Origin of the sequence: Corallococcus sp. bb12-1 (assembly GCF_026626765.1) — a bacterium.
GTDB classification, from domain to species: Bacteria; Myxococcota; Myxococcia; order Myxococcales; family Myxococcaceae; genus Corallococcus; species Corallococcus terminator.
Genome location: NZ_JAPNJZ010000005.1, coordinates 1 through 57,671 on the forward strand (window position 1 = coordinate 1; position 57,671 = coordinate 57,671).

Annotated in this window: 44 protein-coding genes and 1 pseudogene (1 of these 45 running past the window's edge); 22 read left to right on the forward strand and 23 right to left on the reverse strand. The window is 68.6% G+C overall.

Features of this window, described 5'->3' with window-relative positions:
- From OV208_RS09365 to OV208_RS09375, 3 genes are all read right to left on the reverse strand, one after another.
- Positions 1-1,750 (reverse strand): ATP-binding protein (locus OV208_RS09365; RefSeq protein WP_267573487.1); only part of this gene is annotated, 1,750 nt, incomplete at its 3' end.
- Positions 1,747-3,939: a CHAT domain-containing protein gene (locus OV208_RS09370; protein ID WP_267573488.1), complete on the reverse strand. Its 2,193-nt coding sequence runs from the start codon at positions 3,937-3,939 to the stop codon at positions 1,747-1,749. The genes OV208_RS09370 and OV208_RS09365, both read right to left, overlap by 4 nt.
- The gene (locus tag OV208_RS09375) at positions 3,936-5,330 is read right to left on the reverse strand and encodes a hypothetical protein (RefSeq protein WP_267573489.1); all 1,395 of its coding nucleotides are present in this window, start codon (positions 5,328-5,330) and stop codon (positions 3,936-3,938) included. Before OV208_RS09375 ends, OV208_RS09370 begins: the two co-directional genes overlap by 4 nt.
- Before the next feature lie 337 nt (positions 5,331-5,667).
- Between OV208_RS09375 and OV208_RS09380 the strand changes: the two genes are divergently transcribed.
- Together OV208_RS09380 and OV208_RS09385 are read left to right on the forward strand one after the other, a co-directional pair.
- Positions 5,668-5,865, forward strand: a complete 198-nt coding sequence (locus tag OV208_RS09380) for a DUF6229 family protein (protein WP_267573490.1) — start codon at positions 5,668-5,670, stop codon at positions 5,863-5,865.
- 102 nt (positions 5,866-5,967) lie between these two features.
- Positions 5,968-8,811 (forward strand): type 2 lanthipeptide synthetase LanM family protein, encoded by a 2,844-nt coding sequence (locus OV208_RS09385; protein WP_267573491.1) that lies wholly within the window; start codon positions 5,968-5,970, stop codon positions 8,809-8,811.
- Between the two features lie 57 nt (positions 8,812-8,868).
- Here OV208_RS09385 and OV208_RS09390 read toward each other — a convergent pair whose 3' ends face one another.
- The 3 genes from OV208_RS09390 to OV208_RS09400 form a co-directional block, all read right to left on the reverse strand.
- A complete protein-coding gene (locus OV208_RS09390; protein WP_267573492.1) occupies positions 8,869-10,650 on the reverse strand; it encodes a DEAD/DEAH box helicase in 1,782 nt (593 codons plus the stop codon).
- 101 nt (positions 10,651-10,751) lie between these two features.
- Positions 10,752-11,513: a sporulation protein gene (locus OV208_RS09395; protein ID WP_267573493.1), complete on the reverse strand. Its 762-nt coding sequence runs from the start codon at positions 11,511-11,513 to the stop codon at positions 10,752-10,754.
- Between the two features lie 38 nt (positions 11,514-11,551).
- Positions 11,552-12,640 carry a pectin acetylesterase-family hydrolase gene (locus OV208_RS09400; RefSeq protein WP_267573494.1) on the reverse strand — a complete coding sequence of 363 codons (1,089 nt, stop codon included), beginning with the start codon at positions 12,638-12,640 and terminating at the stop codon, positions 11,552-11,554.
- A 147-nt stretch (positions 12,641-12,787) separates the two neighbouring features.
- Here OV208_RS09400 and OV208_RS09405 point away from each other — a divergent pair, with 147 nt between their 5' ends.
- The 6 genes from OV208_RS09405 (at position 12,788) to OV208_RS09430 (ending at position 18,373) form a co-directional block, all read left to right on the forward strand.
- Complete coding sequence (locus OV208_RS09405; protein WP_267573495.1) at positions 12,788-13,900, forward strand: Gfo/Idh/MocA family protein; 1,113 nt, start codon at positions 12,788-12,790, stop codon at positions 13,898-13,900.
- Between the two features lie 275 nt (positions 13,901-14,175).
- On the forward strand, positions 14,176-14,967 hold the full coding sequence (locus OV208_RS09410) for a hypothetical protein (protein WP_324291360.1): 792 nt from the start codon (positions 14,176-14,178) through the stop codon (positions 14,965-14,967).
- 32 nt (positions 14,968-14,999) lie between these two features.
- Positions 15,000-15,875 carry an AHH domain-containing protein gene (locus OV208_RS09415; RefSeq protein WP_267573496.1) on the forward strand — a complete coding sequence of 292 codons (876 nt, stop codon included), beginning with the start codon at positions 15,000-15,002 and terminating at the stop codon, positions 15,873-15,875.
- A 20-nt stretch (positions 15,876-15,895) separates the two neighbouring features.
- The gene (locus tag OV208_RS09420) at positions 15,896-16,483 is read left to right on the forward strand and encodes an imm11 family protein (RefSeq protein WP_267573497.1); all 588 of its coding nucleotides are present in this window, start codon (positions 15,896-15,898) and stop codon (positions 16,481-16,483) included.
- Positions 16,484-16,667: 184 nt separating this feature from the next.
- Entirely contained in the window at positions 16,668-17,606 is a 939-nt protein-coding gene (locus tag OV208_RS09425; RefSeq protein WP_267573498.1) for a hypothetical protein, read from the forward strand.
- A gap of 125 nt (positions 17,607-17,731) precedes the next feature.
- Positions 17,732-18,373, forward strand: coding sequence for an Imm49 family immunity protein (locus OV208_RS09430; protein ID WP_267573721.1), 642 nt, complete (start codon positions 17,732-17,734; stop codon positions 18,371-18,373).
- A gap of 107 nt (positions 18,374-18,480) precedes the next feature.
- On the opposite strand, the gene OV208_RS09435 is transcribed toward OV208_RS09430, so the two are convergent.
- From OV208_RS09435 to OV208_RS09460, 6 genes are read right to left on the reverse strand one after another with little or no spacing between them, the layout of a single operon-like run.
- Positions 18,481-19,491 (reverse strand): MlaD family protein, encoded by a 1,011-nt coding sequence (locus OV208_RS09435; RefSeq protein WP_267573499.1) that lies wholly within the window; start codon positions 19,489-19,491, stop codon positions 18,481-18,483.
- On the reverse strand, positions 19,484-20,227 hold the full coding sequence (locus OV208_RS09440; protein WP_267573500.1) for an ATP-binding cassette domain-containing protein: 744 nt from the start codon (positions 20,225-20,227) through the stop codon (positions 19,484-19,486). Before OV208_RS09440 ends, OV208_RS09435 begins: the two co-directional genes overlap by 8 nt.
- Complete coding sequence (locus tag OV208_RS09445; RefSeq protein WP_267573501.1) at positions 20,224-20,970, reverse strand: MlaE family ABC transporter permease; 747 nt, start codon at positions 20,968-20,970, stop codon at positions 20,224-20,226. Before OV208_RS09445 ends, OV208_RS09440 begins: the two co-directional genes overlap by 4 nt.
- On the reverse strand, positions 20,967-21,758 hold the full coding sequence (locus tag OV208_RS09450; RefSeq protein WP_267573502.1) for an MlaE family ABC transporter permease: 792 nt from the start codon (positions 21,756-21,758) through the stop codon (positions 20,967-20,969). The genes OV208_RS09445 and OV208_RS09450 overlap by 4 nt, the downstream gene beginning before the upstream one ends.
- A gap of 7 nt (positions 21,759-21,765) precedes the next feature.
- The gene (locus OV208_RS09455) at positions 21,766-22,464 is read right to left on the reverse strand and encodes an ATP-binding cassette domain-containing protein (protein ID WP_267573503.1); all 699 of its coding nucleotides are present in this window, start codon (positions 22,462-22,464) and stop codon (positions 21,766-21,768) included.
- 16 nt (positions 22,465-22,480) lie between these two features.
- Entirely contained in the window at positions 22,481-24,427 is a 1,947-nt protein-coding gene (locus tag OV208_RS09460) for a putative metal-binding motif-containing protein (protein WP_267573504.1), read from the reverse strand.
- 136 nt (positions 24,428-24,563) lie between these two features.
- On the opposite strand from OV208_RS09460, the gene OV208_RS09465 reads away from it, so the two are divergent.
- The 5 genes from OV208_RS09465 to OV208_RS09485 all read left to right on the forward strand — a co-directional run bounded on the left by OV208_RS09465 (position 24,564) and on the right by OV208_RS09485 (position 32,440).
- Positions 24,564-25,598, forward strand: a complete 1,035-nt coding sequence (locus OV208_RS09465) for a sensor histidine kinase (protein ID WP_267573505.1) — start codon at positions 24,564-24,566, stop codon at positions 25,596-25,598.
- Entirely contained in the window at positions 25,595-26,356 is a 762-nt protein-coding gene (locus tag OV208_RS09470; RefSeq protein ID WP_267573506.1) for a LytR/AlgR family response regulator transcription factor, read from the forward strand. The genes OV208_RS09465 and OV208_RS09470 overlap by 4 nt, the downstream gene beginning before the upstream one ends.
- A 353-nt stretch (positions 26,357-26,709) precedes the next feature.
- Positions 26,710-28,122 (forward strand): TolC family protein, encoded by a 1,413-nt coding sequence (locus tag OV208_RS09475; RefSeq protein ID WP_267573507.1) that lies wholly within the window; start codon positions 26,710-26,712, stop codon positions 28,120-28,122.
- 5 nt (positions 28,123-28,127) lie between these two features.
- A complete protein-coding gene (locus tag OV208_RS09480; RefSeq protein ID WP_267573508.1) occupies positions 28,128-29,327 on the forward strand; it encodes an efflux RND transporter periplasmic adaptor subunit in 1,200 nt (399 codons plus the stop codon).
- Complete coding sequence (locus tag OV208_RS09485) at positions 29,324-32,440, forward strand: efflux RND transporter permease subunit (protein WP_267573509.1); 3,117 nt, start codon at positions 29,324-29,326, stop codon at positions 32,438-32,440. The genes OV208_RS09480 and OV208_RS09485 overlap by 4 nt, the downstream gene beginning before the upstream one ends.
- Before the next feature lie 34 nt (positions 32,441-32,474).
- Here the strand turns inward: OV208_RS09485 and OV208_RS09490 are convergent, their stop codons facing one another.
- The 4 genes from OV208_RS09490 to OV208_RS09505 all read right to left on the reverse strand — a co-directional run bounded on the left by OV208_RS09490 (position 32,475) and on the right by OV208_RS09505 (position 36,424).
- Complete coding sequence (locus OV208_RS09490; protein ID WP_267573510.1) at positions 32,475-32,972, reverse strand: CAP domain-containing protein; 498 nt, start codon at positions 32,970-32,972, stop codon at positions 32,475-32,477.
- 309 nt (positions 32,973-33,281) lie between these two features.
- Entirely contained in the window at positions 33,282-34,256 is a 975-nt protein-coding gene (locus tag OV208_RS09495) for a hypothetical protein (RefSeq protein WP_267573511.1), read from the reverse strand.
- A gap of 20 nt (positions 34,257-34,276) precedes the next feature.
- Positions 34,277-36,187 carry a hypothetical protein gene (locus tag OV208_RS09500; protein WP_267573512.1) on the reverse strand — a complete coding sequence of 637 codons (1,911 nt, stop codon included), beginning with the start codon at positions 36,185-36,187 and terminating at the stop codon, positions 34,277-34,279.
- A gap of 9 nt (positions 36,188-36,196) precedes the next feature.
- Positions 36,197-36,424: a hypothetical protein gene (locus tag OV208_RS09505; protein WP_267573513.1), complete on the reverse strand. Its 228-nt coding sequence runs from the start codon at positions 36,422-36,424 to the stop codon at positions 36,197-36,199.
- A gap of 203 nt (positions 36,425-36,627) precedes the next feature.
- Between OV208_RS09505 and OV208_RS09510 the strand changes: the two genes are divergently transcribed.
- Positions 36,628-37,092 (forward strand): DUF2267 domain-containing protein, encoded by a 465-nt coding sequence (locus tag OV208_RS09510; protein ID WP_267573514.1) that lies wholly within the window; start codon positions 36,628-36,630, stop codon positions 37,090-37,092.
- A 61-nt stretch (positions 37,093-37,153) separates the two neighbouring features.
- Here the strand turns inward: OV208_RS09510 and OV208_RS09515 are convergent, their stop codons facing one another.
- Positions 37,154-38,197: a serine hydrolase domain-containing protein gene (locus OV208_RS09515; RefSeq protein WP_267573515.1), complete on the reverse strand. Its 1,044-nt coding sequence runs from the start codon at positions 38,195-38,197 to the stop codon at positions 37,154-37,156.
- Between the two features lie 368 nt (positions 38,198-38,565).
- Here OV208_RS09515 and OV208_RS09520 point away from each other — a divergent pair, with 368 nt between their 5' ends.
- The 6 genes and pseudogenes from OV208_RS09520 to OV208_RS09540 all read left to right on the forward strand — a co-directional run bounded on the left by OV208_RS09520 (position 38,566) and on the right by OV208_RS09540 (position 45,131).
- Positions 38,566-39,252 carry an FKBP-type peptidyl-prolyl cis-trans isomerase N-terminal domain-containing protein gene (locus OV208_RS09520; RefSeq protein ID WP_267573516.1) on the forward strand — a complete coding sequence of 229 codons (687 nt, stop codon included), beginning with the start codon at positions 38,566-38,568 and terminating at the stop codon, positions 39,250-39,252.
- A gap of 17 nt (positions 39,253-39,269) precedes the next feature.
- Positions 39,270-40,940: an alpha/beta fold hydrolase gene (locus OV208_RS09525; RefSeq protein ID WP_267573517.1), complete on the forward strand. Its 1,671-nt coding sequence runs from the start codon at positions 39,270-39,272 to the stop codon at positions 40,938-40,940.
- A 215-nt stretch (positions 40,941-41,155) separates the two neighbouring features.
- Positions 41,156-41,230: pseudogene (locus tag OV208_RS41335) on the forward strand (zinc-ribbon domain-containing protein); the annotation flags it as partial.
- A gap of 21 nt (positions 41,231-41,251) precedes the next feature.
- A complete protein-coding gene (locus OV208_RS09530) occupies positions 41,252-41,719 on the forward strand; it encodes an OB-fold protein (RefSeq protein WP_267573518.1) in 468 nt (155 codons plus the stop codon).
- A gap of 202 nt (positions 41,720-41,921) precedes the next feature.
- On the forward strand, positions 41,922-43,847 hold the full coding sequence (locus tag OV208_RS09535) for an FG-GAP-like repeat-containing protein (RefSeq protein ID WP_267573519.1): 1,926 nt from the start codon (positions 41,922-41,924) through the stop codon (positions 43,845-43,847).
- 135 nt (positions 43,848-43,982) lie between these two features.
- Entirely contained in the window at positions 43,983-45,131 is a 1,149-nt protein-coding gene (locus tag OV208_RS09540; protein WP_267573520.1) for a hypothetical protein, read from the forward strand.
- Positions 45,132-45,141: 10 nt separating this feature from the next.
- On the opposite strand, the gene OV208_RS09545 is transcribed toward OV208_RS09540, so the two are convergent.
- The 3 genes from OV208_RS09545 to OV208_RS09555 all read right to left on the reverse strand — a co-directional run bounded on the left by OV208_RS09545 (position 45,142) and on the right by OV208_RS09555 (position 51,275).
- Positions 45,142-47,928, reverse strand: coding sequence for a hypothetical protein (locus OV208_RS09545; protein ID WP_267573521.1), 2,787 nt, complete (start codon positions 47,926-47,928; stop codon positions 45,142-45,144).
- Positions 47,918-50,632, reverse strand: coding sequence for a hypothetical protein (locus tag OV208_RS09550; protein ID WP_267573522.1), 2,715 nt, complete (start codon positions 50,630-50,632; stop codon positions 47,918-47,920). Before OV208_RS09550 ends, OV208_RS09545 begins: the two co-directional genes overlap by 11 nt.
- A gap of 244 nt (positions 50,633-50,876) precedes the next feature.
- Positions 50,877-51,275: a VOC family protein gene (locus OV208_RS09555; protein ID WP_267573523.1), complete on the reverse strand. Its 399-nt coding sequence runs from the start codon at positions 51,273-51,275 to the stop codon at positions 50,877-50,879.
- 368 nt (positions 51,276-51,643) lie between these two features.
- On the opposite strand from OV208_RS09555, the gene OV208_RS09560 reads away from it, so the two are divergent.
- Together OV208_RS09560 and OV208_RS09565 are read left to right on the forward strand one after the other, a co-directional pair.
- Complete coding sequence (locus OV208_RS09560; RefSeq protein ID WP_267573524.1) at positions 51,644-51,844, forward strand: hypothetical protein; 201 nt, start codon at positions 51,644-51,646, stop codon at positions 51,842-51,844.
- Positions 51,845-52,050: 206 nt separating this feature from the next.
- Positions 52,051-53,328 carry a hypothetical protein gene (locus OV208_RS09565; RefSeq protein ID WP_267573525.1) on the forward strand — a complete coding sequence of 426 codons (1,278 nt, stop codon included), beginning with the start codon at positions 52,051-52,053 and terminating at the stop codon, positions 53,326-53,328.
- A 116-nt stretch (positions 53,329-53,444) separates the two neighbouring features.
- Here the strand turns inward: OV208_RS09565 and OV208_RS09570 are convergent, their stop codons facing one another.
- The 3 genes from OV208_RS09570 to OV208_RS09580 form a co-directional block, all read right to left on the reverse strand.
- Complete coding sequence (locus OV208_RS09570) at positions 53,445-54,167, reverse strand: outer membrane beta-barrel protein (protein ID WP_267573526.1); 723 nt, start codon at positions 54,165-54,167, stop codon at positions 53,445-53,447.
- A gap of 107 nt (positions 54,168-54,274) precedes the next feature.
- Complete coding sequence (locus OV208_RS09575) at positions 54,275-55,507, reverse strand: acetate/propionate family kinase (protein ID WP_267573527.1); 1,233 nt, start codon at positions 55,505-55,507, stop codon at positions 54,275-54,277.
- A gap of 12 nt (positions 55,508-55,519) precedes the next feature.
- Positions 55,520-57,671, reverse strand: the 3' portion of a protein-coding gene (locus tag OV208_RS09580) for a phosphoketolase (protein ID WP_267573528.1). The gene runs 320 nt beyond the window's last position; 2,152 of the gene's 2,472 nt are visible here — the last part of the coding sequence; its start codon lies beyond the right edge, outside the window; it ends in the stop codon at positions 55,520-55,522.

The following is a 57,671-nucleotide window of genomic DNA, read 5'->3' on the forward strand; positions in this document are numbered from 1 at the left end:
CGGCCTCGAAGGACTCGGGCGCTCCGTTCCAGGTGTCTCGCAGCAGGGCCTCATCGAAGCGCCCCAGCAGCGCCACCATGGGCAGCAGCTTCAGCAGGTCCGGGTTCTGGAGCCGCTCCACGATGCGCAGTTCGACATAGCGGTCGTTTCCAGGCTGGGCCAGCAGCGTGGGCGTGACGCGCGTGTCCTCTCGGATCCAGTCCGCGTAGAGGACGACCTCGAAGGGATTGAAGCGTGTCGAGGGCGGTGGCGTGGTGCGCGTGTGCACGAACGCGGACGGTCGCGGCGGCTCCTGGGTCTTGATCAGCACGGCTGTCCGCAGCTCGCGTGGCAGTTCGCGTTGTCCTTCCCGGACCTGATCGAAGTACCGCTCCGCCTCCCACTGGGAGAAGGACTGCATCTCATGCAGCCGGAGGAAGTCACGCGAGGGAAGCCACGAGGGCGCGTTCTCCAGCCGCCAGCCCGCACCGCTGGAGGCGAGGGGCCGACGGCCGAAGAAGACGACCCGGAGCCCCGGCACCTGCTGATGGAGCTCTTCGAGGAGCTGGAAGGTGGCGGTGACGTTGGCGGGTTCATCCCCGGCGGAGAGCTTCGCCAGCTCCTCGCACGTGTCGAAGAGGAGGAAGACGGGACCGTTCAGCTCGCGCACCACGCTGGCGAAGGCGCGGAGCATCTCCTGCCAGTGGGGCGTCCGCTGGATGTCCCTCCACGACGGCGCGGAGGAGCCGGCAAGCTCGCGCACCATCAGCCGGGTCCGGTCGAACCAGTTCAGGCTCCGGTTGATCCGTCCCGCACCCCCCTGGAGGAAGAGCTGCTCCGCGAGCTGTTCGATGAGCAGCCATGGGGCCTGCGTCGGATACGCCGGGTTGAGGTGATCGAAGTCCACCCGGGCCCAGTACCCTCGCGCTTCGAAGATGTTCCGCGCGCAGAGGTGACGCACCAGCATCGTCTTGCCGATGCCTGCCTTGCCCACGAAATGTAGCGCCCAGGCAGAGGTGTCCTCGGACGCTGTCAGCAGCTCCTGGAAGGCGCCAAGCTGCTCCTCCCGCTGGAGGTAGTGCTCCAGCCGGCGCTCGTCCTCGCGGCGGAGTTGGAGGAAGTCGATGCGCCGCGCGGCGGCACTGGCGGCCGCGCCGAGCGTGGGGCCGAAGATGGGCTCCAGGTGCCATGCCGTGCGCACCCAGCTCATCGCCTCCGCGAGGTGTTGTTCCTCCTCCTTCTCGGGCGCGGGAGTGACGTCCTGCTCCGCCCGTTCCGCGAGCCGCTCCTGGAGTTCAGTGGCCAGGGCTTCGGGAGACAACCCATGGGCGGCCAGTTCGGCCCACCGGAGCGTGGGCATGGGGACCAGTGCCTTCAACTCCGGAGCGGACAGCTTCAAGCCCAGCAGCCGGCACTCGTCACGCAAGGCCTGTTCGAGTGAAGGAGTCTTCTCCAACAGACGCCGCAGCTCGCGCTGACGGATGTCGGGAGGCATCCAGTACTCGCGGGTGGACGGTGCATCCAGGTCCAGGCCGGAGACGTCCCGGGACTGACACAGCCCCTCCGTGCGCAGCCACTCCAGCGCTGCGGCCGTCGGAGGAAAACCACAGGCCTGTGCCAGGGCTTCCGTCCACACCGGGACGAGGAGCATCCATCGCAGCGCGTCCTCGAAGCCCTGCATCCGGTCATCGCGCTTGCGCCGGTTGGCTTCGAGGTTCTGCTCGACGAGCTGGTTGATGCGCGCCAGCTCCTGTCGCAGGTCGGCGTTCATGAACCCTGCCCTTCACGCGCCGGAGTGCCCCGGAGCAAGGCCTTCATGGTGGCTTGATCATCCGCCTGGAGGAGCATCTTCGACGTGCCGAGCGCCTTGAGCACCGCGTCCAGTCCCGCGTTCCCATGGAGCTGCGAGGGCAGTCCCTTCACCAGGTCCCTGAAATACGTTTCGAGGAACATCGCCACGTTGGGCATGGCGGGATTCGGGACCTGCGGCGGCTCTCGCAAGAGGACGTACTGGTTGTAGATGAGCGGCTCCAACGCCTCCGGGAACCGGCTGATGTCGTGGCGTTCGACGGTCGCGCGCTCCAGCAGGGACTTGATGGGCCCATCCGCCTGCGGATGGCCAGGCCAGCGGCGGCAGCTCACCACCACCGGCGTCGTCACGCCCTCGAAGCTCAGCCGATGCTCCAACACGTGCACGAGCGTGGACAGCGCGGGGGACCACGTGTGGATGCCATCCAGCAGCAGCAGCGCCCCCTTGCACTGCGTGTCCTTCGCCAGCGCCGCCAGATCCATGGCCAGGGCCAGCCGGAGCACGGTGGGATCCGTCGGGCCGCCCAGGGTCAGCGCCTCGTCGAGGTCCGGGTGGAGCGGCGGCGCGGGCGTCTTGTCCCGCAGCAGCAGTGCGCGCAGCTGCGAGTCCGGCGCGGCGCCCACGCCCCAGTCGTTCCGGAGGTCGCGCAGCTTCTTGTACAGCTCCGTGAGGAGCTTCTCGGTGGTGGGTGCCTCGGTGCTGCCTTCGGGGAAGCCGAAGAGCACGGGGACGTAGCCGGAATGGAGCGCGTGCACGGCCAGCTCGTTCATCAGGCGCGTGGCCCCGTACTTCACCGGGGGCTGTTCCATGGCGGGCCCGACGATGGAGAAGTGGTTCCACTCGCTGCGTCCCGAGTCCAACCAGCGCTCGAAATCACGAAACGCTTCGAGCCGGTCGCAGAACGGATGATTGACCCGGAACGTGTTCGCGATCCGCGTTCGCACGGAAGCCTGTCCCACGTCCTTCAGCTCCAGCCGCGTGTCCGTGTCACCCCGGATGATCAACTGGGAGAAGGCCCAGTCGCTGGTCGAGTGGCGACCGGCGAGCAACTGGAGCCCGGCGCGACGACCGGTGGTGGTCGCGAGCCCCAGGTCCACGGGCGTGTTCGGCACGCCTTCGAGCAGGGACTCATAGAGACGTCGGGTGAAGAGCCGACAGGCATGGTCGGCGACCTCTCCCGCCATGCCCACGACCATCGGGATGCCCAGCTTCGCCAGCTCCACGGCGAACGAGGCCTGCGCGGTGGCGCGGGTTGGATCCTCCTGGGGCGTGGGAGGCCGGCCCTTCGCCGAATCACAGGCGTTGACGACTACGACCGTTGGCAGCGGGACGCCCGTGTCCTGGAGGAGCTGGTACAGATCCTGGGCGCTCCAGCGCTTGAAGCCCTCTCGCTCCTCGGAAGGTGGCGCCTCCCGGCCCGGCTTGAGATGGATGCTGTCCCATTCGCCGTGGCAGGTGAGGTGGAGGATCGTGGGCTGGTAGCTCTTCACAGCCGAGGCGAGGTCCTCTCCGTGGGCCGCGATGAGGACGCGGTGGTGGAGGCTCTTCTGCTGGTGGTTCAGGTGGCGCAGCAGTCCCAGGTATTCCGCCCCCGCGCGGATCCGTGGATCCGCCAGGTCCGTGCCCACCACGAAGAGCACCCGCAGGTCGATGGGCGCCCGGGCCTGGAAGGGCTTCGACACGGGCACCCGCCGCACCAGCGATACCTCCGGCGCGTGCTGCTCCGCGAGGAAGCCCGCGTCATCTCGCATCAGCTCCCAGTGCAGGCGGCTCAGCTCCCATTCGCTCGCATCCCATTCGAGCACCAGCTCCAGGGACTCATTCGGCGGACAACGGGCCTTGAGCTGCCGCCAGAAGGTGCCACCCAGGAGCGTCTCCAGCAGGTAGCGGCCGAAGCCCCACAGATGGCCCTGCGCGGGCGTACCGCCGTGGATGCTGGTGAAGGCGCCGCGCAGTCCCTTCTCGGGCTTCGTGCCCTGCCAGAGCGCGGTGACCTCCGGGAGGCCATCGAGCGCGCCGTCCACACCGGGGAAGGGGAAGCCGTTGTCCAGGCGCCGCAGGTGGTGGAGCAACGTCCCATCCACCTCCACGCGCCAGAACGCAGCGGTGGCCGGGGAGGTCTCCCGCACCACGGAGATGACCGCCTTCATGCCGCCCCCAGGGCCGCGGCTTCGAGTCGCGCTGTGTCCAGGCCGAGCAGAACGTCCGACAGCCCATCGCCATCCACGGGCCTGCCCGGTGGCTTCGCGCCACTGCGCCGTCCCGGGAGCCGGTTCTCTCCGAGCAATTGCTTCACGGTGCTCGCGAGCATGTCGAGCGCGGCGGTGTCTCCCTTGGCGTGCGTCGCTTCGGTCCGGGCCCAGGCTCCGAGCGCGGCACCGGCCATCCTGCGGGGGCCCGTGACATCGAACGGCGCAGGCACCGTGGGCCAGCGCAGCTCGAAGTGCCGTGCGTCGAACCCCAGCAGCTCCTTCAACGTCACGTCGGTTCCAGGCAGCTCCGCGAGGGACGCCTCCACCACCGCGTCCACGAGGCGCAGATCTTCTTCCGCGGCTTCCACGCCCGCGACCAGGGCCTGTGGGTCCACTCCGTTCAGGCTCGCTTGCGCACCGGTCAGCCCCAATCGTTCAGCGGTCCGGGCCAGCAGGTGCAGCCGGACGGCGGCGGAGGGGTAGTTCTGGCGCGGCTCGCCCATCCGCGCATCCGGGTGTTGTTCGAACTCGACCATGGCCCGCACGGCGGCCGTGCCAAAGGAGACCACCGAGTATACGTCCGCGAAGACCTCCTGCGACCACCGCCCCCAGCGTTCGGCGGCGAGGGGGGCGTCGTCCAGCTTCAAGTCGGTGGCGGACCGGAGGACTGCCTGCTTCAGGTGGTCCTGGAAGCCCTCCACCAGGCCCAGGTGGTGCTGCACGTGGTGGCCCACCTCGTGCCCGATGAAGACGAGCCACCACGGGGAGGCGACGCTCTTCACGGGCAGGTGGATGAGCGCGATGGGCAGGCGCTCCAGGTGCTCGGCCAGCAGCGGGCCTCCATCGCGGCTCAACTCCCGGGACACCCAGGAGCGGGGCGTGGCCGCGGGCGAATGCTCCAGGTCGATGAAGGGCAGGGGAGCAGGCCCGCTCGTCACGCTCAGCCCGAGCGTTGGAGCCCGCTCGAACACCGACCGCCAGGCGCTCCAGACCACCTCGTCCGCCGCCCGCAGAAGCGGTGCCAGCCGAGCGTCGTCCCTTTGATCGATCCGCTCCCTGAAGAACCGCCACAGCCGCCGCAGCCACAGGATGCGCAGGTCGTGCCGCCGGCACTGCTCCGCGAACTCCCCCCGGGGGAGGTCCAGGTCCAGCGTGTCCAGGTGCTTCGTGAGCCCCCTGGCGGCCCCGTCGATGCAGTCCTCAATGGCCGTGAAGTGGCTCGCGTGCTGCTCGGCGACGTCATGCTTCCTTCGCAGCGCCAGCCACGCCGCGAACTCGGCGCGCAGCGACCCCAGCTCGCGGCGCAGGCGCCCGAGCCACCGCCGGTTCTGATCCCCCTCGTCACTCATCGTGCCCGTCATCCTACCCCACGCCTCACCGTGAACAGGGTCACCCGAACCCCTCCAGGCCCCTCCGACGCCGGACGGCCGTCTGTCGCACGGCTTACAGCCTGCCTGCCCCCCGGGGCAGCCTCGCCCGTCTCCCTGGTGGCAATCCCTTACGTCATTTCCCGGAGGGAGATCGCGCCGCGCTGGAGTTGTGGCGTGGAGATGCGTGCCTTTTGATTTGTCAGGGTTTCGGCCTGATGCGTCTGGCATTGAGAGGGTTGTCTGTGTTCGAGTTCCCTTCGCGTCCGGAGCGCTGGCACCCCTCGCCACCGCCGTGGACGCTTCAGGGAGAAAGCCCATGATGAAGAATCCCGAAGTCCTCGACGTGGTGAAGGGCTGGTTGTCCGGCGCCGAGGAGTCCCATGGCATGACCAATCCGGCGGGCCCGGTGTTCGTGGGAGGTGCGCGCACGGAGCAGGCGCTCACCGAGTCCAGCCTGGTGGCTGACACGGGCTGCAGCGGCTGCACCGCCTCTGCCAACGTCCACTGTTGTTGATCCCCCGCTGAATTCCCCTCCGGCCCGGGCCGCACGCCCCGGTGCCGGAGGCCCCCCCCGCCTCGCCCGAGAGCCCACCGAATGGTCCACGAGGAAGCGTCGATGGCGACCGAGATCCCCCCTGCCGGATGGCTCGCTCGCCCCGTGAATGTCCTGCTCGCGCCGTACCTGGATGCGCTGTCGGAACGGCTGTCCCGGATGGTGGACCTCACCGCCTCCGAGCGTGCCGTGGTGGAGGGGTCGGTCCGTGAGAGTCTGGGTTTCAGCGCCCAGCTCAAGCTCAACCGGGTGCTGCTGTTGGAGCTGCACGCGGCGGGGCTGGAGGGACGGCTCGATGCCTCGGATCCACCGGGACGGTGGGCCCAGTTCCTGGACCGCGCCTGCACCCCTGACTTCCACGCGCACCTGCGCGGCCGCTACCCCACGCTCCTGACCCGGCTGGCCACGGTGGGTCGGCTCCAATCCCAGGCGGTCCAGCGGCTGGTGGACCGGTTCGTCGTGGACCGCGAGGCCCTGGGCTCGCTGCCCGGACATCCCCACGGCGCGCTCACCCGGTTGCGCCTGGGCGAAGGGGATGCCCACCGGGGCGGTCAGACGGTGGCCCTGCTGGAGTTGGAGGCCGGCACGGTCATGTACAAGCCCCGGTGCATGCGCGTGGACCGCGCGCTGGAGGGGTTGCTGGCGCGGGTGCTCGCGCCGGATCCCCAGGCCACGCGGATCCGCGTTCCCGCCGTGTTGGTCCGCGCGGGCTACGGCTGGGCGGAGTTCGTGGAGCACCGCGCCTGCGAGGGCGAAACAGAACTCGCGCGCTTCTACCGCAACCTGGGGCACTGGCTGGCGGTGATGCGCCTGTTGGGTGGCACGGACCTGCACTCGGAGAACCTCATCGCGCACGGGCCGGTGCCCGTGGTGGTGGACGTGGAGAGCCTCTTCACCCCGGATCCACCCGTTCCCCCGTCGGAGCGCGGGCTGGCGGTGGACATCGCCGCGAGGGCCATCCGGGGCACCGTGCTGCGCACCGGCCTGCTCCCCGTGCGCAGCATGGGACCGGGCCTGGGGGGCCTGGACATCTCCGCGGCGGGGTCGCTGCCGGGAGAGCAGCCGCGCATCCAGGTACCGACCATCATCGAGGGCGGCACGGATGGAGCCCGCCTGGGCATGACGCTGATGGATCGCCCCCTGTCGAAGAACCATCCCAGCACGGAGCCGGTGCTCGCGCGCTACTGGGATCAGGTGGTCGAAGGCTTCCGCGAGCTCACCGCGCGGCTCAAGGCGCTGGATGCGCACGGGGACCTCCGCCCGCTGCTGGAGCCGTTCACGGGCGCGGTGGTCCGGCGCATCCTGCGACCCACGCAGACCTACGCGGAGCTGATGCGGATGCTCTGGCACCCGGCCTCCCTCTACGACGCGCCCAAGGCCCACGCACGGGCGCGGGACGTGATGCGCCGCAACGCCGACGTGTCACCCGGTGCCCCCTCCACGCTGCCCGTCATCGACGAGGAGATCGCGGACCTGAGCTGCGGAGACATTCCCGTGTTCACCGTGCCCGTGTCCCGGGCGCTGCTCGACTCGACGCTGACCACGTGGCGGTCGGTGGACGAGGCGCTGGAGGAGATGACCATCCAGAGCACGTTGGTGAGCGCGTACCTCAACGAGAAGGCCCTTCCTCCGCGCGTCGTGGCCCCCACCACGCCGTCGCGGCGTGAACGGCTGGATCCCCGCAGGCGGGTGCAACTGTCCGGACTGGTCCGCCGCGTGCTTGACGCGGCGGTGCGGGGACCGGATGGGACGGTGACGTGGATCAGCCCGGTGCTCGCGGAACATGGCTGGGCCGTGCGTCCGCTCTCCGCCGAGCTCTACAGCGGCCAGGCCGGAGTCGCGGTGTGTCTGGCCCAGTACCAGCACGAGGTGCAGCAGGGACGGGCGGATCCGGTGGAGGGCCTGTCCCAGACGCTGGAGGGCACGCTCGCGGTGCTGCGGGCCACGGAGGACCGGGTGCCGGTGAAGCAACCGGGTGGCTTCTCCGGGCTCGCATCGCAGGTGTGGACCTGGTCCACGCTGCACGACCTGGGCACGTTCCCCGGCGCGTTGGAGCGGGCCCGCGAGCGCGCGGCGGCCCTCACGCCGGAGCTCATCGAAGGCGACGGCCTGTTCGAGGTGCTGGGCGGCGTGGCGGGCCTCATCGTTCCGCTGCTCAACCTGGTGGACCAGACGGGCGAGGCGAAGTGGCTGGACGTCGCTGCGCACGCGGGCCGGCGCCTGGAGGCCACCGCGAAGAGCGTGGCAGGGGACGCGCGCTGGGAGACGTCGATGTTCCCCGCGCCCATTGGCGGCTTCGCCCATGGCACGGTGGGCATCGGCTGGGCGCTGGCGAGGCTGGGCTTGAGTTCCGCGGGCTCGGCGGCGGACCGGCGGCGGTGGCTGGAGCTCTCCGCGCGCGCCTTCGATTTCGTGGAGGGCCTTTACCTGCCGGAGCTCGGCAACTGGATGGATTTGCGGCGTCCGGAGGCGCGCGATCAACTGACGACCTGGTGTCACGGAAGCACGGGCATCGGCCTCGCGGCGGCGGACCTCTCTGCTCTCACGGGGATGCCGCGCTACCGCGACCTCTTCCAACGGGCCCGAGCGGCGGGCTTGAGCGAGGGCTTCGGTTGGACCCACACCCTGTGCCATGGCGACCTGGGCCTGTGGGAGTTGCTGGAGACCGGCCGCCGGCTCGCGCCGGATCCACACGGGCCGGAGCAGGAGCCCCTGGACGCGGAGCTGCTGTCTGGCCTGGAGGCCCGAGGGCCCGTGGCGGGGATGGCCCGGGACGCCTTCTCACCGGGATTGATGGCGGGGCTGGGCAGCGTCATCCACACGCTGCTGCGCATGCACCCCGAGAGCCGGCTCGCGTCGCCGCTGTTGCTGGGGCGCGCGCCCGGCGTGGACCGGGGCTCCGCTTGAGCCCGGAGCGACGGCTCCGGGCCCCAGGCCCCGTCACACGCGTGACGGGGCGCTGATTCAGTCGCGGGTGTCGCGGCGCACGGAGACCTTCTTGCCGCGCAGCGTGGCGCCCTTCAGCGCGGAGATGATGCGCGCTGCGTCCGGCTCCGGCACCTCCACGATGGAGTACATGTCCGCGATGTGGATCGCGCCGATGCGCGAGGAGTCGAGCCCCGCCTCGCCAGCGATGGCGCCCACGAGGTCCGCCGGCCGCATGCCCGCGGTGCGGCCCGCGCCAATGAACAGCCGCGTGACGTTCCACTCCGGCGCACGAGGCTCACGGGCGGGACGCGCGGCGCGCTCTCCTGCCGGTTCGCCGCGATCGACGCGGGGTGCACGCGCCGGACGTTCAGGACGGTCTCCGCCACGGCTCGGCGGGCCCGAGCGCTCCGTGCCGCGGGGGATGCGCTTCTCCGACGGCGCCGACACCGTGGGGATGTCCTGCTCGCTGGACTCCTTGCCCTCGTCCTCCTTCTCGTGGAGGAGCTTCATCGCGGCGGCGGCGACGTCCATGACGTTGAACTCGGTGGACATCGTCTCCACCACGCCCCGGTAGGCCTCCAGCTCACCCTCGACGAGCGTCTCGCGCAGCGACGAGCGCAGGATCTCCAGCCGGCGGGCGCGCAGGTCCGACACGGTGGGGACCGCGGAGACCTCGATGCGCTGGCCGGTGAGCTTCTCGATGTTGCGCAGCAGCCGGTGCTCGCGGGGCTCCAGCAGGGTGATGGCCACGCCCTCGCGACCCGCGCGGCCGGTGCGGCCGATGCGGTGCACGTAGGCCTCCGGCGCGTTGGGCACGTCGAAGTTCACCACGTGCGACAGCCGGGGGATGTCCAGGCCTCGCGCCGCGACGTCGGTGGCGATGAGCAGGTCGGCCGCCTGGGACTTGAACTGCTTGATGACGCGGTCGCGCTGCTCCTGGCTCATGCCGCCGTGCAGCGCGTGCGCGCGCCAGCCCTGCCCGTTGAGGGACGTGGTGAGCTCGTCCACCTCCGTGCGGGTGCGGCAGAACACGATGGCGGCGGTGGGGGACTCCAGATCCAGCACGCGCCCCAGCGTCGCGATCTTGAACGCGCGCGGCACGATGTAGGCCGTCTGCCGGACGCGGGGCATCTCCCCGGCCTCCAGCTTCTCCTTGGCGATGCGGATGCGCTCCGGCTGGCGCAGGTGGCGCTCCGCGATGCTGGAGATGCGCGGGGGCAGGGTGGCGGAGAACAGCGCCGTCTGCCGCTTCTCCGGCGTCTCGGAGAGGATGGCCTCCAGGTCGTCCGCGAAGCCCATGTCGAGCATCTCGTCCGCTTCGTCCAGCACCACCGTGTGCACGCGGTCCAGCTTCAGCGTCTTGCGGCGCAGGTGATCCAGCGCGCGACCGGGGGTGGCGACGACGACGTCCACGCCGCGCTTGAGCACGCGCAACTGCCGGCCGATCTCCTGGCCGCCGTAGAGGGGGAGCACGCTCACGCCCAGCTTCTGGCCGTAGCGGTGGATGGCTTCGGACACCTGCATGGCCAGCTCGCGCGTGGGCACGAGCACCAGCGCGGAGGTGCTGTGGGGCGTGGCGGCCCCGGGGGTGATGTGTTGCAGCAGGGGCAGCGCGAACGCGGCCGTCTTTCCGGTACCGGTGGCGGCGATGCCCAGCAGGTCCTTGCCGGCGAGCAGGGGTGGGAGCGCGGCCGCCTGGATGGGCGTGGGCTCTTCGTAGCCGAGCGACGTCAACGCCTCGACGAGCTCGGGCTTGAGCCCGAGGGAGTCGAAGGTGGGGTTTTCATTTTCAGTGGCGGGAGGCGGGGGAGTCTTCACAGGGCGGCTTGTACCACTTTCACGCCCCGGCGTCGGACTTGCCACGTCAGGTGCGTTCACCACTGCCCAGGGCCTCCGGACCTTCCGGTTTTAAGCCTTTCTCAGCGCAGGTGCGCCGCCAGGGCTTCCGACACGGAAATCACCCCGCGGGTCAGGTCCGCCGGGGTGAGCACCAGCCTCTCCCGGCGACCGCCCTCCAGGCCCGTTCCTTCGAGGAGGGAGGTGAGGCCCCGGGGGCCCCGATCGATGTCGAGGATGAGCTCCAGGCCGTCCTCTGTCGGGAACGGGAGCAGGGCGAGCGTGCGCGGGGGCCCCTGCCATCTGGGAGTGGAGTGGAATTCCAGCTCCTGGACGAATGGCTCTTCGCGCCCCAGCGGGGGACCTGCCTCGCAGTAGGCGTTCTTCCACTGGAGGCCCAGGTGCAGGACGGCGTCGAGCACGGTCTGGAGGGACGGGTGGGGCAGGACGTGGATCCGGTCGCTGTCCTCGGGGTTGAGGGCGTTGTCGATATCGAGCGCCGTCTTGAGCCACACCGGCGACCCGCGCTCGGTGAGGGGCGTGTGGGCGGGCATCCGCAGGGAGAAGGGCAGCTCCTTCACCTCCTGGGGCTCCAGGGTGAAGGGGTTGGCGATGCGCCAGGTGCGCACGACCGTGTTGAGCGCGCTCCGGCGGTCGTTGTCGCGCTGGAGGTACTGCGCCATCAGGTGCAGGTCGATGCGGTCGATGCGCTGGGGCGTGTGGCCCCCCTGGATGTGGACGGCGCCACGCAGGTCCCCGCCCGCGCGCACGGTGTCGTGCTCCAGGCGGGTGTCCACCCGGGCGCTGCCGATACCGAGGCGGGCGAGCATCTTCTTGAAGGACATGGGGAAAGGCTCCGGGGCGGGAAGGAAATCAGGACGGCTCAGGGGCCTTCGTGGCCCCAGGCCGGATCATCGCTCGCGAAACGTTGGACCCAGTCGCGCACGGTGAGGCCCGCGCCGTTCGCGGCGTCCGGGTGGGCCAGGAGCACATGGGGATTGCCGGGCAGGTAGAACGTCTTCACGTTCGGGGCCGCGGAAGCGCGGGCCGCCTCCAGGCCTGCCTGCACCTGGGGTCCGTCCAGTCCGAAGTAGAGGGAGATGGTGCCGTCCTGCTGGTACCCGAGCATCCCGTATCTCCGGGGGGCGGTGAGCAGGTTCGCGGAGGCGCCCAGCACCGCCGACAGGCGCGTGTCGCAGCCGGAGCACCCTGGAGGGAACTCCACGCCCCAACTCGCGCGCATCGTGCCGTAGCGACCATCCCCCAGCGTGTCGATGACGAGCCCCGAATCGTTCAGCACATCCACCCGGGCCCACGGCAGGGCCTTCTGCACGCGCCAGGCATTGAACGTCGCCCCGTAGCCGCCCGCGCTGATCCCGGTGAGCCAGACGCGGTCGGCGTCGGGGAAGGTCGGCTGGAGCCGCCGCAGGTACGCGTCCAGGTTCCGCGCGCCGACGTGTTCGACGTTCTTCGGGCCGAACCAGTCATACGTCTGGATGCGGGTGCCCGCGTGCAGGTCGCCGGTGCAGTAGGGGACGTAGACGAAGCTCGCGTCGCGGAACGGGTTGCGTGGGTCGTCGCGGTTGAAGAGCACCGCCAGGTCCGGCGCGCGGGCCTCGGCCAGCACGGGGGCTTCGCCCATCGTGTCGGTGATGTGGGTGGCCGCTCCGAGCGCGCAGGCGGCGGCCTCCCAGCACGCGCCACCGCCCGCGAGGAAGACGAGGACCCGCCGGGAGCGGTCCGTGAGGTTGACGGCCATGCCCGTGGACGAGCCGTTCGCGCAATGGGCGTCGGGGACTGGGACGAACGTCCAGGTCTCCCGGGGCGCGTCGATGGGGGCGCCCGCGTCCACCGTGTAGGGGATGGACGGGAGGTCGTACGCGCCAGCATCCGGCACCCCGCCGCCTTCGGGAGGGTTCGCGCAGGCGCAGAGGACGAGGAGTCCCAGGAGCGGCATGAATCGGGCGTGCATGGCTTTCGCGCATAGCACACGGTGCCGTGGGCCCGCCTTCCTGCCTGCCCTTCATACGGGCCGAGCACCGGAGGACCGATCGCGGCTTGCGGGGTGGCGGAGCGCGTCACCAGCGTTGGGACTCATCTTCAGGTCGGGAGGCGAGTGATGGCTCAGGGGACGTCCAGGAGGGTGCGGTACGCGGTGGTGGGGGCGGGCAACCTCGCGCAGGTGGCCATCCTGCCGGCGTTCGAGCACGCGGCAGAGAACTCCGAACTGGTCGCCATCATCTCCTCGGACCGCACGAAGCGCGACGCGCTCCAGCACCGGTATGGTGTCTCGCACGCGGGCGGCTACGAGAACCTTGAACAGGTGCTGCGCGATTCGCGCGCGGACGCCGTCTACATCGTGCTGCCGAACACCCAGCACCGGGCCTTCACGGAGCGGGCCGCGCGCGTGGGTGTCCACGTCCTCTGCGAGAAGCCGATGGCGACCTCGGTGGAGGACTGCGAGGCGATGATCCGCGTCGCCCACGACAACGACGTGAAGCTGATGGTCGCCTACCGCCTGCACTTCGAGGAGGCGAACCTCCACGCCGTGGAGCTGGTGCGCTCCGGCAGGCTGGGCGACCCGAGGATGTTCTCCGCGCTGTTGACGCAGCAGATGCGCGACGGCGACATCCGGGGCAGCGCGGAGCTGGGGGGCGGGGCGCTCCTGGATGAGGGCCCCTATCCCATCAACGCCGCGCGCTACCTGTTCCGGGACGAGCCGCGCGAGGTGTTCGCATACACGAACGCGGGGGATGGCCGCTTCCACGGAGTGGACGCGACGGCGTTCGCGCTGATGCGCTTTCCGCACGGGCGGGTGGCCCAGTTCGGCATCAGCCATGAGGCGTCCTCGGTGTCGAGCTACCGGCTGGTGGGCACCGAAGGGGACCTGCTGGTGCAACAGGGCTTCGGGTACGGCACGGACATCGAGCACCTGCTCACCGTGGGGGGCAAGACGGAGTCGCGCACGTTCAAGAACAGCGACCAGTTCGCGCCGGAGCTGATCTACTTCTCGCGCTGCGTGCTGGAGGACCAGGAGCCGGAGCCCAACGGCATCGAAGGGCTGGCGGACGTGCGCGTCATCGTCGCGTTGCAGGAGTCGGCGCGCACCGGGCAGCCGGTGAAGCTGGCCCCGTTCGAGAAACCCCGACGGCCCACGCTCGAGCAGCTCATCGTGAAGCCGCCGGTGGAGCCGCCCGAGCCGGTGAATGCACCTGCCCCCGTGCAGGGGTAGGGGTGTCTTGGTGATGTGACAACTCCGGACGTATCACGGGAGTGTCTCATTGCCCTCGTGGGTGATGTGGATCTCCGTCGGGTCGGCCCAGTTTCCAGGACATCCCCATGGTCTGGAGCCCCTGAATGCGCTGGAACGATGCCGTGGTCGAAGCGATGGAGGCGCGGTAATGGCGGACCCCGACGAGGTGTCGTGGGGGCCGTCGTTGCCGCCCACGTTCTCGGGATTCTACAAGCTGTCATTGGAGGTGCGAGCACGCCGCAGCGGCGCTGGGCTTGAGCGCGGAGGAGGCGGGGGCGCTGACGGGGGCGCAGGGCCTGTCGGATGAAGTCGCGGACGCGATGGTGGAGAACGCGTTGGGCTGCTTCAGCCTGCCGTTGGGCCTGGGACTCCACCTCCAGGTGAACGGGCGGGGCTACGTGGTGCCCATGGTCATCGAGGAGCCGTCGGTCATCGCCGCGGTCTGCTTCGCCGCGAAGCTGGTGGCGGGGGTGGGCGGCTTCCAAGCGGAAGCGGATGCGTCGCTGATGATCGGCCAGCTCCAGATCGTGCGGTACGGCGATCCCCGGGATGCCGCCCAACGGCTGCGCGCGGCGAAGGAGGAGTTGCTGGAGTGGGCGCGGGGCATGCTTCCCCACCTGACGGCACGAGGTGGAGGCATGCGGGACCTGGAGGTGCGGGCTGGGGGTGAGCTGGAGTTGCCGCTGGCGCTGGGCACGGTGGGGGGACCGTTGAAGGTCCATCCAGGGGTCCGGGTGGCACACCATGTGCTGGGAAATCCGAACGCGCGTGAGTTGGCGTGTGTCATCGCCGCGGTGGGGCTGGCTCAGAACCTGGCGGCGCTGCGGGCCCTGGGGTCGGTGGGCATCCAGAAGGGCCACATGGCGCTGCATGCACGGTCGGTGGCGGTGAGCGCGGGCGCGGCGCCGGAGGTGGAACTGGCGGCGCTGCTCGTCACCGAAGGTGAGGTGCGGGTGGAGCGGGCGCAGGAGTTGCTGGGAGAGGAGCGGGTGGCGGCGGATTCTCCCGAAACCCATTACCTGAGAGGGATGACGCCGAAGGATTGACCCAGCTCCATACAAGCCATTACGATTTCACCATGGGTGAAGCCAAGAAGCAGTCCAACAAGCACACGACGCTCTTGGGGCAGACGATTCCCCACCACACCGCAGGGAGTTTGACCGGAGGCAAGTGCATCGCCAAGCACGAATCTCCCTACAAGGAGAACTGCTCCTGCTCACACCGCTGGCAGGCCTTTGAGAAGGCGTTGGAGCAGAACGCCATGTACAATCTGTCAGACGAACAGTTGGGTTCAGCGGGTGAGGGTTCCTGGTCGCTCCTCTTCCGAGGCGGGGCGAAGGCTGTCGCCAAGCTGGCGAAGCAAGGAGCGAAGGTCGCGCTCTCCGCCGAAAACAAGGGCATGTACCGCCATCAGTTGGGCAAGCCCCGGCAGGGCGACTGGAACATCGATCGGGCGAAATATAATTTCAAGTGGGATTGCAACAAGCCCTACTATCACGAGGCGCATCACGTGCTTCCGGATGCCACGCTGCGCACCGCCCTGATCGACATCTTCGAGAAGCCCGAAATGGCACGCCATGTCGTGACGGAAGTGCTGAATGCACCGTATAGCGTTCACGACAAGGACAACATGATGATCTTGCCGATGGATGAGCAGGTAGGGGAAATGCTTCAACTGCCCATCCATCGCGAGACGAAGCAGTGTAGTCATGGCCTGTACGATATGTATGTACTTAAGAAGCTGGCGCTCCGTCTGAGAAGGACGCTCAAGGAGATCATGAAGAAGCATGACGAGGGGGGAGGGGAGCCCAGGTTCAAGGATCTTGCGAAAGCCATTGAAGCCGTTTCCAGCGAGGTCTATGTTGAAGTGGCCTCGGTCAGGCGCGTTCACGGAGTCGTATCCATTGAAGAGTTCGGCAAGAAGATGGTGACGCCCACTCCTTCAAGTGCATGACACCTTCTTCGCGACCCATCATGAAATTCTTCCAGATCAATACGATTGGCGACCTGCATGAGCCCGAGCTGGCCCTGGTTGACGGTGCGCCAGAGGGTATGTCGCTGCGAGCCTACTGCATGTCCGAGGGCGATCCCGCCCTCAGGTTCTATCCGAAGGAGGCAAAGGTCTCCTTGCGAAGCGATCACCCGGGAATCAAGCTGTCGTCCCTCTTGGGCAACACGAGCAGCTATCTCATTGTTCGTGCGGACGTGAAGGAGGTCATCGCGGCTCATGCCAAGGACATCGAGGTGGAGTATCTGCCCTTTGACTTGTATGACCACCGCAAGCGCCTCTACAGTCAGGACTATTTCATCATCAATCCCATTGGGACCCTGGACTGTCTGGACGTGGCTGCCAGCGGTGTGAAGATCGGGCCAGAAGGCAGTGTCATCCATGTCGCCCGCTTCGTGCTGGATCCGAAGAAGGTCGCCCCCCTCCCGGCCCTCTTTCGTCCGAAGGAGGAGCCCGCAGTCTACATCGTGACGGAGACCCTGGCGTTGGCGTTGAAAGAAAAGGGATTCACCAATCTTCAACTCGAGCCGCTCTCGATCTCGCCCAACGCATAGCGCTTCGGAGGCCCTCACGATGTCGCTGGCCTTGACAGGAATTGGAGGAGTCTCCAGCGTGGGTTGGGGCATCGTCGCCACGTGTGCAGCCATCCGAGCCGGCATCACGCGTCCAACGCCGGTGCACGATCTGTATTTGACGGACCAGGATCTGCTTGAGCCCGTTCCTCTGGTGGGCCATCCCGTGTCAGGCCTGACGGACGGCTTCGGGCCTCTGGGGCGGTGGTTGCAACTGGCCCAGGCGTGCGTGCGAGACCTCCGGGAGGAGGCCAGGCTTCCACCGGCGGAGGATGTCCGCTTCTGGGGCCAGACGGGCTGGATCTTCGTCCTGCCGCACCTGGACGAGGGGCGCTACCTGGAGGTGCAGGACTTCGGGAGCACGCTCCTGACGGCCACCTGGCTGGAGCGCCTGAGTCGGTCGCTGGGCCTGGCCTGGAGGCAGGACGCGGTTCACTTCATCCATGCCGGTCACGCGGGCACCGCCGCTGCCGTCCACCTCGCGGGGCAGCTGCTGGCGGCCCGGGACGTCGAGCGTCTCGTGATCGTCGCGGTGGACTCCTATCTTGATGAGACCAGTCTCGAGTGGCTGTCGGCGCACCGTCGACTCAAGTCGCCAGATCGTCCCGTTGGATTGATGCCTGGCGAAGCGGGGGCGTGCCTTCTGGTGGAGTCCCTGCCGGGTGCCCGTCAGCGAGGGGCCCCGGTCCTTGCGCTCCTGCCAGCAGCGAGAGCGGGTCGTGAGGACCGCTCACCCCGGTCCGGGCAGAGCTCGTCGGGGGAGGCACTCGCCCGGCTTGTCGAGCAGGTGCTTTCGGAGGGACCGGATGGCAGCGGCGCTTCGGGAGATCTGGTCTGCGACCTCAACGGGGAGGAGTGGCGCGCCCGGGCCTGGGGTCATCTTCTGGTTCGACTTCATGCGCGGCAGGAAGGGCCGTGGCGAGTGCGATTGCCCTGTGCCTCGGTGGGGGACGTGGGCGCGGCGAGTGGCGCGCTGGGGGTCTGCATGGTGGCCCGTTCTTTCGCACGAAAGTACTCCGCGGGTTTGCATGCGCTGGTTCTGTCGAGCGCCGAGCATGGCGACGTGGGCGCCATCCATCTCCAGGCACCTGGGGGTGGGAGGTGAGCAACAAATTCCTGTCCACCTTTGTCAGCAACGCCAGCTATGTGAACCAGAAGCTCCTCATCCGGCTGACCCAAGGCGAAGGAAGCCCGCAGGACATTCTTGCCTTCTGTCGGAACCATCGGTTGATGGGTATCGGGTGGCTTCTCCTCCTGTGCGACACGCGCAGATGGCAATCCCACCTGTGCCGCAGCGGACGGGCCTTCCTGGCGCTGTCGAATCAAGCCGACGGAGGTTGGCCCGTGGCGCTGAGCCGGTCGGCCCCGTTCTTCGATGCCTTGGCTGCGCTTGACTGGGATTGCGCACGCGAGTTGTCCCTCCGGGCTCCGCGGGAGCGAAGGGTCGAACTCGAATATGAGGAGGACTTCCTTTATGTGCGGTTCCTCATGGACTTCTGCGTCCTGAACCGTTCGGAGGAGGACGCGCGGGCCTGTCTTGCCCGGTTCGAAAGCGTGCTTCAAGGCTCCGAGGAGCCGCGCCTCCAGGTCTGTCAGGCCCTCCTCTCCCGTGACGAGGCTTCCTTCCAAGCAGCATTGGAGGACTTCTTGAAGGCGGAGGCCCGGAGATATGTCCTGCTGCGTGAGCGAGGACGGCTCACCCAGGAGGCCTGGGCCACCGATGCGAAGATTTGCGTCGAGGGGCTCGCATTGGTGTTGCTCGCGGAGCGCGCGGGGATGAAGTCGCCCAGCGCGTTTCCAGCCATCCCTTCGGTCGCTCGATGTGAAGTGTCTCCTATCGAGCCGTTGGATGCGTGGCGGATGGGCGACTGAATCCAACAGCCCCTGATTTCACGCTTGGCTTGCTTCTCTTCCAGCCGTGGGTTCTCGGAGCACGTAGATGTTCATCGGTCCTGTTGCTCCACCTTCCCCTGAGATGATCAGTCCTTCCACAGAACCTTCCACGGATGCTTGCGCAGATCCGTGACCAGGGTTCGCAGCTCGTCGTAGAGCGCCGGATCCTTCAGCAGGGCGCCCCCTGTTCCTTCTCCCGCTTCCAGTCGTCCCAGGACGCGGTCCGCCTTGGTGGCGATCTGCTCCAGTTGTCCAGCCGCTGCCGTGAAGCGCTGGATGGCCACCTTCACCTGTTGGCCATCTTCGGCAGTCAGGGGGCCAGTCACCGCCGCCAGTCCCTCCAGGGTCGTTCCGGCGGACTTCGTGAGGCCGGGCAGGTCCTTTCGCATCACCGCCGCCACGGCCGATGCGTCATCCAGGAGGCGCGCTCCCTTGCCCCCGGGCTGGAGCGATTCCTTCGCCAGTTGCGACAGTTGGCGCAGGTCCCTGGACGCCGCCGCCAGCTCCGATGCCAGCACCTTTACGTCGCCCTTGTTCTCGGTCAGGACCTCATCCAGCGTCTTCGCCAGCCGTGACACGTTGGCCGCCAGCCCCGTCACCGCTTCCGGGTCCCGCTCCAACATCTCTGACAACAGCGTCACGAACTTCGACAGCTGCTCCGACAGCAGGTCCAGGCGCGGCGCATCCACGCCTCGCAAGGCTTCGGACTCGGGCAGGGGGGCTTCCGCGTTGCCTGGGTTCAGCTCCAGATACGGCTCCCCCAACAGGCCCACCGTTCCCACCGTCACCCGGGCATCCTTGCGCAACGCTCCCCGCGCCGACGCTTCGACGGACAGGTCCATGCGGACGGGGAGGGGGATTCCCTTCGCGTCCCTTCGCGCCGGCAGGAGGTTGATCGCATCCACCTTGCCCACCTGCACGCCGCCCAGCTTCACCGGGGCGCCCTGCACCACGTTGCCCGTGTGCGCGAAGTCCACCTCCAGCTTGGAGCCCCTGCCCAGCGTCAGCTCCCCCATCAACCACAGCAACACCAGCACGCCGACCACCGTCGCGAGCACCAGCGCTCCCACCTTCAACTCCAGCCGTTGCTCATCCATCCGTCACGCCCTCCATGAACGGCGCCGTCAAGGTCCGCAGCTCCGGGGCAGGGGACTCCAGGAAGCCCTCCGGCGTCCCCAGGTACGCACAGCGCCCCTTCGCCACCACCAACACCCGGTCCGCGATCTCCCTCAACTGCCGGTAGTCGTGCGACACCACCAGTGCCCCCAATCCCTGTTCCTTCAACGACGCCAGCACCGCCTCCACCTGCGTCGCCGCCCTCCGGTCCAGCCCCGTCGTTGGCTCGTCCAACAGCAGGTAGCGCGGCTTGAGCACCAGGGCCCTCGCGATGGCCGCCCGTTTCTTCGCTCCCGGCCCCAGCTCCGGTGGCAGCCGGTCCGCCCATTCCTTCAGCCCCACCTGCTCCAGCGCTGTCTCCACCGCTTCCTCCGGGGCGTTCGGGTCCGCGAGGCGCACGTTCTCCCGCAGCGTCCGCCAGTCCAGCAGCGCCGGTCCCTGCACCAGATACGGCGCCCGGCGGCGGACACCCACCAGAGTCCGTTCGGCCTGCGTGTCCACCCGCTCCCCGAACAACGTCACCGCTCCCGCCACGGGCCTCAACAACCCCACCGCCAGGCGGCACAGCACGCTCTTGCCGGAACCACTCGCTCCCGCGACGAATGTCAGCTCGCGGGTGGACACCTGCGCGCTCAGGCCGTCCAACACGCGGCGGCCCTTCTCGAAGGCGATGGCCACGTCGTCGAAGACCAGCGTGTCGGGACCGGAGTCATTCACAGGCGCACGAACTGGAACGCAAGCGACACGGTGAGATCAATCAACAGGCACCCCAGACTCGCCGCCACCACGCCGTCCGTCGTCGCTTCGCCCACGGCTTCAGCGCCGCCCCGGGCCTTGAGCCCCGCCACCGCCGCCGCGAGCGGGATGTAGAGCCCGCAGCCCACCGCCTTCAGCACCGCCACCAGCACATCCCACCCATCCACGTACCTCGCGTCCATGAACGCCCGGCCGTCGATGTCGAATGCCAGACTCGCCACCACCACCGCCGACAGCGTCGCCGCCACCGTTCCCAGCACGCTCAACATCGGTACGCCCACCACCCCCGCCAGCACCCGGGGCGCCACGAGGTCCGCGTACGGATCCCCCGCTGACATCTCCAGCGCCTCCACCTGTTCGTTCACGCTCATCGTGGACAGCTCCGCGGAGTGGCTCGCGCCGGCCCGCGCCGCCGTCAGCAGGGCCGACACCGCGGGGCCCAGCTCGCGCACCAGCATCTCGAAGTACGCCGGGCCCAGCACCGCCACGTTGCCGATGAGCTTCTTCGCCTGCGCGTTGGCGATCGTCACCAGCACCGCGCCGAAGAAGGCCATGCCCGACATCACCAGCCACACGCTGCGCCCCCCCAGCTCGTGCACCTGCGCCAGGGTTTCGCGCAGGGGGACTCCTTCCCGGAGGCTTGCCCGCACCGTCCGCGCCAGCATCACCACCGGCGCTCCGAAGAAGGACAGCACGCGCTTCATGTCGACCACCGCGACAGCAGCGTCGTCAGCAGGAAGTCCAACAGGAAGATGGCCGCGCACCCCAGCACCACCGCGCTCGCCGCTGCCTCACCCACGGCTCGGGCTCCGCCCTTCGCTCGAAGCCCCACCGCCGTGGACACCAGCGAGATCGCCAGCCCGAAGGCGCCCGTCTTCACCACGCCCCCCACGATGTCGAAGGGGCTCAGCATGTCCGCGAACGTCCCGAAGAACACCCGCAGCGGCAGATTCAACGTGAGCTTCGCCGCCACCGCTTCGCAGAGGATGGCCACCAGGAACGTGAACGTGCTCAGCGCCAGCATGCTCACCTCCATCGCCACCACCCGGGGCGCCACCAGCAGCGCGAACGGATCCAGCCCGATGCCGCGCAGGCCTTCGATCTGCCCGCCCACCTTCAGCGTGGCCAGCTCCGCCGCGTTCCGGGCTCCGATGCGCGCCGACATGATCAGCCCGAGCAGCAGCGGACCGAACTCCCACAGCACCCCGTACCCCGCGGCCCACCCCAGGAAGGCCCTGGCTCCGAACCGCTGGATGTAGAGCCCCGCCTGCACCACCACGATGACGCCCGCCAGGGCCGCCGTCGCCAGCGCCAGGGGCAATGAGCCGTAGCCGAACTGCACCAGGCCTCGTGCCAGTTCGCGCCGCTCCAGCCTCGGGAGGGCCCAGGCCGTGCGCCCCGCGACCAGCGCCAGCGCTCCCACGCCCTCCACGGCGCCCAGCACCGAGCGCCCCAGCCAGGTCAGGCCAGCACTGCTCACGGGTGGGGCCACGGAAGGGTCATGCGAGGGCCTCGTCTGGCGTCCGCTCGAGCTCCGGCGCCGGGGGCCCATCGTGCACCAGTCGGCCTCCTTTCAGGTACAGCCAGCGGGGCAGGTGGAGGTCCAGGGGCGCTTCCGGCGCGGCCACAAGCAGTGTTCCCGTGCCCGCCACTTCCAACAGCACCCGGGCTACCTGCCTCGCCGTGCCCGGGTCCAGGCCCGCGAACGGATCATCCGCGAGCAGTACCGCTGGTTTTGCCGCCAACGCCCTCGCGAGCCCCGCGCGCTTCTTCATGCCACCGGAGAGTCGTTCAGGCAGGGTGTCCGCCGCGTCCGTGAGGCCCACGGACTTCAGCACTGCGTCCGTGCGCTCGCGGGCCTCGGGTTCCGGGACGTGGCGGCGCAGCAGCGGCTGCATCACGTTCTGCCGCACGGTGAGCGAATCGAAGAGGGCGTCCGTCTGGAAGACGAACCCGAACGCCGCCTGCTGCTTGCGGCGCTCCGGGGCCGTGAGCTTCGCGACGTCCTGCCCGTCCCAGGTGACTTTTCCGGAGGAGGGCAGGAGCAGGCCCGCGAGGGCCTTCAGGAGCGTCGTCTTGCCTGAGCCGGAGCGGCCCAGCACCAGGGCCCGGGTCCCCGGCGGAAAGCGCGCGTCGATGGACTCCAGCACGGTCCTGGGACCGTGCCGGAGGGTGAGACTTTCGGCGCGCAGTTCCATCCTGGCCTCTGGTGGCTCAGGGAGGCGGCCAGTACACGACTGCTCCCTTTTGCCCCACGGCCCCCAATCTTCGGGAGTCCAGGCCATCAATGGAGTTCAACTTGTCGTCACCGTTGTAGACCGTTGTCCAGCTCAAGCCGTCGTAGAACGCGATCTCGCCCGATGTCGTCACGACGTAGACACTCTTGGTGCTGAACGCAATCACATCCAGGACATCGGTGGGCGCGCCGCCGTCAGGATTGGTGACGGTGGGCAGTTCCCTCCAGACCCCACTCTGCCGTTCAAAGACCTTGCCCCCCTGGCCGGCTGCGTAGGCAATCCGGTCGCTCAGGACATGCACGCCGTAGATGAAGACCGCAGTGGAGGATGGGAGGGTTTCCTGCTCGAATGTGCCACTCCCGGTACGATAGCTGAAGGCAACGGGGAAGCCATCGCCCCTGACCCCGACCGCCAGCATGGTTTCCAGGCTGTTCCTGCTGCTGATCGCACGCAGGTTGATGCTCCCGACGTCACCCGCCAGTGAAACAGTGGCTGGGGTGTCGAAAGGCGGCGACCACTTGACGATCTTGCCTGTGCTCGTCACGGCATAGGCCGTCGTGTCCTGCCCGAGGTCGCCCCCAAGGCCCGTGATTCCATTGAAGGCCCCGAAGTTGAAGAACTCGGGGGGGCCATAACACCCGGTGTCCCCAGGGAGCCTTGTCGCGAGAGAGCCCGTCTCGGTTGCGAGGATGAGGCGTCGATTCGTGCCAGCCCAGGCCGCAGAGACCGGCAGGTCGCAGTTCGCGGCAGGGTTCGCCGTGGAGCCATCGGTCAGGAAGACGGCTCCTCCCATGCTCGGGCTCGGATTGCGTCCCCCGAACCATGCATCGGTGGATCCGAAGATGGCGATGGCCTTCCATTCGAAGTTGGGCTCGGCGCTCGGGGTCACGGTGGACTTGCTCCAGGCCGGCAGGGGAAGTGTGCAGCCTTCGTCCACCTGTCCATCGCAGTTGTTGTCCAGGCGGTCGCAAACCTCAACCTGCAGTTTGCTCACGAAGCGCGAGTCCTCGTCGCAATCCTGCTGGACGTTGATCGCAGTGGACGCGGTGGGCGGAACACCACAGTACGGACCCACGCTCTCGCCCTTCGCCCCATCGCCATCTCGGTCCACGTACCACTGCTCAGGCGCCTCGGTGACGACGCACTTCGTCAATGCCGGGTTTGTGTCGCAGGCCTTTTTGCCCGAGCAGGAGAAGCCATCCTCGCAGAACCCGCCGACATCGAAGCCTTCATCCACCTGCTGATTGCAGTTGTCGTCCTTGCCATCGCAACGCGATTCACTGGCGCCAGGGTTGATGAGCGCATTCGTGTCATCACAGTCCATGGCGACCGGGCCGGAGTTCGGCGGCGCGGCGCAGCTCTGCACTGCGGTGCCGACGTAGGAGTCTCCATCCTGGTCCACGTACCAGGTCGGCTTTACCTGGGCGTCGTTTTCCCCGTCGCGGCAGTTGTCGTCCCAGCCATTGCATACTTCCGTAGCGGCCGGATTCACGGCGCGCTTGTCGTCATCGCAGTCGCTGCCGTTGAAGGCGGTGCTGAAGTAGCCATCGTCGTCCTTGTCGAGCGCCGACACGGTGAGACCCAGATCGAGCTTTCCTTCCTTGGGGACCTCCCCCTTCATGTCGTCCGAAGCCACTACCGGGCCCGAGCAATTTAACTCGTGGACCTGAGCCGTTACGTTCAGCACGCGGCCCCAATCCTTCTCCCGGAAGACCGCCACCGACACCGGGTTCCCCGTAACCTCTGAGATCTCCACGGTGGTGCTGTTGGTGTTCTGAGCATCATCCGTGGCGGTCACCGTGAGGCACGCGCGCTTGAAGCCGCTGTAGCCGATGGTGACGTTCAGCGCTCCGGCCTTCGAATCGTCCTTCTTGCACCCCGCCAACACGGAGCCACACAGCACTGCCAACAGGAATAAACGCATGGGACGGGCATTCTCGGGCGCGGCCCGTACCCGGGCAAGACGCATTGGAGAGAAACCGCACCTACACGCTCCGGCTGACGCTCCCCGACGTGCGTAGTAGGTTGCCGTCTCCTCCGATGAGAAATCAGGCCTCCCCATGTCACGCCGCTTGATCGTCGGCCTGCTGATCGTCGCCGCCTTCGTCCTGCTCAAGGGGGCGGTGCGCGCCACGGCGGTCGAAGCCAGCAGCTACGGGCTCACCTTCGAGATCGTCCTCCTGGTGATGGACTTCTCCGTCCTCACGCTCGCCTTCGAGCTCGCCCTGCGTCGCGGCGCCACCCACAAGAACGCGCTCCTGATCGCCGCCGGGGTCGGGGCGCTCGTCACCGTGCTGTTCAGCTGCCTCGCCGTGGGGGTCTTCCACCCGCGCGCGCCAGAGCTCAACCTCACGCTCGGTCGGCATCCAGACTACCTGACCGTGACGCTGCGCTACCTGCTGGGCTTCTCCCGCAACCTGGCGCTGTGGATGCTCGCGTTCGTGTACCCCATCCTGGCCGCCGACGCGGAACGGCGCCGCGCCGAGGCCAGCGAGCTTCGCCGCCAGTCGGAGATCGCCCAACTGCGCGCGAGCCTGGAGCCCCACTTCCTGCTCAACACGTTCAACACCATCGCCGGGCTCGTCACCAAGGACCCCGATGAAGCCCGGCGACTGCTGGCGTGTCTGGGCGCGCTGTTCGATGACATCTCCGAACACGAAGACGAATGGCAGACGCTCGACCGCGAGGTGCACTGGCTCCAGCGCTACGCGGAGATCCTGGAGGCGAGGCATCGCGGCGTCCTGACCTTCGAGTGGAACATCGATGAGGCGACGCGCTCCTTCAAGCTGCCCCGGCTGCTGCTCCAGCCCCTCCTGGAGAACGCCGTCAAACACGGGGCGCTGCGCCGCGACGGGGACGGCCGCGTCACCGTGCGCAGCCGGCGCGTCAGGAAGACGGGCGGGGAGGACTATGTGGTCTGTTCGATCGACGACAACGGTCCGGGGCTGCCTCCGGACAAGGTGCGTCCCGGGGCGAAGGGGCTCGACATCGTCCGTCGCCGACTCAATCTGCACCTGCCCAACTCGCGGCTGACCGTGGACTCGTCGGCCCAGGGCGTCCACGTGCTCGTGGAGATCCCCGAGGCCCGGACATGAGCCTGCGCGCGCTCATCCTCGACGATGAACCGCCCGCCCGGGACTACCTGGCGGAGCTGTTGAGCGACACGGGCGACGTCGAGGTCGTCGCGGCCGTGGCCACCGCCAAGGCGGCCCGCCAGGCGCTCGAAGGCTCGCTCGAGGTCGATGTCATGTTCGTCGACGTGCAGCTGGTCGGCAGCGGAGGCAACGAGGACGGCATCGACCTGGTGCGCTCCCTGGGCCGGCAGGGCCCGGCTGTCGTGCTCGCCACCGCGCACAAGCAACATGCGCTGGAGGCCTTCGAGCTGGGCGTGCTCGACTACCTGCACAAGCCGTTCACGCGCGAGCGCGTCGCATCCTGCGTCCGCCGGCTTCGCGAGCAGCGCAAGCCTCCCGGGCAGCAGGTGACACCCATCTCGCGGATCGTCGCCCGCCAACAGCGCTCCCTGGTCTTCATCGAGCTGGACTCCGTGTTCGCGTTCGAGGCCGATGACCGACTGACGTACGTGCACGCCGTCGAAGGGAAGTTCGACTTCGACCTCCCGCTCTCCTCTATCGAGGCCACGTTCGGGGAGACCATCGTCCGGGTGCACCGCAACTGGCTGGTGAACCTGGCGCTGGTGCGTCAGATCGAACGCGGCGATGGCGAAACCGCGCTGCTCATCGGGTCGCGCGCCGCGAACGTGCCACCGCTCCGGGTCCCCGTGGCCCGCGAACGCGCCGCCCGGGTGCGCGAGCTGCTGCTGGCGAACGCGGCCGGCGTGCGTCGCGCCTGACGGCTCGGGCTCGCGGGGGAACGGTTCGTCGAGATTTCGAGCCGGTTCGTCGGCAAGGGCCTTCGGGTGTCAGGGCGCGGGGCTATTGCTACCGGGCCCGCCTTCATGCCCGAAGCCCTCCATGACCCGACACCGCGCGAACCGACCCGGAATAAAAGCAGGGGACAGGCATTCAGGGGCGCGCCGCGCTTCACGGTCGAGGTGACCGCCAGCGTCGGCATTTGAACGCATCCCCCTGGCTCGATCCGCGAGGCATCGTCCAGGCAGGCCCTCCACTGTCACACCCCCTCCGACGCCTTCCGTGTATAGGGCCCACTGACCCTTCGACACCGCCCGGTTCCACCGCACGCCTTATGCCTACCGTCCGCCGTGCCCTCCTCGCCGCACCCCTGGGAGCCTGCCTGTCCGTCCTGGCCCTGGACGCGTCCGCCCAGACACCGGAGCCCGCGGCGCCTCCTGCCGCGTCCCCGGGTCCCGCCGAGGCCCCCGCCAGCGCCTTTCCCAAGCCCCAGGTCCCGGACACTGGCGCCACCCCGCTGACGCTGGAGCGCGCCGTGGCGCTTGCGTCGGAGCGCAACGAGGCCGTCCTCGCCGCGGGACAGCTCGCGGAAGCCGCCGGTGCCCGCGTCGCCCGTGCCCGGGCCTTCTTCCTGCCCAGCCTCACCGCCGCCGGCACCTACACGCGCCGCCTGCGCGAATCCACCCGCGAGGTGGGCGGACAGACCGTCGTCCTCCAGCAGTTCAACGCCCTGGGCGCCAACTTCAACGGGCGGATGGTGCTCTTCGACGCGCGCGGCATCCCCCTGTACCGGGCCGCGAAGCTGGAGAGCGAGGCGGCGCAGTTGGACGCGGTGGAGTCGCGCCGGCAGGTCTCCTTCTCGGCCGCCAACGCGTTCCTCGTCACCCTGGCCAACCAGCAGGTGTATCAGGCCGCCGAACAGCGGCTCGCCTATGCGCGCCAGGGGCTCGCGGACGCGCAGGCCCGGGCCACCGCGGGGCTCGCCAGCACCAATGACGTCACCCGCGCGGAGCTGGAGGTCGCCACCGCGGAGGCCAACCTCGCCGCGGCGCTGGGCACCGCGGAGACGAGCCGGCTGGAGCTGGGCTTCCTGCTCGTCGAACCCGTCCAGGGGGGGCTTGCCCCGCCAGAGCCGCTGCTTTCGGACGCCGCGCGTCCCGCGCCCGCGTTGGACGTGCTCACGGCAGGGGCGACGGACCGGCGGCCGGACATCCTCGCCGCGCGCCTGCGGGTGCGCTCGCTGCGTGAGAGCGCGAAGGAGCCCCTGGCCCGCCTGCTGCCCTCGCTGGGAGCGAACGCCCAGTTCCGTCTCACCAACGAGGCGGGTCTCAACGGCAACGTCGGCGACGGTTTCCTCACGGTGGACCTCACCTGGAACCTCTTCGACGGCGGCGCGCGCTACGCGGATCGCCGCGAGCGCGTGGCCAACGCCAACGCGGCGGAGCTGAACACGCAAGGGGCCACGCGGCGCGTGTCGGTAGACATCGAACAGGCGCGGGTGAATCTAGAGACGGCCCGCGCGGCGCTCGCGCAGACGGAGCAGGCGGCCCGCGCGGCGCGCAAGAACGCCGCGGAGACGGGCATCCTGTATCGCCAGGGCCTGTCCACCGCGCTCACCGTGGCGGACGCGTCACTCAGTCTCTTCGAGGCGGAGGTCGCGCTGGCCCGGAATCGCTATGGGCTGGGCGTGGCGCTGCTGGGCCTCCGGGCCGCTGTCGGACTCAATCCATTGGGGAAGGAACCGTGAAGGCAATGCGACGCACTGGAGTGCTGGCCCTGTCCCTGGCCGTGCTGTCCCTGGCCCCGGGCTGCAAGAAGGAAGAGGCGGCTGCCGCGGGCGGTGGCAAGGGCGGCAAGGGAGGCGTGTCCGGCCGGGGCCCCATCCAGTTCCCCGTGGAGGTCGCGCCGGTGGAGACGCGTGACGTGGAGTACGCGGTCAGCGCCGTGGGCGCGGTGGAGGCCTTCGAGCGCGTGCAGATCACCGCGCGCGTGCCGGGCGCGCTGGAGAAGGTGAACTTCAGCGAGGGCCAGACGGTGAAGAAGGGCGACACGCTCGCGGAGATCGAACCCGCGCGCTACGCCATCGCCGTGCGCTCCGCGGAGGCCATGCTGCAGAAGGCCCAGGCCGCGCTGGTGGAGGCGAAGGCCGGGGCCCAGCGCCGCGCGGAGGTCAACGCGCAGAGCCCGGGCCTGCTGCCCGCCGAACAATTGGAGACGTTCCAGGCCCGCGCCGCCACCGCGCAGGCGGACGTGGCCTCCGCGAAGGCGATGGTGGATCAGGCGCAGCTCAACCAACGCGACGCCTACGTGCGCGCGCCCATGGACGGCGTCCTCCAGACGCGCACGGTGCAGACCGGCCAGTACGTGCAGCCGGGCGTGGTGCTGGCCACGCTCCTGCGGCGGGAGCCGCTGCTGCTGCGCTTCAACGTGCCCGCGGCGGACGTGACGCGCATCACGCCGGGCATGCCCGCGAAGTTCACGGTGCGCTCGGAGGGCGGGATGTTCACCGCGAAGATCACCTACGTGGCCGCGAGCGCGGACGACCAGAGCCGCATGGTGGCGGTGACGGCGGAGGTGACGGGAGAGGCGGCCCAACGCTTGCGCCCCGGCGCGTTCGCCACGGTGAGCGTGCCGGTGGAGACGCGCGGCGGCAGCCCGGTGATTCCGCAGACGGCCATCCGCCCCAGCGAGCGCGGCTTCCTCGCGTTCGTGGTGACGGACAACAAGGCGCGCGAGCGCATCCTGGAGTTGGGCCTGCGCACGTCGGACGGACGGGTGGAGGTGAAGGAGGGCCTGAAGCCCGGCGAGACGCTGGTGGTGCGCGGCGCCGAGGCCCTGCGTGACGGCGTCGCCGTGCGCGTGTCGGAGAGCCCCAAGCCGAAGGTCACCGGCGAGCAGCCCGCGACCGAGGCCCGCACGGACACGGCCACGGGCACGGAGGGTCGGCCATGAGCATCACCGACGTCTGCATCAAGAAGCCCGTGTTCGCCTGGATGATCATGGCGGCCACGATCATCTTCGGACTGGTGGCGGCCCAGCGCATCGGCATCAGCCAGTTCCCGGACGTCGACTTCCCCACCATCAACATCTCCGTGTCGTGGGAGGGCGCCAACCCGGAGGCGGTGGAGACGGACGTCGTCGAGTTCATCGAGGAGGCCGTGACGCAGGTGGAGGGCGTCAAGAGCATCACCTCGTCGGCGCGCCAGGGCAGCGCGAACATCACGGTGGAGCTGGACCTGTCGCGCAACGTGGACCTGGCGCTCCAGGACGTACAGACCAAGGTGAGCCAGGCCCAGCGCCGGCTGCCCCTGGACATCGATCCTCCCGTCGTCTCCAAGTCCAACCCGGAGGACCAGCCCATCATGTGGCTGGGCGTGTCCGGGCCCTTCTCCCAGCAGGTGGTGAGCGACTTCGCCCGCTACCGCGTGAAGGAGCGCCTGCAGACGGTGCCCGGCGTGGGCGAGGTGATGCTGGGCGGCCTCTTGGAGCGCAACGTGCGCATCTGGGTGGACGCGCAGAAGCTGGACGCGCACGGGCTCACCGTCACGGACCTGGTCGCGGCCCTCCAGCGCGAGCACGTGGAGCTGCCCGCCGGCCGCATCGAGACGGAAGGCCGCGAGGTCAACGTGCGCTTCATGGGCGAGGCGTTGGACCTGGAGACGCTGCGCGACGTGGTGGTGCGCGAGGATGCGGGCCGCGCGGTGTACCTGCACGACGTGGCCATCGTGGAGGACGGCTTCGAGGACGAGCGGCGGCTGGCGCGCGTCAACGGCGAGCCCGCGCAGGCCCTGGGCATCAAGAAGCAGCGCGGCTCCAACGCGGTGGCCGTGGCCAAGGAGGTGCGCCAGGTGCTGGCGGACCTGCAGAAGGACCTGCCGGAGGGCATGAACGCGAGCATCAACTTCGACTCGACGCAGTTCATCGAGGAGAGCGTGCACGAGATTGAATTCGAGCTGCTGCTCGCGTGCATCCTCACCGCGTTCGTGTGCTGGGTGTTCCTGGGGTCGCTGTCGAGCACGCTCAATGTCGTCCTGGCCATCCCCATGTCGCTGTTGGGCACGGTGGCGGTCATCTACTTCCTGGGCTTCACGCTCAACACGTTCACGCTCCTGGGCCTGGCGCTGGCGGTGGGCATCGTGGTGGACGACGCCATCATGGTGCTGGAGAACATCTTCCGGCACGCGGAGGAGGGCAAGGACCGGGTGCGCGCCGCGCGCGAGGGCACCGCGGAGATCACCTTCGCGGCGCTGGCGGCGACGCTGGCGGTGGTGGCCATCTTCCTGCCCGTCGTGTTCATGAAGGGCATCATCGGCCGGTTCTTCCTCCAGTTCGGCGTCACGCTGTGCGTGGCGGTGCTGCTGTCCTACGTGGAGGCCATCACCCTGGCGCCCGCGCGGTGCGCGCAGCTGCTCAAGACGTCGCGCGAGCACCGCAGCCGCGTGGGCGTGGTGGTGGACAAGGCCTTCACGAAGCTGGAGAACCTGTACGCGCGCGTGCTGGCCTGGGGGCTGGTGCGGCCGTACCGGGTGCTGCTGGTGGCCGTGGCGATGCTGGTGTTGAGCGCGTTCGCGTTCAAGGCGCTGCCGGGCGAGTTCGTCCCGTCGCAGGACCAGGGCCGCATGTCCGTGCGCTTGCAGACGGCGGTGGGCAGCAGCCTGGAGGAGACCAACCGCCTGTTCAAGCGGGCGGAGGAGTTCGTCGCCAGCCGGCCAGAGGTGACGCGCGTGTTCGCGGTGGTGGGCGGCGGTGGCGGCGGCTCCAGCGTGAACGCCGGCAACATGAACCTGACGCTGCTGCCGCGCGACCAGCGCATGTCCCAGGCGGAGTTCGCGCAGGTGCTGCGCAAGGAGCTGAACAGCTACCCGGGTCTGCGCGCGGTGGTGCAGGACCTGTCGCAGGCGGGCTTCACCGCGCAGCGCGGCTTCCCGGTGGAGTTCAGCGTGCGCGGTTCGGACTGGGACAAGCTGGTGGAGGCCAGCACCAGCCTGCGCGAGCAGCTCACGGCGTCCGGCAAGGTGGTGGACCTGGACACGGACTACCAACTGGGCCAGCCGGAGCTGCGCATCACGCCGGACCGGGCGCGCGCGGCGGACGTGGGCGTGCCCATCCAGGCGGTGGCCTCCACGGTGAACGCGCTGGTGGGCGGCGTGCGCGTGGGCAAGTACAGCAGCGGCGGGCGGCGGATCGACGTGCGGATGCGGCTGCTGGCGGATCAGCGGTCGCGGCCGGAGGACCTGTCGCTGCTCAAGGTGCGCACGGCGAACAACACGCTGGTTCCGCTGTCATCGCTGGTGACGCAGCAGGAGCTGCCCGCGTTGCAGGCGATTACGCGTCGCGACCGCGAGCGGGCCATCAGCCTGTTCGCCAACGTGGCGCCGGGCTCCAACCAGGAGGAGGCGCTGGCCACGGTGGAGCAGTTGGGCAAGAACCTGCCCGGGGGCATCCGCGTGGTGGCGGGCGGCGCGAGCGTGGCGTTCCGCGACTCGATGAGCAGCCTCATCTTCGCGCTCTTCCTGGGCATCGCCGTCGCGTACATGGTGCTGGGCGCGCAGTTCAATTCGTTCCTGCACCCGGTGACGGTGCTGACCATCCTGCCGCTGTCGGTGGCGGGCGCGTCGTTCGCGCTGCTCGTCACGGGCAACACGCTGAACATCTTCAGCATGATTGGCCTGCTGCTGCTGATGGGCATCGTGAAGAAGAACTCCATCATCCTGGTGGACTACGCGCTCCAGCAGCGTGAGCTGGGCCTGGACGCGATGCAGGCCATGTTGCGCGCGGGACCGGTGCGCCTGCGGCCCATCCTGATGACGTCCACGGCGACGATGATGTCCGCGGTGCCCGCGGCGCTGGCCCTGGGCGCGGGCAGTGAGACGCGCGCGCCCATGTCCATCGCGGTGCTGGGCGGCCTGTCGGTGTCCACGGTGTTGAGCCTGCTCGTGGTGCCCGCCTTCTACGTGGTGGCGGACCGCTACAAGACGCGGCTGGGCAGGTGGCTGAGCCGGGACAAGGGCGGGGACGAGGCGCCTCCGTCGCCAGAGGTGTCCCGGCCGGTGACGCACGGGTAGGGGCTCCCCAGCAGGGTGCCGGGGCGCGGGGGCCTCAGTACATCCTCGCGCCCGAATAGTTGCCGCCCGGGCCGTAGTGACAGACGTACAACTTCACCGGGGGCGTGGCGGGCTTCGAGGGGTCGGTGCACGTGGCGGCCCCGCAGCCCAACGCCGTCGTGTCGCGCCATACCATTTGGGTGTAGTTGCCGATCTGGTGGCCGTCCACGCTAAGGGGTTCGTGGTTGGAGGAGAACCTCACGTACCTGGCTTCCGCCGCCCAGCTCTTCACGGCTGCCGAGGCGTCGAAGCCGGTGGCGCCTGCCTTGGACCACGCGGTGTAGAGGTTCTCTCCGACGTAGCGGTAGTCCGGGTGTCCCTTCCCACCTCCAAGCTTCAGGACGCCGCAGGTCTTGGCGCTCTGGTCCGCCCACTTCTGCGCGCTCGCCGCCAGGGATTGCGACCAGACGAGGGGGGAAGTGGGGTGGCGGGGAGCGGCCTTGAAGGTGGGTTCGCGCGCACAGGGGATCGCGCAGGAAGATGACCGCGTCACAGCGACCTGCGACGACCTCCGAGGCGATCTGCGCGTCCCCGCCCAGCGGGCCTGACAGCTTCAGCTTGATCTCCAGGCCCGCGGACCGCACCAGCCGCCCCGTGTTTCCGGTTCCGATGTGGAGCCGCGCCTGGACGCCGAAGACGCTTCCGGTCCGCTGCTGACATGCGAGGCAGTGGCACATGGAGACCCGGAGGGGATCGCCTGTGAGCATCAGGTGGAGCTGACCGCAACCGCACGCGGCACGACGTTGCTGGGACATGGGTTTCCTCCCGGGGGGAGCAATGCCGCGAACAGCCTACTCCCGCTTCACGGCCGCAGCTGAAATACCCCCGTGTAGCCGCCGGTCACGAGACCGTCTTCCACCTGGGCCAGTCGGATGAGCAGGAACGGCGCTTCCTCTCCGAAGGGCACGGTGAGGTCGAAGTCCACGCGCTGGAGTTCCCTCGGCCGGGACTCCAGCGGCTCCCCCAGCGCGACGAACCCCACGGCCTCCCCGTGGGCCTCCGCCTGGTAGTCCAGCGGGCCTTCGTCCAGCGCTCCGACCGTTTCGATGCGGCCCGGGCGGAAGCTCTCCTTGACGATGCCGGGTTCGAGCAGGGTGCCGCGAACGCCCCGACGGCCCGGTGCGTAGCGCAGCACCTGTTCGGCGTCGCTCGCCTCCACCCACGCGGCCTGCGCGGCGAATCGCACGGTCGAAGTGCTCGCCAGCACCGTCGCGAACTGGAGCGGGAACGTCAGGGTCGAACCCGGCGCCGCCGGGACGATGGTGACGTTGTGCTGCGCCACGTGCCGATCAAACCCCGCGCTCCACGGCACCGTCGGCCGGTCCATGAGCACGCCGTCACACATCACCAGCAGACACGCGTGCGTGCTGAAGGGCCCGGGAACCCAGGGCACGGGGCATTCCACGTCCATCACCCCGGGGCCCAGCTGATTCGGCGGCACATTCGTTCCTACCTGGGCGAGGACCCTGGGCGCGCTCCAGGCGATGCCCAGCGACGCATCCACGAACGCGAAGGTGACGCGCGTGGGAAACGACGTCAGCGTCCCGCGATTGCGGATCCGGACAAAGACTCGCACCGGCTGGCCGGCGGTGGCCTGAGCCACCCGCTGCCCGCTCATGTCTCGCATCCAGATGTAATTGGACTCCCAGAAGGTTTCACCCGCCGGGACCGTCCGCTCGCCTTCGTCGGTGTCCTTGTAGGGGATGACGAGCCAGCAGCCCTGGGCTACCGGCTCCAGCGGATGTCGGTCTTGCCGTCCGTGTCTGGGTTCATCCATGGAGCGCATGGCGCCCACCTCTAGCTTTCCGGCTTCGCGGGCACGGGGTCGGCGTAGGGACCCGACAGCTCCCACGTCAGCCAGCCGCGACCGCGGTCATTGTCCAGGTTCCAGTCCGGCAACTGCCCCGGGCCGCGGAGGAGCTCCACGCTCGCCTGCACTGCGGGACCGAAGGACCCCTGGATGCCCCCGGGCCAGGGCAGGGTAGGGCGGCCGATGTCATCCGTGGCCGCGTTCGCGCCCGCGTCGTCGACGATGGCGGAGGGCCACAAGCCCGCGAAGGACCCTTCGTTCGTCAGCGGTGTCTCCAGCGCGGTCGTGTCCGGATACGTGTTCCATGTGCTGAGCGCGCCCGACCACGGCACGTGCAGTCCTTCCATTGCCCGGCCCTTGCAGACAGTCCCCGCGCTCAAATACGACAGGGGCAGGCTGTCCGCGAACTGGACGTCCCGACTGGCGGTCGCGAACTCCGCCGGAGCCGGAGGCTGGAGGCCCGCGAAGACCGTCAGCTTGTGCAGCGCATCCAGCCCGTTGAACAGGTAGACCGCGATCCAGTAGAGCTGACACTCCAGCTCGTCCCAGTTCAGGTTCTTCTCCCCATCCACGATCAGCCCGATGCCGCCCGCGAGCGCCACGATGCCGAAACCCGCGCCTCCCAGGAAGAACGAGGCGACGCCCGCCAATGCCAGCAGGATGCCGGAGATGATCTCCCCTATGTCTGGATCATGCTTGGCCTTGGGCGTGGGCGCCTTGAAGGGCGCGTTCGTCTGGGGATCGATGAGCGTGGGGTCCACCCACGCGGGCGGGGTCTTGTCCGTGCACGCATCCGGAGGATCGGTCGGAGGGGGCGGGTTGCAACCGATGACGTCGCCGGAGGTCTCGAACCAGAGTTGGATCCAGAGCAGCAGGTACGCCACCTGAACCCGGTCCTGGGTGAAGAGCGGTGCATCCTGACCGGGGTAGGCGGCCGTCCAGGCGTCCACCCAGAAAGCCGTGAACTCCTGCGGGAGCACGTGGGGAAGGGCCTCTTCCGCGACGATGCTGCGTCCCACCCCCTCCGCGTCGAGCCCTCCGGTGAAGTCCACCAAGTCGTGCAGCCGCGCGTCACACAGCCCCGGCCACTCGGTATACGCGGGGGTGGGCACGTCCGTGGGGCTCATGGACGCCTTCGCGCCGTAGAAGCCCCAGACCCAGGCGTCCACGAAGTTCCTGATGAAGCGCGTGCGCCACCAGTGGTTGCGGTAGCTGGAGCCGACCAGCGAGTTCATGAAGCCCGTGCCGCACACCAGCGTGGCATAGGCGACCGTCCATCCCAGCGCATACGCCATGAAGCGCCCGTCGCCACTGGCCAGTGCCCTGGCGCGCAGCGTGGATGCGAAGTTTCCGGGCTGTTTCCAATGCAACCAGTCACGCCCGTTCCACTGCTTCGGCGGAATCACGGTGCTGGGATTGAGGATGGGCGGCTTGCTGTTGCGGCCCATCTTCCTGCCGACATCCGCGAGTTTATCCTTGTCGGAGAACCGCTTCATGACCCGTCCCAGGTCGGCGGAGGCCTGCTGCACCTTGTCCAGGCCGCCGCTGTCCCGCAGGTCCTTGAGCCCACCGAAGTCATGGTCCTTCACCAGCTTCGAGACCTGCTCCTGGAACTCCTTGAACGTGCGCAACGTCGGCACGACACCGGGGGTGCCATCCGTGGGGTCACCGACCGCGAGCCGGAGGACCTCCACCCGGACGCTGTAGTAGGGCGAGCGGCCGCCGTTCTGTCCGGGCGTCTTCTCGAAGGGAACGAAGTCCCCGAGCGCCGGGCCCAGCGCGCCCAGCCGGTACCACTTCAGGTTCGCCTCGATGACGGCGACCTCCGGCGCGCCCGCTGCCTTCAGCGAATCCAACGCGCGCTGCGCGACCAAAAGGCGGGTGGCGAGTCCAGGCATGGCGGTCTCCTAGGGCGGGGTGCAGCCCTCGCAGTTGCACTGGCTCGCAGGAATGCCGTTGTTCGCGCAGTCGTCGCGGCAGGCCTTGCAGCTTCCGCCGCCGCCACCGCCACAGGAGTCCGCCGCCATCAAGCCCGTCACCGACAGGGCCGCGATCAGGAATGCCGGTCCGAAGCGTTTGAGTCGCCGTCCGCCGAGGCCCGTTTGGGGTTGCAACGGTTCACCGTGTTTCAGCATGGCGGCTCCTTCGCGCGCTTGAAACGTTAAGCTGTGGCGCTTGGCATCGCCCTGCAATGCCTCCCAGTCACGCTCCCTTCCAAGGCCGCGTGACAGCGGGCGTCCTTGTTCGCGGCGTCGCGGACGATGACAGCGCTCCACCCCATGCGCAGCCTCTTGCCGGAGCTGGGCCGCTTCGGGCCCACGAACCTTCGGAGACGCCCATGGCTTCGCCCCAGAATCCCAATCAGGACACCCACGCCGTGCCCGTCAAGGAGCGCGACGAGTCGCTGGAGCTCCAGCCCTTCCTGGATGAAATCCAATCCGACGCGGTCATGCACAGCCAGGGCCTGGATGCCCGGGAGGCCGCGAGCGCGGTGCTGTGCACGCTCGGACGGCGCCTTTCGGATGGAGAGGACGTGAAGCTCTACCGCGCGCTCACCGGCGGCATCGGTGAAATCCTGGGCGCCTGTTCGGTGCACCGGGGCTCCTCGCGCGCCCGGCGCATCGGACGCGACGAATTCATGTCCGACGTGGCGGACCATCTGAAGATCAAGGTCGACCAGGCGCCTCGCGTGGTCGCCGCCGTCTTCACGGCCGTGCGCGATCGCATCCCGGAGGAGGAGGTGGCCGCGGTGGCGTCACAGCTTCCCGCGGACCTCGGGGACTACTTCCGCCGGCCCGTGTGAGCTTCCGGACCGGCGTTGCATCCCGCCCGGAGCCAGCACACCGGCCCGGGCGGCGCCGCGCTCAGTTTCCGAGCGCCGTGCGGATGAGCGGCTGGAGTTCCTGCTCCAGGTCCACGGAGAACGACACCACGCCGCCCGTCGCATCCCCTGCGCCCAACTGCATGCCCAGGATGGCGTAGTAGCCCGCGTCCCGGTCCAACCAGGGCGTCCAGCCGAAGGCGCCGGGCGAGCTGATGCTGGGGCACCCCAGGGCCGGCACGGGGCTGCACTCCAGCCACGCCGTGAGCCCATAGCGGTAGGGATAGCCCACGTCCTGCATCGGGGAGTTGCCCACCGTCACGGACGGGTAGGGCTCGCGCGTCTGCGCGGTGAAGAGGGTCAGGGTGCCCTTCTCCAGGCCCGCGTAGCGCCCCCGGTGGAAGACGAGCGCGAGCAGCTTCGCGTACTCATTCATGGACGCGCGCAGCCCTCCGGCGACGAGCGGGTTGGTGGTGCCCAGCATCTGCGTCGGCGCCGTGTAGTAGGTGACCCCCGACGGCAGGCCGAGCGGCGTCGCCAGCGTCTGGGTGAAGAGCGTGTTCCAGCCCTTGTGGGTCACCACCTCCGCCATGCGCGCCGCCACCTGGAGGTGCACGCCGCCGTAGTCGAAGCGCGTGCCCGGCGGGGCCTTCACCGGCACGGTGGCGATCTGCGCGACGCACTCCTGGAGGGTGAGGGTGACCCGGGAGGTGCACGCATGGTTCGGCTCCAGCCCCGAGGTGAACGAGAGCAGGTGGCGCAGGGTGATGCCCGCCTTGTCCCCGGTCCACCCGAGCACCTGGCCGGTGGTGGAGTCCAGCGACAGCAGGCCCTGCCGGATGACGTCGAAGAGGACGACGCCGGACACCATCTTCGAGGATGACGCCACCGCCACGCGCTCGTCGGGCGTGAAGTCACCCACCATCTGCTCGAACACCTTGCGGTCCTGGGCGTCGTAGATGGCGATGCCCATCCGCGTCACCCCCGCCGCCGCGGCCCGCGACGCCACCCGTGTGCTCACCGCGCTCCACGGTGAGCCCGCGTCGGGTGCCAGCGGACTCGCCTCCGCGAGTGCTCCGGTGCTCACACCCGAGTGAGTCTCTTCCGACGCCGGACTCCCCGCGCCTCCACATGCCAACAACATGAAGCACAAACCGACAGAACACATCCGCGCGACCGCTGTCATGAACACCTCCGGTGTCCTTCAACACGGGGTCCTCAAATTGGTTGCGGGGAAATATCGATATCCTTTTTTGACCGGTTCGCGCGAGGGTTTCCGTGACGTGTCAGGGGCGGCCCTGACGTGTCAGGTGTCTCTGTTTTCAGGCCGTTCCGGGGCGGGCCCGCGCGCCCGGCCGTCGCAAACCCTGGCACGTGAATTGATGTAGCGCGGGGTGCCGCTGATTCCTGGCGGAGCGCTTCCTTCCTGCCTCAACCACCCTGGAGTTCGTGCCCATGAGACCTCTTGCCTTCCTCTTGCTTCTCAGCGCCGCGGCCGCCCACGCCGCCGCGCCGCTCGCGACGGACAAGGAGCGGGACAGCTACGCCCTGGGTCAGGACGTCGCGGAGTCGATCAAGCGCAACGACGCGGACCTGGACATCAACGCGCTGCTTCAGGGCCTGCGGGACAACCTGGAGGGAAAGCCCTCCCTGCTGACCGGGGTGGAGCTCACCACGGCGAGGGAGCGGGGCCGCAACGCGATGCTCCAGAACCGCAAGGCGAAGCTCGCGGCGGACTCGGCGAAGTACGGCACGGCGGGGCAGGACTTCCTGGCGAAGCACAAGGCCATGCCGGGCGTGGTCACCACCGCGAGCGGTCTCCAGTATCAGGTGCTGACGGCCACGCCGCCGGGCCCTCGCCCCGGCCCGGCGAACCGGGTGGTGTTCGAGTTCAAGGGCATGATCGTCGGCGGCACGGGCGCGGAGTTCGACAGCTCCGCGGCCCAGGGCAAGGTCTCCGTCATCGGCGTCAGCGACGGCATCAAGGGCTGGACGGAGGCGTTCCAGCTCATGACGCTGGGAAGCAAGTACCGCTTCGTCGTTCCTCCGCAGCTGGCCTACGGCGCGCAGGGACTTCCCGGCAAGGTGCCCCCCAACGCGACGCTCGTCTACGAGATCACGCTGCGCGAAGTGGCGAAGTGAAAGGGCGGGGCTCTCCAATGACAACCTTTTCAAGCAGACAGGTCGGGCTGTTCACCGCGCTGCTGTTGCTGGGCTCGACGGCCGCCGCGCAGGGGGCGCTCGATTGCCAGACATCCCAGGAGCGCGTGCCCGCCGTGGGATTGACGCCCAACCCGAGGGCCGTGGCGACGGTGCCGCTGGACAAGCAGCGCCTGGGCTACGTCCGGGTGGGCGGCGGGTGCGAGGTGTCTCGCTTCGGCCTGGAGTCCGTGCACGCAGCCGTGATGGTGCAGAACGCGCCCGACGGGGAGTTCGGCTGGCGGTGCAAGGGCGCGGACCCCGCGTTCGTCTCCAACCCGTCCTGGGCGAGGGCGTCCGTCACGTACTGCAAGGCCACCGACGCGGCCGGGGCGAACCTGCCCCTGCAATGCACGACGCTGACGAAGCGCACGGGCCTGTTGCGCAACCCGGTGGTCGAGGTGTCGCTCACGCCGACGCTCGTCACCGACGGCTACACCGTCGTGTCCGGCGGCTGTGACACGTCCCACTTCGGCAACGGCTCCGTGCACGCGGAGAACGTGGTGGTGTCCCGGCCCACGCCGGGCGGGCAGGGCTGGTACTGCCAGGCGGCGGATCCGCCGAACCACGCGCAGGACGCCACGGTGGAGGCGTCGCTCGTCGCCTGCCGCGTGGCGCCCACGGTGGTCACCCCGAAGCCGAGCCTCCAGTGCACGGTGACGCAGGGCCCCCCGGGCACGGGGGCGTATCCGAAGTCCATCGCGAAGGGGCCGGGCAGGGCGCTGGGCGGCGGCTGTGAGCTGTCCTGGGCCGGCAATGGCTCCATCCACGCCGAGTTCATGGTGCAGCAGGGGCCGCAGCCCTCGGATGGTTCCTGGGCCTGCCTGGCCGCGGATCCGCCGTTGATCTCCAACCCCGGTACGGCGAAGGCCAGCGTGGTGAGCTGCGGCATCACGACCGCCGCAGTGCCGACGCCGGTCCCCGCGCCGACGAGCCGCAAGAACCCGGTCATCATCGTCGGAGGCACCATGGCGTCGGAGTTCCTCTACCTGCTGCTGGAGGCCCGACTGCGGGCGGACGGCTACTACGTGGAGTTCTTCGAGCTGCCGGGCTTCGGGCTCATCGACATCCGCGAGGGCGCGCAGTGGCTCAAGAACCGGGTGTCGGAGGTGTTGCTCAAGACGGGGGCGGAGAAGGTCAACCTGATTGGCCACAGCCAGGGCGGCATCACGTCTCGCACCTTCATCCACGATTACGGCCACAAGCAGGTGGAGAACATGATCAGCCTGGGCACGCCCCACAAGGGCACCCACGTGGATCCCAAGCTGGCCGCGCTGCTGGTCGGCTGTACCGACAAGCCCACGGACAGCCCCATCTGCCACCAACTGCGCGCGGGGCCGTTCCTGGAGGAGATCAATGTCCGGGCCGCGGATGACGCCATTGCCTACACCAACATCAACAACCTGAAGCAGTTCGACGTGTTCACGGACGCGGCCACCAACGGCCGCATGGACAACTGCGACCGCACGAACGCGAAGGGCCAGTCGCTGAAGTGCAACATCACCGTGCAGGAGCAGTGCCCGCTCATCTTCGTGGAACACATCGGCCTGGCGTCGAATGGCGCGGTCTACAGCGGTATCCGTCAGGCGCTGACGCGTGAACCCATCGCGTTCAACTGCATGGAACTGTGAACTGGAAGGTGGTGCCCGTAAGCGCCTGCCCCTGAGGGATGGACGTCCACCGGGAGGAGCGGGTCTCCCGGTGGCGTCTGGACTCACTTCGTCTTGAGGAAGAGCCTGGGGTCGTTCGCACCCTCTCCTTGCGGGGGATGGTGTTGAGCACTTGAAAGTCCAATCCTGATCCAGAGCCGACTCGGCATTCGACAGGCTCCGGCAAGGGAATCGAAATGGCATTGGTGAAGTGCAAGCAGTGCGGAAATGACGTCGCCAGCAATGCAACGGCTTGTCCGAAGTGTGGGGCTCCTGTGCCCCGTGGCACCTCCGTGCTCAAGGTGACCCTCTTCGTGGTTGGAGGGCTCTTTTCGCTCTGCTTCCTCGGGACGTGCCTCGGTGCTATCGGCGCGGCGAAGAAGGGCTCGACATCAGGGGAGACGGCGTCAATCCGAACCACTGCCGCTCACGAAAAGCCCGCACCCAAGCTGGTGGAGATTCGCACGCTCCTCGCGGAGTACGCGGACAACGAGGTTCGCGCTGATTCGAACTTCAAGGACCAGGTTATCCAGACCGCAGGCGTTGTCGACGACATCAAGAAGGACATCATGAACTCCGTCTACGTCACGCTCGGCACCGGACGGCAGTTCGAGATCCCGCAGATCCAGTGCTTCGTCGCCGACGAGCAGGTGAAGAAGGCCGCGAACCTTTCAAAGGGAACCAAGATTGGTATCCGTGGCCGCGTCCAAGGACTGATGATGAACGTCCTCGTGCGCGACTGTGAGTTCGTCGACCTCTGAGGCCGTTCGGAGCACTTCGACACCTCCTCACCTGGGCGGACCCGCCCCGGCGGCGGGATGACGATGCTGCTGGAGCGCAAGTGATGCCCTGGCGCCCGCCCTTGTGAGCGGGCTTCGTCCTCGGCTTTTTGCCGTCACGCGCCCGTCACGCCAGGTCCTCTATTCAAGCACGCACGACCAGGTGACGCACGGACCTGACGCCGTGAAGCTGGTTCGCGCCGTCCCAGCTTCCAATCCCTGCATCCGTGCCCACAAAGAGGCCCGCATGACTCAACATCCGACTCGCTTTTCCAGGCGGTTCATATTCTTCGCGTGTGGCTTCATTCTCGCCTGCGACTCGGCGCCCCGTATTGAAGGGCCCTTGCCGGACACCACTGCGTCCAGGACGGATGGCCTGTATGTCCTGAGTGGGAAGACGCTCTGGACCTCCAATGGCAACGTGGTCCCGGTGTGCTGGAGCACTCCGGGGGCTTTCGCCCAGAAGCTGGTTGTCCGTACAGCCCTCAGGAACACCTGGGAGCGATACGCCAACATCCACTTCACGGAGTTCGTCGACTGCCCCGCCAGTTCGACCTTTCCTCCCAATGACAACCTCTATGTGAGGGCTCGGGTCGACCTCGATTCGGCCCAACCTACAAGTCCTGGTGGCGGTTCGGCCCAGGTGGGAATGGGCGACGCCTTCCACAACCAGTTCGAGGGGGACAGCTGGGGGATCATCATCGGGACGCAAGCCGCACAGAGCAGGCTCGAGTACCTCGGGGTCCATGAGTTCGGGCACACCCTGGGTTTTGGACACGAGATGGACCGTGACGACAACCCCGAGCGTCTTCCCGACGGCACGGCCTGCGGTTCAGGGGCGCCACAGCCAGGCACGGTGCTGACCTCCTATGATCGTGATTCGATCATGCATTACTGCAACCTCACGGGGAACAATTCAGGGCGCATCAGTCGCATTGACATCATGGGCGCGCAGGCGGCCTATGGTTCGTCTCCGTGGTATCAAGGGATGAAGAGCAGGTTGCTTCCGCTCGTGGATGTCAATGCGGACAGCCGTCCCGATGCCGTCTACCTTCGTGACAACCTGGGCACCCTGGGGATGAGCGTCAACAACACCCTCAATCAAAACAGCTCGCCGTGGACCAGCGTCATGCCGGCGGGTTCAGGGGCCCTGGCATGGCTGACGGGAGATGCCAATCAGGACGGAAGGACCGACATCTTCCAGCTCTGGAACAACAGCGGACAACTCGGAATGATTCTCTGGAACGCGAATGGGACGGGCTATCAATCGGGGCCATCGGCGTCGCTCCAGGGCAGCATGCAGGCCTTCAAATACCTCCCGGTCGACGTGAACAATGATGGTCGAACGGACATCGCGGAGCTGGCGCCCCTGGCGAACGGGAAACTCCAGATCTCGGTTCATGCCGCCACGGCGAACAACGTGTATCAAACCGTCGCCGTGACGGAAATGGGAGCGGGATATGGGGCTGTCGAATGGCTGACGGGCGATGTCGATGGCGACGGTCGAACCGACATCTTCCAGATCTGGAACGACGCCGGCAACGTCGGCGTCCTCGTCCACAAGGCCAATGGAGTGGGCTATTCTGACGGCTGGGTCAGCACCGCCGGGGTTCTTGGTCCCATCGCCGAGTCGAGGTTCTTCGCGATTGATGTCGATGGCGACAGCCGGACCGATCTGATTCAGGCGCGCAACAATGGCGGCTTTCTCGAACTGCGGCTCATCAAGAACAACGGAGGCACGCAGCTTGTCTCGGTGTGGAACTCCATCACCAGCGCCGGATCGGGCGCGGTGGACTGGCTGGTGGGGGATACCAACCTCGACGGCATCCCAGACCTGATGCAGCTCTGGAGTGATGCTGGCCGTCTTCGCGCGATCCTCTGGCGTTGGAACGGGACGGCCATCGTGAGCGCGGGCGTCGACTCCAGCGGAATCTCCGCCCCCAGCGCTGCCTTGGCCTTCCATGCGGGGGATGTCAATGGCGACGGCAGGGCGGACATCGTGCAGATTCGGGATGACGCTCGAGGCGGGGCCTTCGTGACCGTCCATCTCTACAACAGCTCGAATCAATTCAACTCAGGCGTCGTCGCGCCCGGACTCGGGGGCTTGTAGGTCACAGACCGCGGAGGGCGGCCGTGGCGGCCGCCTTCCCGGTCCATGTCACCGGGCGGGGATCCGGCCGAGGGCGCGCTTGCGCACGGGCGTTGACGGATTGGCAGGCCTCCGCGCCGTGTCCATGTGTTCCTCATGGCGGCCTCCGACACCCTGCCTTCCGACAGTCCTCCTCCCGCCATCCTAGGGCTCGTCGGCTTCCGCCGCCGCCGGGGCAGGTATGGCTCGGCGACCCAGTTGCTCTGGAACAGGTTGGAGAACGCCGCCTCCATCCATGAGTTGTGTCAGGTCCGCGAGGATCTGACGGCCGAGGACCGGGTCATCCTGGAGCAGTGCGCCCAGCGGCTGGAGGTGGCCCGACGCTGCCTCGACAGGCCGCTCTGGCGCTGGTCCTTCTCCTTCTGGCAGGTCATCCACGAGGTGGACGGCCTGCTGCTGCTGGTCATGCCCCTTCACATGCTGCTGCCCAACGCGCTGGAGGTTCAGCAGCAGTTCGAGCGGCGGGTGACGGACCCCGGCCAGAAGGTGCTCTGGCTGGGCGCGGAGCGGACCGAGGGCCCACTGCCCCGGTGCGTCCGCGTGCTCCGGGGCGAGGCGCTTCCTGCCAGCGATCCTGAAACCTCCCTGACCGAGCAGGAGCGCCTGACGCGGTGCCGCCACGTGCTGCGGGGAGCGCTGGGCGTCGTCAATGAGCGGGTGGACAAGACCTTCTGGCAGCTCTCCATCAACGTCTCCATCCAGATCCTCAGCACCCTTTTGCTCATCACGCTCTGCCTCATCGCGTTGCTGGGGTTCAATCAATCCCTGGTCACGACCTGGCCCGAACAGCTCGTTCCCCAGGGGCTGCTGCTGCTCGGCCTCGTGGGCGCGGCCGGCGCCGTGGTGTCCAACATGCTGTCCAAGGAGCGCTTCATCGTCGCGACGGGGGCGACGAGCCGCTTCTTCGCCTACCACCTGCTGGTGAAGCCCGTCGTCGGTGCCTTCGCGGCCATGACGCTCCTCTTCGTCGAGCAGTCCAACCTGCTGCTCTCGGTGGTGCCTCGCGACCCCGTGAAGGCCGCCAGCTACAACCCGGCCCTGCTGAACATCGTCGTGAGGGACTGGCGCGCCGTCTTCTTCACCCTCGCGGCCCTGTCGGTGGTCGCGGGGTACTCCGCGGACAGGTTCGTGAGCTCCATCATGAACAACGTGCTGCGCAGGCTCATCGGGCAGTCGGAGAAGCTGCTGCCTTCCAGTGGTGCCCCGGAGGCCGGTGGCGCCCCCCGGCGCGCGAAGCCGGAGTAGGTGGCCTGGTTCACCTCGGGGCCCGGGCCCCCAGGTGCCCCGAGGGCCGCCGCGTGAAGGCCCCCAGCGCGTCCAGCAGGTCCTCCGTCATGCGCTCCGCGCTGGGATGCCAGGGCGTGGTGAAGCGCGCGTCCATGCTCGTCTGCCGGACGGTGGACAGCCACTCGTGCACCTCGCGCTCGGAGTAGCCCGCGCTCCGCGCCGCCTCGTGCAGCAGGGAGTACTCCCGGAGGAGGAAGGTGGAGAAGGTGATGGGGTCGTCCGCGCCCACCGCGATGGGCACCGGCGGCGGCGCCCCCGCTTCGGCTCGCGGCGGAAAGAGCCGCAGGATGGGGTGGTTGCGCAGGTCCAACAGGTTGCCGATGAGCAGGTTGCTGGAGGGGTTCACCTCCACGACGGTCCCCCGCGCCCCCACGTACCGGCGCAGCGCGTCCTGCGCGGAGCGCAGCGCGGCCACCTCCGCCGCATCCAGCGGGATGTCCACCAACTGCTGTCCGCGCCGAAACACGCGCTCGTCCTCCCGGTACGCTTCGATGAGCTCCTGGACGCGCTGGGAGTTGCGCACCCGGACCCAGTCCAGCCGTCGGGAAGCCCGGCTGAAGGCGTCCAGCCCCACGCCCACGCCTTCCTGCGCCAGGGGCGGACACCAGAGGTTGTGCAGCACGTGGTGGGCCTCGGCCAGGACGTGTGGCGCGATGCACTTGCCGAAGATGCCCTCGGACAGCTCGCGGATGAGGTTCTCCACCTGCAGCGGCCGTCCCGGCGGGGTGTCCACGCTCAGGCCTGGGGGCAGCCGGTAGCCGCCGTACAGGCGCCACTCGAAGACCAGGTCCCACAGCCGCTCCTCGGCCGGCATCATCACCGCGCCCACGGACTCCGCCCACGTCCCTGGCTCCACCCCCAGCGAAGTGGCGTGTCCCAGTCGCCCGCCCCGGTGGTCCAGCAGGTAGTGCAGGCATTCGTAGATGCGGCGCAGCCCCTCCATGAGGTGCCGGTAGTCCTCGCCCACGTGGCCCGTCAGTTGGAGGGGTGGGGCGCCCCGGGCCGCCGGCCGGACCGCGGCGCGGGCGGCCTCCCACCGGATGTAGCGGTACAGCGGCGCCAGCACCCACGTGGGCACGCTCAGCTCGTCCGACGCGACGTCCAGCCCCCGCACCAGCCAGAGCGACAGCGGCACCGCCCGCAGCAGGTCCACCAGCGCCTCCACCCGCACCGACTGCGAGACGAAGTAGTCCGCGTAGCGGCCTCCCAGCCGGATGAGGCCCTCCGGGACGGGCTCCGCGTACGTGCCCTGGGCATGCGCGGGCGGCAGGCCCTCCCTCCAGTGGCGCTTGGGATCCCGCGCCTTGAGCAGGTGCAGCACCAGGCCGAACTCCGGCTGACGGCCGTCGCTGGTGGCCCGCCCCACGCGCTCCAGCACCCGCTGCCATGAGCGCGTCAGCCCCCACAGCTCCTCCGCCATCTGGATGGAGGTGTCCATGAGGCGCGTGCGCACCTCCAGCGCGGCGATGGGCTGCTCGCCCCCCGCCACCGCGTAGGAGACCTCCGCGCGCACGGCATGCAGGGGCCGCTTCATCGCTCCCAGGCGATCATAGAAGCGGATGAACCACTGGAGGCCCGCGGTCAGCGGACGCTGCACGTAGGTGCGGTAGCTCAGGCAGCGCACCCGCTGCACCTGCCAGAAGAGGCGCTCGAAGTGCGGATCCGGCGTGCCGGCCTCTTCCAGCCGCCGCAGCCGTCGCAGCCCGTAGCGCACCAGCCAGCGCTCCCCCGCGTTGGGCGTGTGCAGCCCCATCCGCAGGGCGATGGGATCGCACCGCCGCCACACGTCGTCGAGGGTCTCCGGAGGCTCGGTGCCGTTGCTGGCCGCCAGCGGGTGGAGGTCCCCGTAGAGCTCGCGCAATTCGTCCAGCTCCGGCAGGACTTCCAGGCGGGCGCGCGAGAGTGCCTCCAGCGTCCGCTCCAGCACCCGGCGGCGTTGGGGCAGCCAGACGGAGGACTCCCGCAGGCCCGCCACGAACTCCAGCAGCGGCCGCCCCCCACCTCGCAGGATGACCTCCGCCAGGACGCAGCGGGACACCGCGGCCGCCAGCAGCCAGCGGAGCATCGTTTCGCCCTCTCCGAAGACGAGCCCCGGTCCTGACAGCAGGCGTGCATCCAGGGCCGGGTCCGCGATGGCGGACAGCAGCGAGGTCCACAGCAGCGGGAAGTCCATGCCCGCGTTGACGTGGTGGTGGACCTCCGTCACGCCCCGGTCCAGCAGGTGGCGCATCAGCAGCGGCGGTTCGAGGTCCACCCGCGTGGGCGGCGGCTCCACCGGCAAGGCCGACATCAACAGGTCCTCGGGCAGGGCGAAGGTGAGCCAGCGGTAGTGCGTGACGGCGTCCACCGCGCCAGCCTCCGTGTCCTGGGCCACGACGGTGACCCCGGGCCGGCGCTCCAGGTGGGTGTCCGCCAGGTGCACCAGGTAGCTGGCCATGGACACCCGCCGCGGCGGATCCCTCTGGCCGCGGATGTGCCGGCGCGAATCGAACCAGAACACGTCCCTTACTGCGATGAGGCGGTCCAGCGACCAGCCGCTGGCGTGCTCCGACAGGGTCTTCTCGCAATCGCGCCAGAGCGCCCGCGTGGGGCTCGCGGCGCGCCCGTCCAGCGAGGGCACCAGCTCCGTCAGCGCCTCCCGGAAGGCCTGGAAGCTGGTCAGCGGGAAGCTGGCCACCTCCGCGCGCACGTAGGCCTCCGGAACGCGGCGGGGGGCCAGGTTCCCCTGGGGCTGGCGCGGCCCCTCAGTGCCCATGGCTCGAGTCCGCCTGGAGGTCCTGCACGGGAGACACCCTGCGCAGCGCCTCCAGCTCCAGGTGGTCGCCCTCCTGGTCCATGACCCGGAACCACGTCCGCACCACGGTGTCGAGCCAGTCGTAGTACAGGCCCGTGAGCTGGCCTCCGTCCGTGCCCAGGTGGCGGCGGAGCGCCTCGGACGCGCCGGAGCGCCCCACCGCGGCGCGCACCATCTGCTCGCGCAGCCTCGTCAGGCGGGGCCCATGGTGCTCCCAGTACGCCACCAGCTCGTCCCAGGCCTCGTTCTCGCCCGCCTCCCCCGACTGCCAGCGCAGCAGTTCGCTGAGGGCGGGGGCCGGCGCGAACTCCGGCAGCACCAGCAGGGGCAGCGCGTTCTGCAGCCACACCCGGGCCGTCCACAGCCGATCAGAGCCCACGCTGTACGTCCGGATGTCCTCCACGAGCTTCGCCACCGTGCCGCGCACCCGCTGCTCGTAGGGCTCCAGCGCGCTGGCGCGCTCCTGCTCCAGGAGGACCGACTCCACGCCCCGGTCGCGTGCGTCGCCCCAGTCCCATCCGCCCAGCTCCCGGCCCGCCACCGAGCAGATGTTCTCCACCCAGGCCGCCTGGATGAAGCGGTGGTGGGCGCCGACCTTCATGCGCGAGTCCCTCATGTTGTCGACCTTGAAGTACCCGTCCGCCGTCCGCTTCAGGAACGCCTTCCACTGCGCGGTGAAGATGGCGAACTCGACGAAGGTCTTCCAGGTGGGGAGGCTCCACCAGCACTCCACCTGGACGAGCGGTTCGTGGGGCGCGGCGTCCACCCACAGCTCGTGCAGCGTCACGACCAGCTCGGGGCTCATCTCGAAGGGCGTCACGTCCAGGTTCAGCACCCGGGGCGGCTCGAACAGCATCAGCGTGTCGTGCAGCAGCATGAACCAGCCCGTCACATTGCCGGGCAGGGGCACGCAGCGGCCCTGTTGGTCCAGGTCGCTCAACATCAGCACCACGTCGTGGAAGTGCCGCAGGTGCAGCTCACTGAGGAGCAGCGGCTCCTGCGTCTTCGCGGCGTCGTCGCCCGGGCGCTCCCGTCGCGGCCACTCCAGGACATCCGACAGGGTGGTCCGCTTGGAGCGGCGCACGGGCTTGCCCGTCAGGTCCAGGAAGATGAGCCCCTTTTCGTCATACCGGAGGATGCGGTTGTTCAACTGCTGGCTTGCCCAGGCCGGCAGGTCGCTTTCGTCAATGGCGTTGCGCAGCATCTCCGTGACCACCCGGACGGTGCGCTCCCCATCCGAAACGCAGGCTTCCTCGGAGGAGGCGGGGGTGCTCCGGAGTTCGCGCCGGGCGGCGTGCCAGAGGTCCTGCAGGGTGCGCGCGGGCAGGTGGAGGGCGAGCTTGCCCGCGGGGGTGAGGATGACCTTGCGTAGGGGCGCGTCCCGCCCCTCCCGCGTGGCCAGGCGGTAGGTCGTCTTCACCGTGTCGGAGAGCCGGGGCGCCAGGTTGAAGAGGTCCGCGAAGGAGGTCAGCACCTGCGTCTTCTCCCGCGTCGCGGCGCAGGGCAGCCGGAGCTGCTCCAGCAGGGTGCCCAGCGTCTGCGCTCCGTCCTCCGCGTCCACCCCCAGCGGGCGGAAGTCCCATGCCTTGTAGGGATCCACGGGTCCCAGGTTGATGCGGTAGCTGGGGGGCAGCGCGCGGCGCAGGGTGGTGGCCGACTGGCGCCGCGCGATGGAGAGCGTCTCGTCCTGGCCCACGGCCCCGATCCCCGCCTGCCCGGAGAGGATGAGCTCCTTCTGGAAGGAGCGCTCCATGAAGAGCTGGAACTCCTGATGGCCCGCGGCCAGCACGAACCAGAGCCGGGGGCTGGCCACCATGCGGGTGAGCTTCACGATGTTGTGGAGGTGTTCGATGCTGCGGTCCACGTTGTCGATGGGCAGGACGAGGATGACCTGCTCACCCCTGGCGGTGCCGAAGCGGGGCAGGGACAGCGTCTTCGCCACGTTCTCCATGGCCCTCGCGAAGCGCTGCTGGAAGTTGGCGTAGATCTCCGCGGCCTTGATCTGCTGCTCCGCGCGCGCGCGTACGTCGGTGGTCGACGCGCTGTCCTCCCACATGAACGAGGCATCCCGGATGAGGTGATCCAACTTTCCCCAGGCCTCCTCCGCGCTCTCCTCGAGGATGGAGGAGGACCACCTGCCGTGCCCGCCTCGCGGGGACGTGTCCTCCTGGGGCGCATCCAGGGCCGCGCGCACGCGCACCAGCAGGGTGGCCAGGAGGTTGGCGCCCGGGGGCACCGGCTCCAGGTCGAGCGGCTCCAGCCAGACGACGCGCCCCTCGATGCGCTCGAGCGTCGTGCACAGGTCCCTGCGCATCGCCTCCGGCCCCGAAGCCACCGCCTCGCCGGCCTCCACTTCCAGGCGCCCGCCTGGCTTCATCCCGAGGAACGCCCTCCAGTCGCGCAGGGCCTGGACGGCGCTGAGCAGGACGGTGGTCTTCCCCGCGCCCCGGGGGCCGGAGATGAGCAGGCTGGTGGAGAGGTGCTCGTTGCGGACCTCTCCCTCACCCTGGCTGCCTCCGCAGGCGGCCTCCAACCAGGACAGCAGCTCGTACAGCCCCCGCTGCGTGGGCTCCAGCAGCTCATCCCAGGGGAAGGCCCTGGACTCGGGGAAGGGCGTGGGCACGTAGTGGTACGCCTTGCCCGTGAGGCTTGTTTTCGTCTCCATGGAGAAGGATAGGGAGACCGCGCCGCGACGCGCATCACCCTGGCGCCAGCTCGCACGTCCGCGCGCGGTGGCGGGCACGTGCCCCCTGCGCTCGTCTCCCTGTCTGTCATTGGTTGGAGGACGCAGCCACGCTTCCGACATGGCGTAATTTTCAAGATATCCAGAAATATCTGCATCATCAGCTCTCGCCGGGCCTGACTCGGCGAGAGGAAGTCGTGACGCTCCAGCAGCCCGGCCGGCCGCATCAAGCCTGCGGCGCCGTCCAGACAAGGTTCCACAGGTGGCCGTCGAGGTCCTCGAAGCCCTGGTCATACATGAAGCCGTGGTCCTCGGGCGGATGCGGAGTGCGGCCGCCGGCGGCGACGGCCTTGGCGATCAGACTGTCCACTTCCTCCCGGCTCTCGCAGCTCAGGCAGATGACGACCTCGTTGGCGTCCTTCGCCTGCACGACGGGCTTGTCGATGAGGGTCTTGAAGAACGCTTCGGTCGTCAGCATGGCATGAATGCTGCCATCCACGATGACCATGAACGCCGCGCTCTCGTTACTGAATTGTGGATTGAAGCTGAAGCCGAGAGCGGAAAAGAAGGCTTTGGATTTATCCAGGCTTTTGACCGGCAGGTTGAAGATGATCTGCTTGTTCATGATGTCCTCATGTCGAAAGGTGAGTCGAAGAACGAGTCCTGCATCCGGACGACGACTGATGACTGTACCGCACCGGATTGTTGGGACACCAGATTGGTCGTAATCAGGCCGCTTGCCTCGACAGCATCAGCTCTCGCCGGGCCTGACTCGGCGAGAGGAAGCCGTGACGCTCCAGCAGCGGTAATGAATTCTCGCTGGGGAATCCGTGTGGGCACAGTTCAAGACTTGTGCCCACACTCCTTTGCCGTGGGCTGTTCCTGGAAGGTGTCGATGGTGAAGAAGTGCCCTCCCTTGCCCCAGGCCCGGGTCGTCCGAAACGTGGAGAGGAGCGCCGCATGACGCGACCGCTCTTCAAATGAGGTTCCGTGATGCGTGAAAGCCTTCGTCCCAGGGGAGAGGCGCTGCGCGGCGCAGCCCGCAGGATCGCGGTGCGGAGGGCCGAGGCGCCGGAGGCTCCCCTGGTCCAGCTCATCACGGAGGCGGCCCGCCACTTCGACCTCTCGCCGAGCGAGGAGCAGTTGCTGCTGTCGGACCTGCTGCCAGGGAATCCGGAAGCGGCCTGGCCCTGAGTTTCCATGCCCGGAAGCCGGAGACCGCAGTCCGATGGCTCAAGCTCGCGCGTGTCCAGCCCGCCCCGCGAGGGCACTTCGCGGGACGCGCGCCAACACCCGTGCCCGACCCGGGCCCTGTATCCGCCGACCGCGTCTGGCTCTATCAGTCCGCCTTGAGCGGCAGGCCGGGACTCCCCGCACCTGCCGCTCCAGGAGGCAGCACAATGAGCAAGGAACAGTTCCCCATGCAGGGGCAGCAGATGTTTGGTGAAGCCATCAAGGCCCGCATCGCCGACGCGGTGCACGAGCGCGTCGTCTCCGGGCTGGAGGAGCGGATCGGCACGGAGATTCGTGAGCGCGTCGGCGAAGCGGTCCGCGGCGCGTTGAGCGAGCGCTCGATGAACATGCAGCAGGGGGACGGCGGCGGGCAGCCGTTCGACGCGGAGCAGATCGCCGACGCCGTCCACAACCGCCTCACCGACGTCATCCGCGAGCGCGTCACCAGCGGCGTGCACGAGCGCGTCCGCGATGTGCTCCGGGAGCGGCTGGGCGAGGCGCTGCGCGGCGCCCTGACCGAGACCATGATGAGCCTCCAGGGGGGCGGGCAGATTGACACCCACCGCATCGCCGAGCGCGTGCGCGCCCGGCTCGAGGACACCCTCCGCGACAGGCTCGGCTACGTCGTGCGCGAGCGCGTCCGCGACGCCATGCGCGAGCGGCTGGGCGAGGCGCTGCGCTCCGCGATGATGGAGCGGAGGATGGGCATGGAGGGCCTCGCGCCGATGGACTCCGAGCGCATCGCCGACGCCATCCGCACCCGGCTCGTCGACACCATGTCCGAGCGCATCCACGCCGCCGTGCGCGAGCGCGTCCGTGAGGCGCTGAAGGAGCGCCTGGCGGAGACGCTGCGCTCCGCGCTGTCCGAGCGCAGGATGCAGGGCTTCGGCCAGGTCGACCCGGAGCGCATCGCCGACCTCATCCGCGATCGCGTCGCGGACGGCATCCGTGAGCGCGTCCAGAGCGGCCTGCGCGAGCGCGTGCGTGACACGCTGCGCGAGCGGCTGGGCGACGAGCTGCGCACGCGGATGAGCGAGCGCACCATGGGCTTCGCGGGCATGCAGCCGCAGGGCGCCGGCCAGATCGACCCGGAGCGCATCGCCGAGGCGCTCCGCGGGCGGCTCGTGGACACCCTCCACGAGCGGCTGTCCAACAACCTCCGCGAGCACCTGCACGAGGCGCTGAAGGAGCGGCTGGGTGACGCCGTCCGCGAGTCGATGGCCTCGATGGGCCCCACGATGCGCGGCGGGTACGGTGAGCAGGCCATGGGCGGCTTCCAGTCGCAGGGGCCCGGTCAGGTCGACACCGAGAGCATCGTGGCCGCCGTCCGCGATCGCGTGGGCGAGGACCTCCGCGAGCGCATGGCGGACGTCGTCCGCGAGCGCGTCAGCGAGGCAGTGCGCAAGGAACTGAAGAACGGCGCCGGGACCCAGCCCCTGGCCTGACGCGCACCGCGGCCCGGGCCGGTAACGGCCCCACGGACGCAGGGCCCGGACTTCCTCGCCAGCGGGAGTCCGGGCCCTCCTTGCTTCGCGTCACTCCCCGACGCGAAAGCCCAGGCTCAATAGCGGATGCCGAAGTTGACCGGGATGTACTGGCCGTTGGCCTTGCGCGTATCGCCGCCCGGCACGTCGACGCTCGAGCCGAAGATGTAGTGGTAGCGCCCCTCCACGTAGAGGCGGAGGTCTCCGTTGATCTTCAGGGTGACGCCGACACCACCGCTGAGACCGAAGTCCGTGCTGCTGCGCGAGCCGAGGACCTCCGTCACCGGCACCACGTCCGTGGCGCAGTAGTACAGCCACGGGTCGCAGTACGGGACGGCCGCGACGCCCGCCAACTGGGTCAGATCCACCGTGCGGTAGTACACGCCCGGCCCGGCGATGAAGTAGAAGCCGAGAGTGCTGCGGGGAATCACATTCCAGACGGCGTTGAGGCTGCCGTACTGCATGTAGTGGTTGCCGTCGACGCCAGTCCCGGTGAGCACGTCGGAGCGGATGTCATAGCCGCTATAGAAGTACTCAGCCATGATGCCGAGGCTCCTCTGGAACTGGTAGCCGAAGCCCAGTTGGAAGCCGCCGCCTGTCTCGAAGCGGTCCCCCGCGTCGGAGACCGGGAAAGAGAGGCCGCCGCCCACGTTGAACATGAAGTGCCGCTCGGGAAGCTCCATCCCCTGCGTCACGAAGCCCGCCGTGTCCGCGTCCGTGCCGGACACCGTCTGGGCACGCGCCCCTCCAGGTACGGTGAGCGCCAGCAGGGCAAGGGGAAGCACTGTCTTCAATCGCATGACGACCGCCTTTGGGCACCGGACTGCGTGGTGCTGGGAGCGTGGGGATGGGCCGCCTGTCCGCCCACCGCTCCACCAGGGTGGGCCGGGCAGGCAGGCACGCGCTCTCACCGAGGACCGGGTGCAAGACCTGTCGTGCTCAGCACTCTCTGGGTGTGGAGGGCGATCATCGCCTCTTCGTCCGTGGGAATCACCCAGGCGGAGACGCGGCTGCCGGACCGGGTGATGCAGGGGCCTCCGCGAGCATTGGCCTCCTCATCCAGTTCCAGCCCGAGCCAGCTCGCCTCGCGACAGACCCGCTCGCGAATGGGCGCGGCGTGCTCGCCAATGCCGCCCGTGAAGACCACGGCGTCCAGGCCGTGCAGGGCCGCCGCGAGCGAGCCCAGCTCGCGATGGATGCGATAGACGAACAAGTCCAGTGCCTCGGCGGCGGCGGCACTGGAGCCGCCGAGCAGCTCGCGCATGTCGCTGGATTCGCCGGAGACGCCCAGCAGGCCGGATTGCTGGTAGAGGAGCCGCTCCAGCGCGCGCGCGTCCATGCCGTGCCGGTCCATCAGGTAGAGCAGGACCCCGGGATCCAGGGCACCGCAGCGGGTGCCCATCATGAGCCCATCCAAGGTGGTGAGGCCCATGGTCGTCGCCACGCTTCGTCCCCGGAGCAGGGCGCACATGCTCGCGCCGTTGCCCAGGTGCGCCACCACCGTGCGTCCTTCGGCGGCCCCGGGCACCGTGCGCGGCAGCGTGGAGGCGATGTATTCGTAGGAGAGGCCATGGAAGCCGTAGCGGCGGATGCCCTCCTCGGCGTAGCGGCGGGGCAGGGCGAAGGCCTGGGCCACGGGGGGCTGGGTGCGGTGGAACGCCGTATCGAAGCAGGCGACCTGCGGCACCGCTGGCGCCGTCCGCGTGACGGCTCGAATCGCTTCCACGCAGTGGGGCTGGTGCAACGGCGCCAGCGGAATGAGCGCCTCCAGCTCCGCCAGGGTCGCCGCGTCGACGAGTGCGGGCCCGGAGAAGCGCATGCCGCCATGGACCACCCGGTGGCCGGTGGCCGCGATCCGGTGCCCGCCGAGTACACCCTCCCGCCCCCAGGCGAACAGGAAGTCGGTGGCGCCCATGTACCCGAGCTGCGTTCCGGGGGCCCAATCCCTCTGGCTGATGACGGCACCGTCCGCGTGCGCGACGAACCGCGGACGGGTCGACAGCTCCTCGAACTCCCCCCGCAGGAGGAGGCGGAGGGGCTCCTCATCGAGGAAGACGGAGAACTTCAGGCTTGATGAGCCGGCGTTGAGCACGAGCAGCGCGTCCGGCACGCCCCCCGTTTCGGATGTCCGCCGCGCCATGCGTCAGCCCTCTCAGTCCGGCCAGGTCCAGTCCGCGATTTCAGGACGATCCGTGCCGTGCTCGTGCGCGTAGGCCAGGTTGTCGAGGATGGCGTTGCGCATCTCCTCCTTCAGGTGCCCTGCCTTCGCTTGCATCCCCGCCACGCGATCGATGACGTCGATGACCAGGTGGAAGCGGGACGTCTCGTTCAGGATCGCCAGTTCGAAGGGCGTGTTGATGTTGCCTTTCTCCCGGTAGCCATGCACGTGCAGGTCTTCGTGGTTGATGAAGCGATAGGCGAGCTTGTGGATGAGCGAGGCATAGCCGTGGAAGCTGAAGATGATGGGCTTGCCCGGCGGGAACAGGCTTTGGATCTCTCGTTGGGTGGACCCGTGCGGATGGTCCGCCGACGACTGGAGCTTGAACAGGTCGACGATGTTGACGAAGCGCAGCTTCAGGTTCGGTGCGCGCGCGCGCAGGATGGAGGCGGCGGCCAGGGCCTCCTGCGTCGCGACGTCGCCGCAACTGGCCATGATGACATCCGGCTCCGCGTCCTGGTCCGTGCTGGCCCGCTTCCAGATGCCAAACCCCTTGGCGCAGTGGGAGATGGCCTCCTCGATGCTGGTGAACTGCAGGTGCTTCTGCTTGTCCGCGACGATGACGTTGACGCAGTCGGTGCTGCGCAGGCACTGGTCCGCCACCACCAGCAGCGTGTTGGCGTCCGGAGGCAGGTAGATGCGCGTTACCGTGCCGGACTTGTTGGTCACCAGGTCGATGAACCCCGGGTCCTGATGTGAGAACCCGTTGTGGTCCTGACGCCACACCGTCGAGGAGAGCAGGATGTTCTCCGATGCGACGGGCGCCCGCCAGCTCACGTGGTTCTTGCTGATGTCCAACCACTTGGCGTGCTGGTTGAACATGGAGTCGATGACGTGGGCAAACGCCTCATACGTGTGGAAGAGGCCGTGACGCCCGGTGAGCAGATACCCTTCGAGCCAGCCGAGCAGCGTGTGCTCCGACAACATCTCCATGACGCGGCCGTCCCGCGCGAGCTCGCCCCCGTCGAGGTCCTCCGGCAACAGGTTCGCCATCCAGGCCTTCTTGCTCGCCTGATAGATGGCCTGGAGCCGGTTCGACGCGGTCTCGTCCGGGCCGAAGACGCGGAAGTTCGTCGGGTTGTCGCGCATGATGTCGCGCAGGAACTCGCCGAGAGGCTTCGTGTTCTCATGCAGCGTGGTGCCGCGCGGGCCGACCTTGACCGCATAGTCGCGGAAGTCGGGCAGCCTGAGCGTCTTGCGAAGCAGGCCGCCGTTGGCGTGGGGGTTCGCGCTCATCCGCCGGGGCCCCTTGGGTGCAAGGGACCTGACCTCCGGATTCAGTCGTCCCTGCGCGTCGAACAGCTCTTCAGGCCGGTAGCTGCGCATCCAGTCCTCGAGCGCCTTCAGGTGCGCCGGGTTGCCCCGCACGTCGCCGAAGGGGACCTGGTGTGAGCGCCAGGTGCCTTCCAGCTTGTGCCCATCCAGCTCCTTTGGACCCGTCCATCCCTTGGGCGAGCGCAGGACGATCATGGGCCAGCGCGGACGCGTCGGGGTGTCCGTCTGCCGCGCCGTCTTCTGCAGGGTCCGGATCTCCTCGACGGCGCGCTCCAGGGTCTCCGCCATCTTCTGGTGCATCTGGGCCGGGTCGCTGCCCTCGACGAAGTAGGGCTTGTAGCCGTAGCCGACGAACAGGGACTCGAGCTCCTCCGGGCTGATGCGGGCGAGGATGGTCGGGTTGGCGATCTTGTACCCGTTGAGGTTCAGGATGGGCAGCACGGCGCCGTCCCGCGCGGGGTTGAGGAACTTGTTCGAATGCCAGGCCGTCGCGAGCGGTCCGGTCTCGGCTTCGCCGTCACCCACGACGCAGGCGACGATGAGGTCGGGATTGTCAAAGGCCATACCGTACGCGTGGGAGAGGCTGTAGCCGAGCTCGCCGCCTTCATGGATGGAGCCCGGCGTCTCCGGGGTGACGTGGCTGCCGATGTGACCGGGGAAGGAGAACTGCTTGAAGAACTTCCGCATCCCCTCCGCATCCAGGCTCTTGTCCGGATAGACCTCCGAATAGGTGCCCTCAAGGTACGCCGGCCCGAGCACGCCCGGGGCGCCGTGGCCCGGCCCGGCCACGAAGACGACGTCGAGGTTCTGT

Excerpts from the sequence above, each read along its gene's own strand:
- OV208_RS09370 (WP_267573488.1), bottom strand. The coding sequence starts at position 3,939 with ATGAAGGCGGTCATCTCCGTGGTGCGGGAGACCTCCCCGGCCACCGCT.
- OV208_RS09375 (WP_267573489.1), bottom strand. The coding sequence starts at position 5,330 with ATGAGTGACGAGGGGGATCAGAACCGGCGGTGGCTCGGGCGCCTGCGC.
- OV208_RS09380 (WP_267573490.1), top strand. The coding sequence starts at position 5,668 with ATGATGAAGAATCCCGAAGTCCTCGACGTGGTGAAGGGCTGGTTGTCC.
- OV208_RS09385 (WP_267573491.1), top strand. The coding sequence starts at position 5,968 with ATGGCGACCGAGATCCCCCCTGCCGGATGGCTCGCTCGCCCCGTGAAT.
- OV208_RS09395 (WP_267573493.1), bottom strand. The coding sequence starts at position 11,513 with ATGTCCTTCAAGAAGATGCTCGCCCGCCTCGGTATCGGCAGCGCCCGG.
- OV208_RS09400 (WP_267573494.1), bottom strand. The coding sequence starts at position 12,640 with ATGCACGCCCGATTCATGCCGCTCCTGGGACTCCTCGTCCTCTGCGCC.
- OV208_RS09405 (WP_267573495.1), top strand. The coding sequence starts at position 12,788 with ATGGCTCAGGGGACGTCCAGGAGGGTGCGGTACGCGGTGGTGGGGGCG.
- OV208_RS09415 (WP_267573496.1), top strand. The coding sequence starts at position 15,000 with ATGGGTGAAGCCAAGAAGCAGTCCAACAAGCACACGACGCTCTTGGGG.
- OV208_RS09420 (WP_267573497.1), top strand. The coding sequence starts at position 15,896 with ATGAAATTCTTCCAGATCAATACGATTGGCGACCTGCATGAGCCCGAG.
- OV208_RS09430 (WP_267573721.1), top strand. The coding sequence starts at position 17,732 with ATGGGTATCGGGTGGCTTCTCCTCCTGTGCGACACGCGCAGATGGCAA.
- OV208_RS09435 (WP_267573499.1), bottom strand. The coding sequence starts at position 19,491 with ATGGATGAGCAACGGCTGGAGTTGAAGGTGGGAGCGCTGGTGCTCGCG.
- OV208_RS09445 (WP_267573501.1), bottom strand. The coding sequence starts at position 20,970 with ATGAAGCGCGTGCTGTCCTTCTTCGGAGCGCCGGTGGTGATGCTGGCG.
- OV208_RS09455 (WP_267573503.1), bottom strand. The coding sequence starts at position 22,464 with ATGGAACTGCGCGCCGAAAGTCTCACCCTCCGGCACGGTCCCAGGACC.
- OV208_RS09460 (WP_267573504.1), bottom strand. The coding sequence starts at position 24,427 with ATGCGTTTATTCCTGTTGGCAGTGCTGTGTGGCTCCGTGTTGGCGGGG.
- OV208_RS09465 (WP_267573505.1), top strand. The coding sequence starts at position 24,564 with ATGTCACGCCGCTTGATCGTCGGCCTGCTGATCGTCGCCGCCTTCGTC.
- OV208_RS09470 (WP_267573506.1), top strand. The coding sequence starts at position 25,595 with ATGAGCCTGCGCGCGCTCATCCTCGACGATGAACCGCCCGCCCGGGAC.
- OV208_RS09475 (WP_267573507.1), top strand. The coding sequence starts at position 26,710 with ATGCCTACCGTCCGCCGTGCCCTCCTCGCCGCACCCCTGGGAGCCTGC.
- OV208_RS09480 (WP_267573508.1), top strand. The coding sequence starts at position 28,128 with ATGCGACGCACTGGAGTGCTGGCCCTGTCCCTGGCCGTGCTGTCCCTG.
- OV208_RS09485 (WP_267573509.1), top strand. The coding sequence starts at position 29,324 with ATGAGCATCACCGACGTCTGCATCAAGAAGCCCGTGTTCGCCTGGATG.
- OV208_RS09495 (WP_267573511.1), bottom strand. The coding sequence starts at position 34,256 with ATGGATGAACCCAGACACGGACGGCAAGACCGACATCCGCTGGAGCCG.
- OV208_RS09500 (WP_267573512.1), bottom strand. The coding sequence starts at position 36,187 with ATGCCTGGACTCGCCACCCGCCTTTTGGTCGCGCAGCGCGCGTTGGAT.
- OV208_RS09505 (WP_267573513.1), bottom strand. The coding sequence starts at position 36,424 with ATGCTGAAACACGGTGAACCGTTGCAACCCCAAACGGGCCTCGGCGGA.
- OV208_RS09510 (WP_267573514.1), top strand. The coding sequence starts at position 36,628 with ATGGCTTCGCCCCAGAATCCCAATCAGGACACCCACGCCGTGCCCGTC.
- OV208_RS09520 (WP_267573516.1), top strand. The coding sequence starts at position 38,566 with ATGAGACCTCTTGCCTTCCTCTTGCTTCTCAGCGCCGCGGCCGCCCAC.
- OV208_RS09525 (WP_267573517.1), top strand. The coding sequence starts at position 39,270 with ATGACAACCTTTTCAAGCAGACAGGTCGGGCTGTTCACCGCGCTGCTG.
- OV208_RS09540 (WP_267573520.1), top strand. The coding sequence starts at position 43,983 with ATGGCGGCCTCCGACACCCTGCCTTCCGACAGTCCTCCTCCCGCCATC.
- OV208_RS09545 (WP_267573521.1), bottom strand. The coding sequence starts at position 47,928 with ATGGGCACTGAGGGGCCGCGCCAGCCCCAGGGGAACCTGGCCCCCCGC.
- OV208_RS09550 (WP_267573522.1), bottom strand. The coding sequence starts at position 50,632 with ATGGAGACGAAAACAAGCCTCACGGGCAAGGCGTACCACTACGTGCCC.
- OV208_RS09555 (WP_267573523.1), bottom strand. The coding sequence starts at position 51,275 with ATGAACAAGCAGATCATCTTCAACCTGCCGGTCAAAAGCCTGGATAAA.
- OV208_RS09560 (WP_267573524.1), top strand. The coding sequence starts at position 51,644 with ATGCGTGAAAGCCTTCGTCCCAGGGGAGAGGCGCTGCGCGGCGCAGCC.
- OV208_RS09565 (WP_267573525.1), top strand. The coding sequence starts at position 52,051 with ATGAGCAAGGAACAGTTCCCCATGCAGGGGCAGCAGATGTTTGGTGAA.
- OV208_RS09570 (WP_267573526.1), bottom strand. The coding sequence starts at position 54,167 with ATGCGATTGAAGACAGTGCTTCCCCTTGCCCTGCTGGCGCTCACCGTA.
- OV208_RS09575 (WP_267573527.1), bottom strand. The coding sequence starts at position 55,507 with ATGGCGCGGCGGACATCCGAAACGGGGGGCGTGCCGGACGCGCTGCTC.